The sequence below is a fragment of the Streptomyces sp. NPDC016459 genome, from assembly GCF_040632845.1.
Taxonomy (GTDB): Bacteria; Actinomycetota; Actinomycetes; order Streptomycetales; family Streptomycetaceae; genus Streptomyces.
In genome coordinates this window covers 1-55451 of record NZ_JBEYCR010000001.1, presented here as the reverse complement: position 1 = coordinate 55451, position 55451 = coordinate 1, and the positions used below count along the sequence as shown (strand labels likewise).

The following is a 55451-nucleotide window of genomic DNA, read 5'->3' as shown; positions in this document are numbered from 1 at the left end:
TCAGTGCGGTGACCCGGCGGGACAGCCGGACCGCCCGGTCGATGTCGGCGACCTCGACGGGCCGCCCCTCCCCGTTGAGCACCGGCCGGTGTTCGACCCGGCCGGCGTACGAGAGGGTCCCCCCGAGCCGTACGCCGAGCGCGCCCGCGAAGGACGCCTCCACGGGCCCGGCGTTGGGACTGGGGTGCTGCGGGGCGTCCGCCCGCCAGGCCCGGACGGCCCCGCGCGGGTTCCCGCCGGCGACGGTGGTGAGCGCGGCCGTCAGCCGCGCCCCGGGCCAGCCGGCGAGGTCGTCGAGCCGGGCCGAGGCCCAGCCGAAGCGGCGGTGGCGGGGGGACTTGTGGCCGACCATCGCGTCCAGGGTGTTGACGGCCCGGAAGCCGAGCAGACCGGGCACGCCCGCGACCGCGCCCCAGAAGAGGGCGCCGACCACGGCGTCGGAGGTGTTCTCGGCGACCGATTCGACGACCGCGCGTGCCATCGCCGGTCCGTCGAGGGACTGCGGGTCGCGTCCGCACAGGTGCGGCAGCCGTTCCCGGGCCACCTCCAGGTCCCCCGCGGCGAGCGCCCCGCCGATCGCGCGGGCCTCCCGGCCCAGGGTCGTACCGCCGACGACGGCCCAGACGGAGGCGGCGGTCAGGGCCACGGCGGCGGTCGGCCGGTTGCGTACGGCCCGTGCGGCGAGCGCGCCCAGGGCGGCGGTGGAGCCGACGCAGACGGCGGTGTGCAGGGCGCCCCAGCCTCGGTGGTCGTGGTGGAGGCGCTGTTCGACCGCGGCGGCCGCCCGGCCGAACGCGGCGACGGGGTGTCCACGGCGGGGGTCTCCGACGAGCAGGTCGACGGCGAGACCGGCGGCCGCTCCGTACGCGAATCGGTCCGGGGAGAGGCGGCTGGTTCTTCTGCGGCCGGGCATGGCGCATGTCCTCACTCAGGGTCCGCGCCCTGGATCGACGTGACCGGCGGCGAGAGTTCCTGACTCCCGGACCCCTTGGATCCGGTCACAGTGGCGGGACCGCGCCGGATTCGCACCGGACTTCCTCTGCTGCCGCCGTAATGGCCTCGGCAGTCCACCACGCCCCGAGAACAGCCGTCAACTCACCTTGACCTGCACCGCGTCACTGTGCGAAGCGCCACAGACACGACGGCCGGGCGGCCCGTACCCGAAGGTACGGACCGCCCGGCCGGTGTCCTGCGGGACCGTCAGACGACGATCAGGTAGATGCCGTACGCGACGGCCGTGAGGCACAGGGCGAAGCACGCGTAGGCGCCGGTGCGGGCCAGGGCGGCGGAGCCTCCCTGCGCGGCGGCCTGCTCCTGCTTGGAGAGGCCGATGATGCCGAGGGTGAAGAGGCCCACGAGGGCGACGGTCGCCACGAGGCTGACTCCGAAGACGGAGCCGAGGGCTGCCCAGTCGATCTTCATGTCGTTCGTTCCTTAGACCGTTGCGGCGGGGGCCGGGGGAGCGGCCGGGTCGGTGGGAGCCGGCGCGGGGATGGTGGTCTTGAGGTCCTCGTCCGTGACGGCGGCGACGGAACCGGCCGGCGGCGGCGGGGTGACGGCCGCCATGGCGGTGGTCACCACACCCGCGGGCTCGGCGTCGAGGTCGTCGGCGGTGACGTTGTGGTGGTCGACCGGCTTGCGGCGGGAGAGCGACCAGATGACGGCCGATCCGCCGACCAGCAGGACCGCGACGGCGGCGATGCCCCAGGGTCCCTGCTTGGTGAGGAACTCGGCACCGGCGCCGACCAGGCCCGCGGCGGGCAGGGTCAGACCCCAGGCGACGAACATCCGGGTCGCGGTCGACCAGCGGACGACCCCGCCCTTGCGGCCGAGACCGGCGCCCATCACGGCACCCGAGCAGGACTGGGTGGTGGAGAGGGAGAAGCCGAGGTGCGAGGAGGCCAGGATGACCGTCGCGGCGCTGGTCTGGGCGGCGAAGCCCTGCTGCGGCTGGAGGTCGGTGAGGCCCTTGCCCATGGTGCGGATGATGCGCCAGCCGCCGAGGTAGGTGCCAAGGGCGATCGCGACGCCGGCGGAGACGATGACCCAGAGGGGCGGGTTGGAGCCGGGGGCGACGACGCCCTGGGTGACCAGGGCCAGGGTGATGATGCCCATCGTCTTCTGGGCGTCGTTGGTGCCGTGGGCGAGGGAGACGAGACCCGCGGAGGCGATCTGGCCGACCCGGTAGCCCTTGGCGGTGTGCTTCTCGTCGGTCTTGGCACCGATCTTGTACGTCAGCCGGGTGGCCAGCATCGCGGCGAGACCGGCGACGAGCGGCGCGGCGATGGCCGGGATCAGGACCTTGGTGACGATGGTCGGACCGTTGACCGCGGACCAGCCCGCCGACATGACCGCGGCGCCGATGAGGCCGCCGAAGAGCGCGTGGGAGGAGCTGGACGGCAGGCCGAGGAGCCAGGTCAGCAGGTTCCACAGGATGGCGCCCACGAGCGCCGCGAAGATCACTTCTGTGCGAATGCCCTCTTCGTTGATGATCCCGCCGGAGATCGTCTTGGCGACCTCCACGGACAGGAACGCGCCGACGAGGTTCAGCACGGCGGACATGGCCACCGCCGTCTTCGGTTTGAGAGCGCCGGTCGAGATGGTCGTGGCCATCGCGTTCGCGGTGTCGTGGAAACCGTTCGTGAAATCGAACACGAGAGCTGTCACGACCACAATGGCGAGCAGCAGCGTGATGTGTTCCATTTACCCAGGCAATCGTTTGACGTCAGTGGCTAGCCGAACGTAGGCAACCTGAGTGAACGGAAGGTGAACTGGGTCGGGCGTTGTGGTGTCCCGATCCGGTGTCAAGGGATTCCGCTTACGGTCCGGGCGCGCGAGCCGTCCACGATGCGGGCACCCGCAACCCCGGGTAATCCCGGCTTTCACCAGGCATAGGCGACCTGCCCCGGTTCCTCCCCCGCCACCCGGTTCCGCTCCCTGGACCGCGCCACCCGACCGGGCGACCCCACGAAGGAGACCCATGTCACTCCCCGGAGTGGCCCGGAGGGGTCGCGTCACTCAACGCAGTGGCCGGAAATGATCCCTGCCTCCCCCCGCACGGGTCCGTCCGGTGGCAGCTCGGGCCCTCCCTGCCGAGACTGGGGAGCGTGCGCCCGGCTACAGCGACGGCAGCAGCCGTCACCACCCTGCTCGGTGTCGGCGCGGCCGCGGTCGCGGCCGGCCGGTACGCCAGCGACGTCGCCCTCAAGGCGCCGTCCGGACCTCCCCTGCCCGGGGACCCACGACTCACCGTGCACACCGTCGGCCCCGAGCGGATCACCCTCACCCGCAGCCTGGCCTCGCTGCGCCCCGGAACGTACGGCCTCGAAGGCCCCCGCCTCCACGCCGTCGTCGGCCCCGTCCTCGACCGGGTCCCGCACACCGCCGACACCGTCGTCCGGCGGCTGGAACGGGTCGAACTCGGGGCGCTCGGCCCCGGCGCCCGCGTCCGGTTCACCCCCCAGCTGCACCGCGGCACACCGCTCGGCGCCCTCGGGCTCGCCCACGAGGACGTCGAGATCCCCGGCGAGCTCGGCCCCCTCCCCGCCTGGCTGGTGCCCGGTCCCCGCCCGACCTGGGTGATCGCCCTGCACGGCCTCGGCACCACCCGCGAGCACCCGCTGAACGTCGTCCCCTTCTACACGCGCCGCAGGGTCCCCGTCCTCCTCCCCGCCTACCGCGGCGACGAAGGGGCGCCCGCCGTCCGGGACGGCCTGGCGCGGTTCGGCGACTCCGAGTGGCGCGACGTCGACGCGGCCATCCGCTACGCCGTCCGCCGGGGCGCGGACTCCGTCGTCCTGCACGGCTGGGGGACCGGCGCCTCCATGGCCCTGCGCGCCGCCGCCGAGTCGGGGGTGCGCGACCGGATCGCCGGCCTCGTCCTCGACTCCCCCGTCCTGGACTGGGAGGCCACCGTCCGCAACCTCGCCGCGGCCCGCCACGTCCCGGCGCCGCTGCTCCCGCTCGCCGTCCGCGCCGCCCAGGGCAGGACCGGCCCGCACGGCGATCTGCTCAGGGCCGCCTCGGCGCCCGACGCCCTGCGCGTCCCGGTCCTCCTCCTGCACGGCCCCGACGACACCATCGCCCCCTGGGAACCGTCCCTCGAACTCGCCGCCCGCCGCCCCGACCTGGTCTCGTCGCAGACCGTCCGGCACGCCCCGCACGCGGCCATGTGGAACGCGGACCCCGTCCGCTACGAGGAGTGCCTGCGCCGCTTCCTCACACCGCTCCTCTAGAACGGGCCCGGCACCGCGCCCGGAACCACCTGCGGAACCTTCCGCCGGAGCCTCCACCGGGCCCTGCACGAGGCTCCCTCCCCGCGCCCGTTCCGGCGGGCCGGTCCATTCCGATTGGGTTTTCGGGCCGTCAGCGGGAAGACTGCCCCCGTGACGTCTCGAAAGCCCGATGAACCATTGGCGCGCAACTCCAGACTCCGACTCGTCCGCCCACGGGCCCTCGCCACCGCCCGACGGGCCGTGACGACCCGGCGCACCCGCCCGGCGCCGCGGCCGCCCGAGGGCACTCCGCCCCGCGCGGAACTCGCCCGCCAGGCCCGGCAGGTCCTCGCCGACGCCGTACGGATCGCCCGCTGGGCCGCCGTCGAGCGCGGCGCCGACGCGACCCCCCGCACCGGCTCCGGGCCCGTCACCGCCCAGGAACGGGCCGCGGCCGCGCTGGACCTGACGCCCGGCCAGATCCGGGCCGGCTGGGACCGCGCCCGGCTCGCCGGGCTCGTCGAGCTCCACGGCGACACCGCCCGCCCCGGCTGGCGGCTGCACGCCTGGGATCGCGACGACTCCGCCGTACTGCGCGGCTGGGTCGCCCTCTTCGACGCCTGGTCCCTGGTCCACCCGGCTCCCGAGGGTGTCGAGCCCAGCGCCGTCGCCGAGGTCGTCGAGGCCGTCCCGCAGGTGCTCTCGCTGCTCCAGCTCTCCCAGGGCCCGGTCCTCGTCCCCGCCCTTCTCGACCTGCTCGGCCAGCGCGTGGAGGAGCTCCGCGAGGAGCGGTGCGAGGTCCCGGCCGCCGACCCGGCCCCCGAGGCCGCCGGCGCCCTCGCCGCCGACCCGGCCCCCGAGGCCGCCGGCGCCCTCGCCGCCGACCCGGCCCCCGAGGCCGCCGGCGCCCTCGCCGCCGACCACGGCACCGAGGGGCTTCCGGCCCTCCTCGACTGGGCGCTCGAAGGCCTGGCGGCCGTCGGCGCGCTCACCCTCGACGCCGGTGCGGAGGGGCGACACGCGACCCTCACCCCGCTCGGCAACTGGGCGGTCTGGGTCAAGCTGGAGCAGATCTGCGTCGCCGCGCAGAGCCCCGCCGGCAACATCGAGCAGTCCGCGGGGGACATGCTCCGCGGCTGCGCCCGGCTCACCCCCGGCCCGGCCCGCGCCGAGTACCGCGCCTGGCTTGCGGCCCGCACCCTCTCCAGCGCCGTGAGCGAACTCCTCACCGTCGCCCGGGGTGAGGACGCCCTGCTGCGCGGCCTCGCCTTCGAGGCGCTCCGGGTCGTCGGAGCCCCCGCGGAGGCCGAGGTGCGGGCCACCGTCGCCGAACCCTCGCTGCGGCCGTACGCGCTGCTCTGGCTCGCGGAGTACGAGGGCGCCGACCCCGACGACGCCCAGGAGGTCCTCACCCGCGAGGAGTCGACCTGGCTCTGGGTGGACACGGCGGCGGCCGTCGCCGACCACGGTGAGAGCGAACTCCTCGTCCGGCACCTCGACTCCGCCGTGCAGGGCACCGTCCCGGCACTGCTCGACGAGATCCGGGCGGTCGGCCACCCCCGTACCGTCCAGGTCCTGGTCGCCCTCGCCGCCGCCCACCCGGACCCGGCCCTGGCCAAGGCGGTCCGCCGGGCCGCCTTCCAGGTCCACACCGGGGGAGCGTGACCCCCGGCGCGCGCCCCCGCCCGGCGCCCGGCTACTCCGCGGCGCCGGGGGTGTACGTCCCGAAGCTCCAGATGTTGCCCTCGGCGTCCCGGGCCATGTAGTCCCGCGAGCCGTACTCCTGGTCCGTGGGCGGCATCACGATCTCGACGCCGTGGGCGACCGCCCGCGCGTGGTGCTCGTCCACGTCGTCGACGTGGACGAAGACGCCCACCGGGCCGGCGCCCGCCATCAGCTTGTCGAACTCGCTGCCGGTGCCCTTGCTGCCCAGCATCACCATGCCGTTCCCGTACGACAGCTCGGCGTGTGCGATCCGCCCGTCCTCGGCCTCGTACACGGCGGTCGCGGCGAAGCCGAAGCCCTCCGTGAGCAGGGCGATCGCCGCCTTCGCGTCCTCGTACGTCAGCGTCGGACAGATGTGGGGGGCGTCAGCCATCCCGATCACTTCCCTTCGATGCAGCCGTATGTGACCTGGGTCTCAGTCTGGCAGTCCCCGCCGACAAGTCAGCGGAAGGTGTCGCACCGGGCCATGTCACCGGTCCGGTAGCCCTCGTGGAACCACTGCTGCCGCTGGGCCGCCGAGCCGTGCGTCCAGTTCTCCGGCGTCACCCGGCCCTGGAACCGTTCCTGGATCCGGTCGTCGCCCACGGCGGCGGCCGCGTCCAGGCCGTCCCTGATGTCCGCGTCCGTCAGCGTGGTCAGCAGCGGCCGGCCCGTCCGGTCGTCGGGGGTGGTGGTGGCGTGCCGGGCCCACACGCCCGCGTAGCAGTCGGCCTGGAGCTCGACCCGCACGGCGTTGGAGTCCGCGCCGGTCCGCCCGTCCTGGGCGCGGCTCAGGGTCCCCATCAGGTTCTGCACGTGATGGCCGTACTCGTGCGCCACCACGTACGCCTGCGCGAAGGGCCCGCCGGTCGAGCCGAACGTCGTCCGCAGCTCGTCGAAGAAGCCCAGGTCCAGATAGACCTGCCGGTCCCCGGGGCAGTAGAAGGGCCCCACGGCCGAGGTCGCGGTGCCGCACGCGGTCCCGACCCGCCGGCTGAACATCACGGTGGCGGCGTTCCCGTAGGTGCCGCCACGGCGCGCGTACTCGGTCCGCCAGAAGTCCTGGAGGCTGTTGACGACGGCGACGATCCGGCAGTCGTCGCGGGTGTTGGCGTCTGAGCCCTTCCTGCAGCTCTGGTTCACCTGGGCCGCGGAGGACGAGGTCGCGACCGGCTCGTCGCCGCCGTCGGAGAGCCCGAGCTGATCGGGCCCCACCCCGAAGAGCACGCCGAGGACCAGCGCGATGAGCCCGATGACGCCGCCGCCGACGGTCGCCCTGCCGCCCGGGATGCGGCTGCTCCGGACGTCCCGTACCTCCGAGGGGTCCAGATCGGCGTCGTCGTCGAACTGCACGGTCCACCACCCTCCGCGTCACCGCCGCGGCAGAGACCGCCGCCCTGCGCCGAGTATGGAACCATCTCTCACCGATCGCCCGTTTTGTGAAGCATCGGCGGGAAGTGAGAAATCTCCGACAGCGGCCCCGTGCCCCGCGTGGCCGAAAAGCAGTTGCAGGGGCCCGTTAGACTGGCCGTATGGCCATTCTCCCCGTGCATTAGCGGCGTCGAAGCCTTCACCAGCCGTCCTTCCGCCGTTTCCCACCGCCCTGGAGTCTGTCCGTGATCACCGCTTCCGGCATCGAGCTGCGCGCCGGCGCCCGTGTCCTCATCGAGTCCGCTTCCTTCCGCGTCGCCAAGGGCGACCGCATCGGCCTCGTCGGTCGCAACGGAGCGGGCAAGACCACCCTGACCAAGTGCCTCGCGGGCGAGGGCGTCCCCGCCGGCGGCACCATCACGCGCTCCGGCGAGGTCGGCTACCTCCCGCAGGACCCGCGCACCGGCGACCTCGACGTCCTGGCCCGCGACCGGATCCTCTCCGCCCGTGGCCTCGACGTCCTCCTCAAGAAGATGCGCATGAACGAGGAGCGCATCGCCACCGGCTCCGGCGGCACCCGCGACAAGGCGATGAAGCAGTACGAGCGCCAGGAGACCGAGTTCCTGACCAAGGGCGGATACGCGGCCGAGGCCGAGGCCTCCACCATCGCCGCCGCCCTCGGCCTGCCCGACCGGGTCCTCGGCCAGCCGCTGCACACCCTCTCCGGCGGCCAGCGCCGCCGGGTCGAGCTCGCCCGGATCCTGTTCTCGGACGCCGACACGCTCCTCCTCGACGAGCCGACGAACCACCTCGACGCCGACTCCATCGTCTGGCTGCGCGACTACCTGAAGTCCTACCGCGGCGGCTTCATCGTCATCTCCCACGACGTCGACCTCGTCGAGACCGTGGTGAACAAGGTCTTCTACCTGGACGCCAACCGCTCCACGATCGACGTCTACAACATGGGCTGGAAGCTCTACCAGCAGCAGCGCGAGGCCGACGAGAAGCGCCGCAAGCGCGAGCGCCAGAACGCCGAGAAGAAGGCCGCCGCCCTCAACACGCAGGCCGACAAGATGCGCGCCAAGGCCACCAAGACCGTCGCCGCGCAGAACATGGCCAAGCGCGCCGAGCGGTTGCTCTCCGGTCTCGAGGCGGTACGCGCCTCCGACAAGGTCGCCAAGCTCCGCTTCCCCGACCCCGCGCCCTGCGGAAAGACCCCGCTGACCGCCGAGGGACTCTCCAAGTCCTACGGTTCGCTGGAGATCTTCACCGATGTGGACCTCGCCATCGACAAGGGCTCCCGCGTCGTCATCCTCGGCCTCAACGGCGCGGGCAAGACCACGCTGCTCCGGCTGCTCGCCGGGGCCGAGAAGCCCGACACCGGCGAGGTGACCCCGGGCCACGGCCTCAAGCTCGGCTACTACGCCCAGGAGCACGAGACGCTCGACCCCGAGCGCAGCGTCCTGGAGAACATGCGCTCGGCCGCGCCCGACCTGGACCTCGTCCAGGTCCGCAAGACGCTCGGCTCCTTCCTCTTCTCCGGCGACGACGTCGACAAGCCGGCCGGAGTCCTCTCCGGTGGCGAGAAGACCCGGCTCGCCCTGGCCACCCTGGTCGTCTCCTCGGCGAACGTGCTGCTCCTTGACGAGCCGACCAACAACCTGGACCCCGCGAGCCGCGAGGAGATCCTCGGGGCACTGCGCACCTACAAGGGCGCCGTCGTCCTCGTCACCCACGACGAGGGCGCGGTCGACGCGCTCGAACCGGAGCGGATCATCCTGCTCCCGGACGGCGTCGAGGACCTGTGGGGCCCGGACTACGCGGACCTGGTCGCGCTCGCCTGACCCGGACAACCCCTGGAGTGATCATGCCGGGCTGAATCATTCGGCTCATGCGTGATCCTTCATCTGAGTGAGGGCGTCTCGTACCCCCCGGCGCGGTGCTCTGCCGAATCCTTCCGGCAGACCCGCGCCGTACGTGTGCGCCGGCTGCGTCGCTGACCTGGCACTTCCCGCGCCGACGGACCCGGAGCCGCGCTTCGAGGCCACCGGAATGCGAGCTTCCGGTCGTGACGGTGCCGCACGCATCCGCAAACCCGGCGGCATGGACCTTGTCGAATGGGTGGCCAGGACGGACGGGAGGGGTGATCATGAGAAGTCCAGAGCGCACTTCCCATGAGGAGGCACGGGTGGCCGAGACTCTGAAGAAGGGCAGCCGGGTGACCGGCGCCGCGCGCGACAAGCTCGCGGCAGACCTGAAGAAGAAGTACGACTCCGGTGCGAGCATCCGGGCGCTGGCCGAGGAAACCGGCCGCTCCTACGGATTCGTCCACCGGATGCTCAGCGAGTCCGGAGTCACGCTGCGCGGACGCGGCGGAGCGACACGGGGCAAGAAGACAGCCTCGGCCTGACATCGGGGCGGCTCGACCGGCCACCGGGTCTCTCGGTGGCCACCCGGTCGGTCCCATGGCAGGCCAGGTGGTTACTGTGCAGTCACTTAGCATCGGATGCAGTGCTGCACCGGAACCGGAGGCGCCCCATGACTACGCTCGACGACTCTGAGCTCGTATTCGACAAGGACGGTGTACGGCTCACCGTCGAGGACGCCGTTGCCACGGTGACCCTGACCAATCCGGCGAGGCGCAACGCTCAGTCTCCCGCTCTGTGGCGGGCGTTGACAGAAGCCGGACGGTCGTTGCCCGGCAGCGTGCGGGTCGTCGTGCTGCGCGGCGAGGGCAAGTCCTTCTCCGCCGGACTCGACCGGCAGGCGTTCACGCCCGAGGGCTTCGACGGAGAGCCGTCCTTCCTCGATCTCGCGCGCGGCTCCGACGAGGACCTCGACGCGGTGATCGCCGAGTACCAGGAGGCCTTCACCTGGTGGCGCCGTGGCGACCTCGTGTCGATCGCGGCCGTCCAGGGCCATGCCATCGGCGCGGGCTTCCAGCTCGCCCTCGCCTGCGACCTGCGGGTCGTCGCCGAGGACGTGCAGTTCGCCATGCGCGAGACCAGCCTGGGTCTCGTCCCGGACCTGACCGGGACGCACCCGCTCGTCTCGCTCGTCGGCTACGCCCGCGCGCTCGAGATCTGCGCCACCGGTCGCTTCGTCCACGCGGAGGAGGCCGAGCGCATCGGTCTCGCCAATCTGTCCGTCCCCGCCGACGAACTCGACGCGGCGGTACGGGACCTCGGCGCCGCCCTGCTCGCGGCGCCGCGCGACGCGGTCATCGAGACCAAGGCGCTCCTCCAGGGTGCCGCCGGCCGCTCGTACGAGGAGCAGCGCATCGCCGAGCGCGCCGCCCAGGCCCGCCGCCTGCGCGACCTCGCGGGCCTCGGCGACTGACGCCCGCCCGCTCTAGCGCAGTTCCGACACCACGACCGTGACCGCGGCCTCCTGAGGGACGGCGGCGGTCACGGCCGTGCGTACGGCGCGGGCCACGTCCAGGGGACGGGCGCCGGCCGTCACGGCCAGTTCGACCCGTACCCCGTCGGGGCCCCGGCGCACCGGTGGCCCGATCGCGTCCGTCATCGCCGCGACGCCCGGCACCCCGAGCGCCGCGAGGGCCACCGGGTCGTCCGTCGCCGGAGAGGTCCGGCCAGGCGGCGGAGCGGCCGGTTCCGCCTCCGGGGGCGCCGCGTCGAGGAGCTCCGTCACCCGTAGGTCCACGGCCGCGGTCACGAGCCCCAGTTCGTCCTCGGCCGCCGCGAGCAGAGCCGCCCGGAGCGCCTCGGTGAGGCCCGGCAGCGGCTGCCCGGCCACCGCGCCGAACGAGGCGGAGACCCGCAGGCCCGCTTCCCCGGACCCGGACTCCGGTTCCGCCTCCCGGTCCGGGCCGATCCGCAGCTCGCCCGGCACCACCCCCCGTACGGCCGAGGCGGCGCGGCCCATGACCTCGCGCGCCGCCCGCTCGGTGATCCATGCCCCGTCCGCCGCCGTCCCGAGCGGCAACAGCCTGCCCGGGGCGAGGCGGTCACGTACCGCCGCGGCCCAACCGTCACTCGTCGTCATTACCCCAGCCTGCCGTATCCCTGGGGCGAGAGCGGGTAACCACCCTTAGTGTGGGCGAAGAACCCCGAAATAACCCAGAAGGGGCGAAACGCAATGACGGACACCAGTAACTTCGGCGCCACCTCCGGCGACGACTCGCGCCGTACCTCGGTCACCAAGCGCGGTGGCGGCGACCCGGCCTCCCGGGGCCGCACCACCATCGCCGACGGAGTCGTCGAGAAGATCGCCGGCCTCGCCGCCCGGGACGTCGACGGCGTCCACGCCATGGGCAGCGGCCTCTCCCGCACCTTCGGTGCCGTACGCGACCGGGTACCCGGCGGTGGCGGCGCCAAGTCGAACGCCACCCGAGGGGTGAAGGCCGAGGTCGGCGAGGTACAGACGGCGCTCGACCTGGAGATCGTGGTCGTCTACGGCGTCTCCATCGCGGACGTCGCCGGCGACGTCCGGGAGAACGTCATCAACGCCGTCGAACGCATGACGGGCCTCGAAGTCGTCGAGGTCAACATCGCGGTCAGCGACGTCAAACTGCCCGACGACGAGGAGGAGGAGCCGGAACAGCGGCTCCAGTAGCCGCTGACGGCTGGGCACAGGGGGCCGGAAGATCCTCAGGAAGGGGTCAGGAATGAGCATGGCTGTGGTTGGCCTGTTGGCCGGCATGGCGCTCGGCTTCGCCGGATACTTCGGCGGCTTCGGGGCGTTCGTGCTGGTCGCGGCATTGGGAGCCATCGGCTTCGTGGCAGGACGGTTCCTCGACGGCGACCTCGAACCGGGCGACCTGTTCCGGGGTCGCGAACGCGGCGACCGGCGGCGGTGACGGATGGCAGCGGAATCGGCCCCGGACCCCGTACGGGGCCGGGGAGCGACCACGATCGCCGACCGGGTCGTCGCGAAGATCGCCGCCCAGGCCGCCGGGGAAGCACTCGACGCCGTCCCCGAGGGCGGCTCGCGCCCCCACGCCTCGGTCGTCGTCCACCGGGACGTCGCCCGGGTCTCGGTGAGCCTCGAACTCGACTATCCCTCCGACGTCGGCCACCGGTGCGGCGCCGTCCGGGGCCGGGTACGCGCGCGCGTGGAGGAACTCGTTGGCATGGAGGTCCACGAGGTCACCGTCCACGTGGAGCGCCTCCACTCCCCGCTCACCCGGCAGGCCACGAGGAGGGAGCGCCTGTCATGACGACCACAACCGATCCGACCCCCGCCCCCGCCCCGGACCCCGGCCGCGACGACGTCCCCGTCCTGGAGGACGCCCCCGCCTCCCCCGTCCGGCGCTTCTGGTCCGTACGCCGTATCCCCGCCGCCCTGCTCGCGGCCCTGGTCCTCGCCGGGACGGGGCTGCTCCTCTACGACATCGCGGCCGTACGCGCCGACCGCACCGCCATGGCCTGGCGGCGCGAACTCGCCGACGCCCTCGCGACCCGGCCGCTCGACGACGCCCTGATCATCGGCGGAGCCGTCCTCGCGGTCCTCCTCGGCCTCTGGCTCCTGGTCCTGGCGGCGACCCCGGGCCTGCGCGCCGTCCTCCCGATGCGCCGCGCCCACGCCGACGTACGGGCCGGGCTCGACCGGGAGGCCGCCGCCCTCGCCCTGCGCGACCGCGCCATGGAGGTCTCCGGGGTGCAGTCCGTGAAGGTGCGCGTCGGCCGCTCCAAGGCGGCCGTCCGGGCGGTCTCGCACTTCCGGGCGCTCGACGAGGTCCGCGCCGACCTGGAGACGGCTCTCGCCGCGGGCGTCGACGAACTGGCCCTCGCCCACCCGCCGTCACTCAACGTTCGGGTGGCCCGGCCGCCCAGGAAGGGGTGAGCGCGGTGACGGTCGTCCTCCGGCGCGTCAACCGCGCCCTGCTCGGCCTCGCCGGGCTCCTTCTCCTCCTCGTCGGCGGGGGAGTCCTCGCCGCGGCCCTCGACCTGTCCGTGCCGTCCTGGTGGCCCTGGTCGGGTCCCTCGGACGTCCTGCTCTCCACCGCCGACCGGCAGCGCTGGCGGGACGAGGGCTGGTGGTGGCCGGTGGTCATCGCCGTCCTCGGGCTCGTCGTCCTGCTGGCCCTGTGGTGGCTGCTGGTCCAGTTCCGGCGGGCCCGGCTCGCCGAGGTCGCCGTCGACAGCGGCGACGGCGAGGAGGCCGTCCTGCGCGGCCGGGCCCTCGAAGGCGTGATCGAGGCGGACGCCGCCGCCCAGGAGGGCGTGGCCAGGGCCAGGGTCGCCCTCACCGGACGCCGGGACGCCCCCCGCACCCGGGTCGCGCTCCTCCTGGAGCCCCACGCCTCCCCGGGGGACGCCCTGACCACCCTGAGCACCCGGGCCCTCGCCCACGCCCGTACGTCCACGGGCCTGCCCGCCCTGCCCACCGAGGCGCGCCTGCGGGCGGTGAAGCACCGGGCCAGGCGGGTGACCTGACGACGGGCCGGGGCCACGGGCCCTCAGAAGCCGCTGCGGGCCCCGCCGTCGACCGGGAGCATCAGGCCGGTCAGGTACGAGGCCGCCGGGGACAGCACGAAGGCCGCCGTCCGCCCGAACTCCTCCGGGGTGCCGTAGCGGCGCAGCGGGATGGCGGCCTCGTTGGCCGCGCGGGCCGCGTCCGCGTCGCCGGAGAGCGCGTCGAGGGACCGCACCCGGTCCGTGTCGATCCGGCTCGGCAGCAGTCCGACGACCCGCACCCCGCGCGGGCCCAGGTCGTTGGCGAGGGACTTCGCGAAGCCGGCGAGACCGGGGCGGAGGCCGTTGGAGATGGTCAGACCTTCGATCGGCTCGTGGACCGACGCGGACAGGACGAAGCCGATGACCCCGCCGTCGGAGAGGGCTCCGGCGGCCGCGCGGGCCAGCCGTACCGCCCCGAGGAAGACGGTGTCGAAGGCGGCCGCCCACTGCTCGTCGGTGTTGTCCGCCGCGAAGCCGGGCGCCGGACCGCCCACGCTGATCAGGATGCCGTCGAAGCCGCCGAAACGGGCCCGCGCCTCGGCGATGAGCCGCGCCGGGGTCTCCGGGTCGCCGTTGTCGGCGGCGACGCCGGCGGCGCCGGGCCCCAGCTCGGCCGCTGCCTCGGCGACGGTCTTCTCCTCCCGCCCGGTGACCAGCACCTTCGCGCCCTCGGCGAGCAGCGCCTCGGCGGAGGCCCGCCCGAGGCCCCGCGTCGCCCCGGTCACCACGTACACACGGTCCTTCAGTCCAAGATCCATGGACCTATCCTGCCGGGTCGTGATCCTCCCCGGCCAGCGCGAGGGCGGTGCCCACGAGTCCGATGTGACTGAAGGCCTGCGGGAAGTTGCCCAGCTGGCGGCCCGTCACCGGGTCGTACTCCTCCGCGAGGAGACCGACGTCGTTGCAGAGGGTCAGGAGCCGTTCGAAGAGCTCGCGGGCCTCGTCCTTCCTGCCGGTCAGCAGGAGCGCGTCCGCCAGCCAGAACGAGCACACCAGGAAGGTGCCCTCCCCGCCCGGCAGGCCGTCGATCGCCCCCGAGTCGGTGCTGTACCGGCGCACGTAGCCCTCGTGCAGCAGCTCCGCCCGCACCGCCTCCACCGTGCCCACCACCCGGGGGTCGTCCGAGGGCAGGAAGCCGACCTGGGGGATGAGGAGGGTCGCCGCGTCCAGTTCGAGCGACCCGTACGACTGGGTGAAGGTGTTCCGGACGGGGTCGTAGGACCTGGCGCACACCTGCGCGTGGATGTCGTCCCGCATCGCCCGCCACCGGGCCGCGTCCCCCGGCAGCGACGGGTCCGCCTCCAGGGTGCGGACCGCCCGGTCGGCGGCCACCCAGGCCATCACCTTCGAGTGGGTGAAGTGGCGGCGCGGCCCGCGCACCTCCCACAGGCCCTCGTCGGGCTCGCGCCAGGTCGACTCCAGGAAGCCGAGCAGGCTCAGCTGGAGGTTCCAGGCGTGCCGCTGCGCCGGGATCCCGGCCTCACGCGCGCGGTAGAGCGAGTCCATGACCTCGCCGTACACATCGAGCTGGAACTGGTCCACCGCCGCGTTCCCGGTCCGGACCGGTGCCGAGTCGGCGTAGCCCCGCAGCCACGGCAGGGTCGTCTCGGGGAGCCGGCGCTCCCCCGCGGGCCCGTACATGATCTGCAGGTCGGCCGGGTCGCCCGCGACCGACCGGAGGAGCCAGTCCCGCCAGGCGGCCGCCTCCTCGACGTATCCGGCGGAGAGCAGCGCGCCGAGGGTGAGGGAGGAGTCGCGCAGCCAGCAGGCCCGGTAGTCCCAGTTCCGTACGCCGCCGAGCTCCTCCGGCAGGGAGGTGGTGGGGGCGGCCACGATCCCGCCGGTAGGGGCGTAGGTGAGCGCCTTCAGGGTGATCAGGGAGCGCAGCACCGCCTCCCGGTAGGGGCCCCGGTAGGTGCAGAGCGACGCCCACTCCCGCCAGTCCGCGAGGGAGTGCTCCAGTGCCTCGTAGGGGTCGATGAGTGCGGGGCGGGGCTCGTGCGAGGGGTGCCAGGTCATGACGAAGGCCACCTTCTCGCCGGCGGCGACGGTGAAGGAGGAGCAGGTGGAGAACTGCTGGCCCCAGGTCTTCACGGGCGGTTCGCTGCGCAGCCACACCGCGTCCGGGCCGGCGACCGCGACCCGGTGGCCGTCGGTGCGCCGCATCCAGGGGACCACCGAGCCGTAGTCGAAGCGGAGCCGCACGACGGAGCTCATCTCGACGCTGCCGCTGACGCCCTCCACGATCCGCATCAGATCCGGGGCCTTGTCCCGCTGCGGCATGAAGTCGACGACCTTGACGGTGCCGGTGCGGGTCTCCCAGTAGGTCTCCAGGACGAGGGAGTCCTCGGCGTACCGGCGCGTGGCGCAGGTCGTGGAACCTTTGGGGGCGATCCGCCAGTGGCCGTTGTTCTCGTCGCCGAGGATCGAGGCGAAGCAGGCGGCCGAGTCGAAGCGGGGCAGGCACAGCCAGTCGACCGATCCGTCACGGCCGACGAGCGCGGCGGTCTGCAGATCGCCGATGAGGGCGTAGTCGTCGATACTTTGCGTCACGCTCTGGGCTGTTCCCGCCCGCAGGGGTGGTCAATCAGCGGGACGGGGTGGCCTGAATCGCTTCCGCGTCCCGCTCGGGGGTTTCGGGGGTGCCGGAGGAGGCCGCCGCCATCTGGTCGCGCCTCTCCCGGCGGACCAGGATCACCCAGCCGACGGGGACCCCGGCGGCGAAGAGCCACCACTGCACCGCGTACGCCATGTGGGCGCCGATCGAGTCGTGGTCGGGCTCGGGGATGAGTTCGGGGATGTTCCCGGCCGGCTCGGGGGTGATCTGTTCGAGGTAGCCGCCGAGCACCTCGCGGCCGATGAGCTGGGCCTGCTGCGTGCTGTTGATCAGCATGACCTGGCGGTCCGGCAGACCCTTCAGGTCCTTGATGCCGCTGGCGCCGGTCGTCTCGTCGGCCTTGAGACGCCCGGTGATCGTGACCTCGCCCTTCGGGGCGGGCGGGACCGCGGGGAAGGAGTGCTGGTCGGCGGCGGCAGGCACCCAGCCGCGGTTGACCAGGACGGTCCGGCCGTCCCTCAGGAGCAGCGGGGTCAGGACGTGCACGCCGACCCGGTCGTCGGAGTTGGTGCGGCGGCGGACGACGACCTCGTGGGCGGTGTCGAAGGTGCCGGTCGCCGTGGCGGGCCGCCAGTAGTCGGAGCGCGGGACCGTGTGGCCGGGAGAGGTGAGCTCCTCGACCGGGACCGGCTTCGCCGCGACGCTGTCCGCGATCAGGGCGTTCTGGGCGACCCGGCGTTCGTGCCGGTGGAACTGCCAGAAGCCCAGCTCGATCATCGTCGGGACGAGGACGAGGGCGACGAGGGTGAGGATCACCCACTGCCGGGACAACAGGAAGCGGTACACCCCATGACCGTACAACTCGGTCGATGGGGTGCACGCGCCGGGGTTCGGCTTGCTCGGGGGCCGGGCCCAGGATCGTTTCCTCACACCCTGTCGACGATCCCCACCTTTCCCTCCGCACGGGCGCAGTGGCCGCCGCAGTACCAGCTGCCGTCGACCTCGACGCCCTGTCCGATGATCTGGACCCGGCAGTGCTCGCAGATGGGCGCCATGCGGTGGATGGCGCAGGCGAAGCAATCGAAGACGTGGACCGCGCCCTGCGCGTGGACTTCGAAGGACATGCCGTAATCGTTTCCGCAGACCTCACAACGTGCCATGCGCCACAGGGTGAGGGCTCCCGGCGGGAATGCGCAGCTCGGCACGCCCGCCGGGCCCGGGGTGTCACCCGTCTGCCGGGGCCACGTCCCGCAGCAGCTGGGTGTAGGCGGCCTCGTCGACGATCGGCGTGCCGAAGGACCTGGCCTTGAGCGTCTTGGAGGTTGCGGCGTCCGGGTCGTTGGTGACGAGGAGGCTGGTCAGCCGGGAGACGCTGCCGGCGACGTGGAGACCGGCGTCGACCGTGCGGTCCTCGAGGAGTTCGCGGTCGACGGAGGTGTCCCCGGAGAAGGCCACCCGCATGCCCTGTTTGAGAGGTCTGTCCGTCTCGTACCGGCCGGGGTTGGGATACGGGCACGGCGGACGCTTCCGCGAGGGACGCCAGCTGTTCGTCCGGTACGAGGACGGGCCGGCCTGATGGCCGATCCGGGGCCGCTCCGGGGACGAGGCCCACTCGGTCAACGGCCGGCACTCCAGGAGCGGCAGCCGTACGGCACGCTCGGCCGCCGCGTGCAGGCTCGGCCGGAACGCCTCGGCGAGCACCCGCGCGTCGTCCAGCGCGTTGTGCGCGCGCCGCTGCACGACGCCGAAGTGCGCTGCCAGGGACTCCAGCTTGTGGTTGGGCAGCGGCAGCGACAACTCCTTGGCGAGCGCGATCGTGCACAGCCGCTGCCGCACCGGCGCGGCCGATTCGGCGCGCGCGTACTCCCGGGCGATCATCTGCCAGTCGAACATCGCGTTGTGCGCGACGAGGACCCGTCCGTCGAGCCGGGCCGCGAACTCCGCCGCGATCTCGGGGAAGAGCGGCGCGCCCTCCAGGACGTCCGTGGTCAGTCCGTGGATCCAGACCGGGCCCGGATCGCGCTCGGGGTTGACGAGGGTGTACCAGTGGTCCTCGACGTTTCCCTGGGCGTCCAGCCGGTAGACGGCAGCCGACACTATCCGGTCGTCACGGGCGAGTCCGGTGGTCTCCACGTCGACGACCGCGTACCCCTGCGGGTAGGCGGCCGGCCATGTCGCTGCTGTCGTACGGTCGTCAAGCACGGTCACTGAGAATACGGCCCACGACCGACAACTCCGTCCCGGGTGTCCCCGGAGGCTTCTCGGTTTCCCCAACTCCCCAGCGTGCGGACCCCCTTGTCCTTCGCGGCTCGGCCGGAGGGCGCCTTGGCGGTGGGTGCCTTGTCGGAAGGTGCCAAAGCTTGCTGACAAGGCGTCTCGCATACTTGTTGGTAACAACGTCTAGCCCTGCCCCGCCTCCCGCCCCTACCGTCGACGGCATGCCGAACCTGCCCGATGTCGTGCTCTGGTCCATACCGGCGTTCGTCCTGCTCACCGTCCTGGAGATGGTCAGCCACCGGATCCACCCCGACGAGGACGCCGCCGGTTACGAGACCAAGGACGCCGCCACCAGCATCGGCATGGGTCTCGGGAGCCTGGCCTTCGACGCGCTGTGGAAGATCCCCGTGGTCGCGATCTACACCGCCGTCTACGAGCTGACCCCGCTCCGCGTCCCCGTCCTGTGGTGGACGATCCCGCTCATGCTGCTCGCGCAGGACTTCCTCTACTACTGGCAGCACCGCGGACACCATGTCGTCCGCGTCCTCTGGGCCTGCCACGTCGTCCACCACAGCAGCCGCAAATTCAACCTCACCACCGCCCTGCGCCAGCCGTGGACCAGCGTGACCTCCTGGCCGTTCTACCTGCCGATGATCGCCCTCGGCGTCCACCCGGCCGCCGTCGCCTTCTGTTACTCGGTCAATCTCGTCTACCAGTTCTGGATCCACACCGAGCGCGTCGGGAGGCTGCCCGGGCCCTTCGAGTACGTCCTCAACACGCCCTCGCACCACCGCGTCCACCACGCCTCCCAGGGCGGCTACCTGGACCGGAACTTCGGCGGCATCCTCATCGTCTGGGACCGGATGTTCGGCTCCTGGGTCGGTGAGACCGACCGGCCCGTCTACGGGCTCACCAAGAACATCGAGACGTACAACCCGCTCCGGGTCGCCACCCACGAGTACGCCGCCATCGCCCGCGACCTCCGGGCCGCGCGCGACTGGCGCGAGCGGGCCGGCCGGGTCTTCCGAGGCCCCGGCTGGCAACCCGGCCCGCCGACCGCCGACGTGCCGAAGAGCGCCGGAACCCTCCCGGAGCCCGCGCCGGAGCCCGCCGCGTGAGCGCCGGCCCCGCACCCGCCCGTGCCGTCCCGGCCGCCTCCCGTCCGCTCGCCCCCCGCGCGCTCCTCGCCGCCTTCGGGCTCGCGGCCGCCGTCGACCTGATCTCCCTGGTCGCCGGCGCCGAACTCGGTCACCAGCTCGCCAAGCCACTCCTGATGCCGCTGCTCGCCGCGTACGCGGTCACCAGGGGCGCCCCGAAGCCGCTGGTCGTCGCGCTCCTCTTCGGCTGGGGCGGCGACGTCTTCCTCCTCTCGGACGCCGACTGGGCCTTCCTCGTCGGCATGGGGTCCTTCGCCGCGGGACACGTCTGCTACCTCGTCCTCTTCGGGCGGCGCCGTACGTCCGTACCCCTGGCGGCCGCGTACACCGCCGTCCTCGTCGGCACCGTCGTGCTCCTGTGGCCCGACCTCCCCGCCGACCTGAGGGTCCCGGTCGCCGGCTACTCGCTGCTCCTGACCGCCATGGCCTACCGCGCCGGCTCCCTCGGGCTCCTGGCCGGGCTCGGCGGCGGCCTGTTCCTGCTGTCCGACACCCTCATCGCCACCGGAGTCGCCCACTGGCCCCAGCTGCCGGCGCCGGACTTCTGGGTCATGCTGACCTATATCGGGGCGCAGTGCCTCCTGACGGCGGGAGCGCTCCACGCGATGTACGGTGAATGTCGTACAACTGTCTGACAGCAAGGACCGTCCGCCATGCGCGCCACCACCATCCACGCTCCCTTCGACATGCGGGTGGAGGACGTGCCCGACCCGGTGGTGCGGGACCCCACCGACGTCGTCGTCCGCGTCCTGCGCGCCTGCGTCTGCGGCAGCGACCTGTGGGCCTACCGCGGCGAGTCCGCCCGGCAGCCGGGTCAGCGCATCGGCCACGAGTTCCTCGGTGTCGTGGAGGCGGCGGGCGCCGAGGTCACCGGCTTCACCACCGGAGACCTCGTCGTCGCCCCCTTCGTCTGGTCCGACGGCACCTGCGACCACTGCGCCGAGGGGCTCCAGACCTCCTGCCCGCGCGGCGGCTTCTGGGGCTCGGTCGGCTCGGACGGCGGCCAGGGCGAGGCCGTCCGGGTCCCCTTCGCCGACGGCACCCTCGTCAAGCTCCCCGCCGACGCCGCCTCCGACGACCGGCTCCTGACCGCGCTGCTCGCCCTCTCGGACGTCATGGGCACCGGCCACCACGCGGCCCTCGGCGCCGGCGTCAGGCCCGGCTCCACCGTCGCGGTCGTCGGCGACGGCGCCGTCGGCCTCTGCGGTGTCCTCGCGGCCAAGCGGCTCGGCGCCGAGCGGATCATCGCGCTCGGCCGGCACACCGCCCGCACCGACATCGCCCGCCTCTTCGGCGCCACCGACGTCGTCGCCGAGCGCGGCGAGGCCGCAGAGGCGGCGGTCCGCGAACTCACCGGCGGCCAGGGCGCCCACGGCGTCATCGAGGCCGTCGGCACCGAGCAGTCCATGCGGACCGCCGTCGCCATCGCCCGCGACGGCGGCTCCATCGGCTACGTCGGCGTCCCCCACGGCAGCGGCACCGGACTCGACCTCTCCGTCATGTTCGACCGGAACATCGCGCTGCGCGGCGGCGTCGCCCCCGTGCGCGCGTACATCCCGGAACTGCTCCAGGACGTCCTCGACGGCACCATCGACCCCTCGCCGGTCTTCGACCTGACCGTCGGCCTCGACGGCGTCCCCGGCGGCTACAAGGCGATGGACGAGCGCACGGCCCTGAAGGTCCTCGTCACGCCGTGACAGGGGCCGTGGTTCACCGGGTGAGCCACGCGGGCGCGTCCGCGCCCGCCACGCCCGGCGGCCGCGACCAGCCCGCCGGGCCGCCCTCGTACGCCACGGGCGACAGCGCGTGTCGCAGCCGCCCCAGCGGGCCGTCCGACTCGGTGAGGTACCGGTCGGGCTCGTACCGGGGCAGTGCGTGCGTCAGCCAGTGGCCCGTCTGCGCGAGCGCCAGCCGGACGAGCCGCGTGCCGCCATCCCGGTCCTGCTCGGTCAGCGACCGGAGCACGGCGGCCGCGAGGAGATAACCCGTGCCGTGGTCCAGGGCCTGCGCGGGCAGCGCGCCCGGCTCCTCCGCCGAGCCCTCGGTCACGCCGATCCCGGTCGCCACCTGGACCAGGGAGTCGAAGCCGCGCCGCCCGCCCCACGGCCCGTAGTCCCCCCAGGCGGAGAGCAGGGCGGTGACGAGCCCCGGCCGGTGCAGGTCGAAGCGGTCGAGGGCGCCCGGCCGGTAGCCGGTGACCAGGACGTCGGCGGAGTCCAGGAGCGCGTCGAAGGTACGCCGGTCGGACGGCCGGTCCAGATCGAGCGCGGCGGTCCGCTTCCCGACGTCCGTCTCCGCGTGCTGGTCGGGCAGTTCGGGGTTGCCGGGCGGATCGATCCGCAGCACGTCCGCGCCGAGCAGCGCGAGCGTCCGGGTCGCGACCGGCCCGGCGATCACCCGGGTCAGGTCCAGGACCCGCAGCCGGCCCGCACGGCGACGGGGCGGGGCCCCGTCGAGCCGCTCCCGGGTCAGCAGCGGCCGCGCCGCCACCGCCCGGCCCTGTTCGTGCGCCGCCCACTCCGCGGGGGTGCGCAGGGCGACGGCGAGGCCCCCGGCCGCGTACACCGCCGTCTCGACCTCGACGGCCCGCCGCTCGCCGATCGCCGCCGCGACGGCCTCCACCGACTCCTCCCGCACGTCGAGAGCGGCGAGCAGCGCGGTCCGGTGGTGCGGATAGTTGGCGTGGGTACGGACCCACCCGTCGGCCGCCCGCCAGTACCGGGAGAGCGGCGCGAAGTTCACCGGCGCCCGCCCGTCGACCCGCAGATGACGCTCGCTCACGAAGGCGGTGGCGACGGCCCCGTCGTCCACCCGCACCGGCCCCGGCAGCCCCGCCCGCTCGACGGCGGCGAGCGAACAGGCCGCCACCGTCGCCCGCGCCAGGTCCATCACCGGCAGCCGGGCCGGAAGCAGCCCGGAGGGCCCGGTGAACGCCACCCGGTCGACCAGGGCGGGATCGCCGCCGAGGGCCGACCACAGCAACTCCGTACCCGTACGCACCGTGTTGTCCATGACGGCAGTGTGGCACTCCGTGCCACGCGAAGGGTCCCCCTGCGGCGCACGCGAAAGGGTCCCCGTGCGGCACACGCACGGGGACCCTCCTCACCGGACCTCCGCGACTAGCGGCGGACGGCGTCCAGCGCGTCGATCAGACCGGCTCCGTAGAAGCCGTTCTTGTTCTTGCCGCCCTCACAGACGGCGTCGATCTTGCCGTCGCCCTCGATGTCGTACGGGTTGGTGCAGGCGCGGTCGTCGGCCTGCGCGTACAGCAGCGCCTTCAGGGCCGCCGGGCTCGCGTGGGGGTGCGTCGACTTGATGAGCGCGAGGACACCCGCCGCGTGCGGCGCCGCCATCGACGTGCCGGCCTTGTAGTTGTAGCCGCCGTTGACCGTGGTCGACAGGATGCGGCCGTTGACCGCCGGGGCGTCCGGGGTCTGGTACTCGGTGCGGTCACCGCCGGGGGCGGCGACGTCGATGACACCGAGACCGTAGTTGGAGTAGGACGCCTTCAGGTCCTTGGCCCCGGTCGCGGAGACGGTGACGATGCCCGGCAGCATGCCCGGGTAGTCGAGGCACTCCTTCGGGTCGATGACCCGGCCGCTCGGCGTGCTGTCGTTCGGGCTGCTGTTGTCGACGATCGTGTCGGCCGCCAGGTCGAACTTCGAGTTGCCGGCCGCCGCCACGTTGACCGTGCCCTTGCGCTCCGCGTAGCGGGTCGCGCGGGTGACCGCCTCGATGAGGGCCTTCTGGTCCTCGTCGTTCTTGCAGGCGAACATCCACGGGTCGGTGTAGTAGCTGTTGTTCGTGACCTCGACACCCTGCTCGGCCGCCCACATGAAGCCGCAGACCACGGCCTCGGTGTAGAAGAAGCCGTCCGGGGTCGACACCTTGATGCCGGAGACCTTCACGCCCGGGGCGACACCGGTGACGCCGATGCCGTTCTTGGCGGCGGCGATCGTGCCGGCGACGTGGGTGCCGTGGTCGCTCTCGCCCGGGTTGGGGCGCCACGAGCCGGGGGTGGTGTCCGGCTTGCCGGTCACGCAGTTCGCGGAGGCCTTGACGTCGAAGTTCGGCGCCAGGTCCGGGTGGGTGTCGTCGACACCCGTGTCGATGACGGCGACGGTGACGCGCTTGCTGCCGAGCGTCTTCTGGTGGGCCTTGTCCGCCTTGATGGCCGGCAGGTCCCACTGCAGGGGCTCCAGCGGATCCTGCTCGTCCGACGCCGTGGCCGCCGCGGCCTTGGCCTCGGCCGCGGACAGCGTCTGGGCGCCCTCGTCGACGGAGGTGTCCGTCTGCGCGGACAGCGGGGCGGTACGGGTCGCACCGGCCGACACCACACCACGCGCCGTGCGGATCGTCTTCGCGAACTCGGGGTTCTGCGAGTGGACGACTATCACGCCTATGCGGTCGTACGAGACGACCACCTCGCCACCCGCGGCGGCTATCGCCTTCTTCACCGAGGAGGCGGTCCAGCGACCTCCCGCGACGTTGACGACGTACGTCAGCTTCGGCCCGTTCGTCGCCACGGCGGACGTCGGTGCGTCACTCAGTTCCGCGGCGGAGGCGGCGCCGGAGGGAAGGAAGCCGAGCGAGGCCGTGAGCGCGAGACCAACCGGCAGAGCAAGAGCTCGGCCGCGCCTCGATCCCAGATGAGCCATGGGTTCTCCACATCATCCGTATGTACTGCCCGCACACGGGTTTGCGTGCGGACAGGTGCATGACGAGTGAAGCTATCGCTGATCTTCCCGGCGCTTCAATGAGTTGAGAAGACTTCATGAAGATCTGTACGAATAAATCCCCGGCGTGAACCGCTTCGCATCCCGCTCCGTGCCGTTGTGCAGGGGAGGGGCTCCGTTCGGAACCCCGGCTCCCGCACCCCTGGTGAGGCCCCCTTGACCATGCCGTCCGTCCCCGCGTCACGAGGAGATTCCGTGGCTACCGAAGCACCGCCGCCGCCCAGAGACGGGACGGAGGCCGCATCCGCCCCCGTCGCACCCACGACGGAACAGTTCGTCGAGGTGCAGCAGGGCGAGGAGTTCGGCGAACTGCGCCGTACGTACCGCTCCTTCGCCTTCCCCCTGACCCTCGCCTTCATCGCCTGGTACCTGCTGTACGTGCTGCTCTCGAACTACGCGGGTGGCTTCATGGGGACCAAGGTCTTCGGCAACATCAACATGGCGCTCGTCCTCGGCCTCGGCCAGTTCGCCACCACCTTCCTCATCGCCTGGCTCTACTCGCGGCACGCGGCGAACCGGCTCGACCCCAAGGCCGAGGCCATCAGGAACCGTATGGAGGGCGACGCATGAGCACCCCCGTCCTGCTCGCGGCGGACAGCGCCACCAGCGAGCACCGGCCGCTGATCATCGCCCTCTTCGGCGCCTTCGTCATCGGGACCCTGATCATCACCGTCTGGGCCGGCCGCCAGACCCGCAGCGCCGCCGACTTCTACGCGGGCGGAGGCCAGTTCACCGGCTTCCAGAACGGCCTCGCGATCTCCGGCGACTACATGTCCGCCGCGTCCTTCCTCGGCATCAGCGGCGCCATCGCCCTCTACGGCTACGACGGCTTCCTGTACTCGATCGGGTTCCTGGTCGCCTGGCTCGTCGCCCTGCTCCTGGTCGCCGAACCGCTGCGCAACTCCGGCCGCTTCACCATGGGCGACGTCCTCGCCTACCGGATGCGCCAGCGGCCCGTCCGCACCGCCGCCGGCACCTCCACCATCGTCGTCTCGATCTTCTACCTGCTCGCCCAGATGGCGGGCGCCGGCGTCCTCGTCTCGCTGCTCCTCGGCATCACCAGCGACGGCGGCAAGGTCGCGATCGTGGCCCTCGTCGGCGTCCTGATGATCGTCTACGTGACGATCGGCGGCATGAAGGGCACCACCTGGGTGCAGATGGTGAAGGCCGTCCTGCTCATCGCGGGCACGCTCCTCATCACCTTCCTCATCCTGCTGAAGTTCGACTTCAACCTCTCGCAGCTGCTCGGCGCCGCCGCCACCAACAGCGGCAAGGGCGACGCCTTCCTCGAGCCCGGCCTCAAGTACGGACTCAGCTCCGTCTCGAAGCTGGACTTCATCTCCCTCGGCATCGCCCTCGTCCTCGGCACCGCCGGACTGCCCCACATCCTGATCCGCTTCTACACGGTGCCGACCGCCAAGGCCGCCCGTAAGTCGGTCAACTGGGCCATCGGCATCATCGGCGCCTTCTACCTGATGACGATCGTCCTCGGCTTCGGCGCCGCCGCACTGCTCAGCGGCGACACCATCAAGGCGTCCAACAAGGCGGGCAACACCGCGGCCCCGCTGACCGCCCTCGAGGTCGGCGGCGGCGCCGACTCCACCGGCGGCGCGATCCTCCTCGCCGTCATCTCCGCCGTCGCCTTCGCCACCATCCTCGCCGTGGTCGCCGGTCTGACCCTGGCCTCCTCCTCGTCCTTCGCGCACGACATCTACGCGAACGTGATCAGGCGAGGAAAGGCCACCGAGAAGGAGGAGATGCGGGCCGCCCGCTGGTCCACGGTCCTCATCGGCATCGTGTCGATCGCGCTCGGCGCCCTCGCCCGCGACCTCAACGTCGCCGGTCTCGTCGCCCTCGCCTTCGCGGTCGCCGCCTCGGCCAACCTGCCGACGATCCTCTACTCGCTCTTCTGGAAGCGGTTCACCACCCAGGGCGCGCTCTGGTCGATCTACGGCGGCCTTGTCTCCTCCGTCGTCCTGGTCCTCTTCTCGCCCGTCGTCTCCGGCGGGCCGGCCTCGATGTTCAAGGGCGTGGACTTCCACTGGTTCCCGCTGGAGAACCCCGGCCTCGTCTCGATCCCGCTCGGCTTCCTCCTCGGCTGGCTCGGCTCGATCCTCTCCAAGGAGGAGCCGGACGCCGGCAAGTACGCGGAGCTGGAGGTCAAGTCCCTCACCGGGGTCGGGGTCGCCGCCGCGGTCAAGCACTGACCGGAGCGCACCGGACCGTATACGTTCCGCTATTCCCGGACGGCCGCGTCGTAGAGTTCTACGACGCGGCCTCGCCGGTCCCGTGACAATCTGCCCTGCTCGATGTCCGTGTCCTCGCGTAGGCTCGAACCACACGCAACCGCAAGACGGGGAGGGGGCCCAAGTGCTCATCGACACCTATGGCCGGGTGGCAACCGACCTGCGCGTCTCGCTCACGGACCGGTGCAACCTGCGCTGCACGTACTGCATGCCCGAAGAGGGACTGCAGTGGCTCGCGAAGCCGGACCTGCTCACCGACGACGAGATCGTCCGGCTGATCCGTATCGCGGTCACCGACCTCGGCGTCACCGAGGTCCGCTTCACCGGCGGCGAGCCGCTGCTCCGCCCCGGCCTCGTCGGCATCGTCGAGCGCTGCGCGGCCCTGGAGCCCCGCCCCCGGATGTCCCTCACCACCAACGGCATCGGACTGAAGCGCACGGCCGCCGCCCTCAAGGCCGCCGGCCTCGACCGGGTCAACGTCTCCCTCGACACCCTGCGCCCCGACGTCTTCAAGACCCTCACCCGGCGCGACCGCCACCAGGACGTCCTCGACGGCATGGCCGCCGCCCGGGACGCCGGCCTCACCCCGGTCAAGGTCAACGCCGTCCTGATGCCCGGGCTCAATGCCGACGAGGCACCCGACCTCCTCGCCTGGGCGGTGGAGCAGGAGTACGAGCTCCGCTTCATCGAGCAGATGCCCCTCGACGCCCAGCACGGCTGGAAGCGCGACGGCATGATCACCGCCGGGGACATCCTGGAGTCGCTGCGCACCCGCTTCACCCTGACGCCCGAGGGCGCCGACGAGCGCGGTTCGGCGCCCGCCGAGCGCTGGGTCGTCGACGGCGGACCGCACACGGTCGGCGTCATCGCCTCCGTCACCCGCCCGTTCTGCCGGGCCTGCGACCGCACCCGGCTCACCGCCGACGGTCAGGTGCGGACCTGTCTGTTCGCCACCGAGGAGACGGACCTGCGGGCCACGCTCCGCTCGGACGCGCCGGACGCCGAGGTCGCGGCGCTCTGGAAGCGGGCCATGTGGGGCAAGAAGGCCGGCTCCGGCCTCGACGACCCGGGCTTCCTCCAGCCCGACCGCCCGATGTCGGCGATCGGCGGCTGAGCGCGGGGCGAGAAGGGCCTCAGGTGTCGGCGGACACCCAGTCCGTCAGCGGCACGACGTCCTTGAGGAAACCCCGTACCCCCAGGAACTGGGAGAGGTGTTCGCGGTGCTCCTCGCACGCGAGCCAGGTCTTGCGACGCTCGGGCGTGTGCAGCGCGGGATTGTTCCACGCGAGCACCCAGACGGCGTCGGCGCGGCACCCCTTGGCGGAGCAGATCGGCTTCTCTTCGCTCACCGGATGGTTGATCACCTGATCATTGTCCAGCAACAGCGATGCCGAGCAGCCACGGGGGGAGCTGCCCGGCATCGGTCCGTCGCTCCGACGGGGGATGCGGAGCGCGTAGGAAGTATGTCACGGCACATGGGGTGCGGTGCACTGGAACTTCATGATTGATCTGAGCTGTTCCTGAGGTTTCCGGGGTCCAGCGCGGGCCGCGTCGGAGGGGGGACGAACGTGGAGGGAAGGGACGGAGTGGACTCCCGCCCCGCGTTCGCGATGACCACGGCGACATAGGGGAGCAGGATGCCCAGGGCGAGGGCCACGATCGCCACGTGCCGCTCGACATTCCACAGCACCGCGGCGGCGATCACGGACAGCGTCCGGACCGTCATCGAGATGACGTAGCGCCGCTGCCGCCCGCGCACATCGTCGGCGAGCCCCTGCCGGGCCCCCGTGATCCGGAAGACCTCGGTTCCGTCACGCTTCGCCATCGCCGTTCACCACCCACCGGTCGCGCCGGACGCACCCGGTCCGGACCTCTACTCCACGGTACGCCCGCCACCCGGCGCGGACGAGGCCGGGGGCACGGATGGCGCTGTCCGACATGCGGCGTATGGCCGGGAGGGCGAGACTGGGCCCACATGCGGACAAGGAGGCGACGATGGGTTGGTTGTGGGCGATCATCGTGGGACTGGTCCTCGGTCTGATCGCGAAGGCGATCCTGCCGGGTAAGCAGCAGATCCCGCTGTGGCTGACGGTGGTGTTCGGCATTCTCGGCAGCGTCCTCGGCAACGCCGTGGCGACGTGGATCGGGGTCAACGAAACCAAGGGCATCGACTGGACCCGCCACCTGCTCCAGCTGATCGGCGCGGTGGCCGTGGTCGGAGTGGGCGACATGCTGTGGGCTTCGATGAAGGGCAACCGCCGACGGGCGTGATCCGGCCCAGAGGGAGGCCCGGTACGGCACACGCCGTACCGGGCCTCCCTCTGTGCGTCCCGGGGGCGGAACTCAGCCCTCCGCGCCGGCGAACTCGATCGCCGCCAGGTTCTTCTTGCCGCGCCGCAGCACCAGCCAGCGGCCGTGCAGCAGCTCGTCCGCCGACACCTCGGCGTCCTCTGCGGTCACCTTCACGTTGTTCACGTAGGCCCCGCCCTCCTTCACCGTGCGGCGCGCGCCCGACTTGCTCGGCGCGAGACCGACCTCGGTGAACAGGTCCACGACCTGGCCGAGCGCGGTCACCCGGGCGTGCGGCAGCTCCGACAGGGCGGCGGCCAGCGTCGCCTCGTCCAGCTCGGCCAGGTCGCCCTGCCCGAACAGCGCCTTGGAGGCGTTGATGACGGCCGCGCACTGCTCGGCGCCGTGCACCAGGGTGGTGAGCTCCTCGGCGAGCGCCCGCTGCGCGGCACGCGCCTGCGGCCGCTCCGCGGTCTGCCGCTCCAGCTCCTCCAGTTCCTCGCGGGACTTGAAGGACAGGATCCGCATGTATGTCGAGATGTCCCGGTCGTCCACGTTCAGCCAGAACTGGTAGAACGCGTACGGCGTCGTCATCTCCGGGTCGAGCCAGACGGCCCCGCTCTCGGTCTTGCCGAACTTGGTGCCGTCCGCCTTGACCATCAGCGGGGTCGCGAGCGCGTGCACCTCAGCACCCGGCTCCAGCCGGTGGATCAGGTCGAGCCCGGCCACCAGGTTGCCCCACTGGTCCGAGCCGCCCTGCTGGAGCGTGCACCCGTAGCGGCGGTACAGCTCCCGGAAGTCCATGGCCTGGAGCAACTGGTAGCTGAACTCGGTGTAGCTGATGCCCTGCTCGGACTCCAGGCGCCGGGCGACGGAGTCCTTGGTCAGCATCTTGTTGACCCGGAAGTGCTTGCCGATGTCCCGCAGGAACTCGATCGCCGACATGCCGGCGGTCCAGTCCAGGTTGTTCACCATGATCGCCGCGTTCTCCCCCTCGAAGGAGAGGAACGGCTCGATCTGCGTCCGCAGCCGGTTCACCCAGTTCGCGACCGTCTCGGGGTCGTTCAGGGTGCGCTCGGCCGTCGGCCGCGGGTCACCGATCTGACCGGTGGCCCCGCCGACCAGCGCCAGCGGCCGGTGCCCGGCCCGCTGGAGCCGGCGCACGGTGAGGACCTGGACCAGGTGCCCGACGTGGAGACTGGCCGCGGTCGGGTCGAAACCGCAATAGAAGGTGACGGGACCGTCCGCGAGAGCCTTGCGCAGTGCGTCCTCATCGGTGGACTGGGCGAAGAGCCCGCGCCACTTCAGCTCGTCGACGATGTCCGTCACGGTCGTCCGTCTCCTTGATCGATTGCGGTGGTGCCGTCGCCCAGTCTAGGTGGGTCAGACCCCCTTGCTGACCGAGCTCATGTTGAAGTCGGGCACCCGCAGGGCGGGCATCGCGGCCCGGGTGAACCAGTCGCTCCACTCGCGCGGCAGCGTCTTCTCGGTCCGGCCCGCCTCCGAGGCCCGCGACAGCAGGTCCACCGGCGACTCGTTGAACCGGAAGTTGTTCACCTCGCCGACCACCTCGCCGTTCTCCACGAGGTAGACGCCGTCCCGGGTCAGCCCGGTGAGCAGCAGCGTCGCCGGGTCGACCTCGCGGATGTACCAGAGGCAGGTGAGGAGCAGACCACGCTCCGTCGAGGCGACCATCTCCTCGAGGGAACGCTCGCCGCCGCCGTCCAGGATCAGGTTCCCCGCTCCGGGCGCCACGGGCAACCGAGTAAGTTCCGCCGTGTGCCGGGTGGTGATGAGGCGCTCCAGCCTGCCGTCCCGCATCCAGTCCGTCGGCGCGATCGGCAGGCCGTTGTCGAAGACGGAGGAGTCGTCGCCCGAGGAGTGCGCGATCACGAACGGCGCGGACTCCAGACCCGGCTCGTTCGGGTCGCTGCGCAGGGTCAGCGGCAGCGGGGAGAGGGTCTCGCCGAGCCGGGTGCCGCCGCCGGGCTTGGAGAAGACCGTACGACCCTCCACCGCGTCCCGGGCAGTCGACGACCACAGCTGGTAGATCAGCAGGTCGGCCACGGCGGTCGGCGGCAGCAGCGTCTCGTACCGCCCGGCGGGCAGCTCGATCCGTCGCTCCGCCCAGCCGAGACGGGTCGCCAGCTCGGCGTCGAGCGCCGCCGGGTCGACGTCCTTGAAGTCCCGGGTCGAGCGTCCGGCCCAGGCGGAGCGCGAGCGGTCGGGGGACTTGGCGTTCAGCTCCAGGGTCCCGTTGGGCTGGTCGTGGCGCAGCCGCAGGCCCGTGGACGTACCCAGGTAGGTGGAGGTCAGCTCGTGGTTGGCGAAGCCGTACAGCTCACGGCCGCCGGACCGGGCACGGGCGAAGGCCTCGCCGAGCGCCGGGGCGAAGTCGGCGAAGACGGCGGACGAGGTCTCCGCCGGGGCGTCCGTGAAGTCGGGGGACGAGGGCACGTCCGCCACCAGCCGCTGGGCGTCCTCGGCGGGCCCCGCGGCACGCGCGGCGGCCTCGGCGGCCCGGACCAGGGGCTCCAGGTCGTCGACGGTCACGGCGGACCGGGAGACGACACCGGAGGCGGTGCCCTGCGCGCCGTCGACGGTCGCGATCACCGTGAGCGTACGGCCGCGGGTGACGCCGTTGGTGGTGAGCGCGTTGCCCGCCCAGCGCAGATTGGCCGAGGACTCCTCGTCCGCGATGACGACACACCCGTCGGCGCGGGACAGCTCGAGGGCCCGCTCGACGATCTCGTACGGCTTGCTGACGCGGCTCATCGACCGGCCTCCTGCGTGGTGTTCAGACGGTGCTTGCCCGGGGGACGCCCCCCGGACCCCCGGCAGATCTGGTCGCGGGCGCTCATCGACCGGCCTCCTGCGTGGTGTTCAGGATGTTGACGCCCCGGAAGAGGGCGGACGGGCAGCCGTGGGAGACCGCGGCGACCTGGCCCGGCTGGGCCTTCCCGCAGTTGAAGGCACCTCCGAGGACGTACGTCTGCGGTCCGCCGACCTGCTCCATCGAGCCCCAGAACTCGGTGGTCGTCGCCTGGTACGCCACGTCCCGCAGCTGCCCGGCGAGCCGCCCGTTCTCGATGCGGAAGAACCGCTGCCCGGTGAACTGGAAGTTGTAGCGCTGCATGTCGATCGACCACGACCGGTCACCGACCACGTAGATGCCCCGCTCCACACCCCCGATCAGATCCTCGGTCGACAGACCGCCCGGATCCGGCTGGAGCGAGACGTTCGCCATCCGCTGCACCGGCACGTGCGCGGGGGAGTCGGCGAAGGCGCAGCCGTTCGACCGGCCGAGACCCGTGAGCTTCGCGATCCGCCGGTCCAGCTGGTAGCCGACGAGGGTGCCGTCCTTCACCAGGTCCCAGCTCTGCGCCTCGACGCCCTCGTCGTCGAACCCGACCGTCGCGAGCCCGTGCTCGGCGGTCCTGTCACCCGTCACGTTCATGATCGAGGAGCCGTAGGCCAGCTTGCCCAGCTGGTCGAAGGTGGCGAAGGAGGTGCCCGCGTACGCCGCCTCGTAGCCCAGGGCCCGGTCCAGCTCGGTGGCGTGCCCGATGGACTCGTGGATCGTCAGCCAGAGGTTCGACGGGTCCACGACCAGGTCGTACCGCCCCGCCTCCACGCTCGGCGCCCGCATCTTCTCGGCGAGCAGCCCCGGGATCTCGTCCAACTCCTTGTCCCAGTCCCAGCCGGTGCCCGTCAGGTACTCCCAGCCCCGCCCGGCAGGTGGCGCGATCGTCCGCATCGAGTCGAACTCGCCGGTCGTCTCGTCGACGGCGACCGCCGTCAGCTGCGGGTGCAGCCGGACCCGCTGCTGCGTGGTGACCGTGCCCGCCGTGTCCGCGTAGAACTTGTTCTCGTGGACGGTGAGCAGCGAGGCGTCCACGTGCGCCACGCCGTCCGCCCGCAGCAGCCGCCTGCTCCAGTCGGCGAGCAGCGCGCTCTTCTCCTCGCCGGGGATGGAGAAGGGGTCGATCTCGTACGAGGAGACCCAGGTGCGCTCCTCGTGCACCGGCTCCTCCGCCAGCTCCACCCTCTCGTCCGAACCGGCCGCCGCGATCACCTTCGCCGACAGCTTGGCCATGGCCACGGCCTGCGAGGCGACCCGCGCGGCCCCGTCCATGGTCAGATCGACCCCGGACGCGAACCCCCAGGCCCCGCCGTGCACCACCCGCACCGCGTACCCGAGGTCGGTGGTGTCCGAGGATCCGGACGGTTTGGCGTCACGCAGCCGCCACGAGGCGCTGCGCACCCGCTCCAGACGGAAGTCCGCGTGCTCGGCACCGAGCGCGCGCGCTCGGGCGAGCGCCGCGTCGGCGAGCGCCCGTAGGGGCAGCGCGACGAACGAAGGGTCGATCTGATGGACCACGAGCGGCCTCGCTCTCGGCGATCGGAAGGCGGGGGTCGAACTGTCCCGGAAGTCAATCACGGGACGGGCCGCGGAGTCGGCGCATTGACGTGCGCCCCCGGCGTAACCCGCGCCAACCCGCCTTCGTCCACGGCGTCTTGAGGCAGCGGAATAGAGCACGGGCATAGCACCCGCGCCGATGGGATGAGATGATCGACGCCATGCACGGGTGGGTGAACGGAGTCAGGTCCTGGCTGTCGTCGCTGGACGAGGACGCACTCAGATCCCTGCTGACCCGGCACCACTGCTGACGGGGCGACAAGCACGCCCACACCTCGGACCGGCCGCCGTCCCCACCCTCGCGTCGGGAACTGCACGCGGCACGGGTCCGGCTGGCCAAGGCGCAGCAGGGCCAGCTGACGAGCATCGCCGCCTGCGGGCTCATCTGGGCGGTCGAGGCACTCCCCACGGAGTACGGGTTCTCGCAGCGCGCCCTGACGGACCCCACCCTCGACGAACTCCTCGCCATGCTCCGAGTACTCGACCCGCCGCTCGCCCGCTGCGCCCTCTACGGGATGCTCATGCCCAGCACGGGCCGGCTCCCGGGGGGACCGCTGGCGACGCGCCACGAGGCGGCGTTACAGACGGCCGCGGACAGCAGCCCGCCGCCGGACGCGCACGAGATAGGTCCTCGGTTCGAGGCGGCGTCAAAGGATCAGGATGAGGGCCCGCACGAGGCCGACTTGCTCGGTGCGGGTGCGGGTGCGGGTGCGGGTGCGGGTGCGGACGGGGATCCCGATGCCGGTGCGGTCGGGGATCCCGCGTTGAACGAGGTCATCGAGTGGTCCGGCAAGCACCCGGCGCAGTACGCCGGCCCGCCCGGCTTCCGCGCCCTGGGCGAGGAGCTGTGGCGGGCGGAGGACATCGACCGGCTCATCGAGGACACCGACGCCCTGTTCCGTACGTCGAAGCAGGCCAAGGAGCCGATCCTCGACCACGGGCCCGACACCTCCGGCCGTGACCGCGACCCGCTGAGGGAGCGGATCCGCCGCGCGGTCCGGACCGAGACCGTGGTCGAGATCTGCGGCCCCGACCTGGACCTCGCCCGGCTGCTCGCCCTGGAGTGGGACGGCTCGCAACACACGCCCGGCGCCGCACTCGGGAGCTGCCTCGCACGGACACCCGTCCCCGGCCCGGCCGGCTGCCCGCCGTTGCGGAGGATCGGAGCACTGCTGCGGCCGGGCGCGGAGCTCCGTCAGGCGTGGGCCTCGGGCGCCGTCGTCTCCTGGGAGGGCCGGCTCCGCGCGCACGTGGCCGTCTGGCACCCCGCGGCCCCGACGGCCGGGCCCGGCGCCGCCGACGTACGGGCCAGGCTCGACGCGCCGGTGTCGCAGGCGCAGCAGCGGGTCCTCTCGCCATGGATAGAGGAGGCCCGGCAGCGCCTCGCCGTACGGGCGCTCGGCCACCTCAACAGGCCGGTCGCCGCACTCGTCGCCGACTACGCCGACCGTCCGCCCGCCCACCTGGGCGCCGCCCCGGAGCGGGCCTTCGTGGAGCTGCAGGTGGGCGAGTTGCTCCGGGCGCACGTCAGCGGAGCGCTCGCCCTGCCCCGGGCGACGCGCGGCTCCTGCGGCTCCTCGTGACCGCGAGGAACGTGCTGGCGCACCGGTCCGTGCTGTACGACCGGACACTCGACGAGCTGGGCGCCGAACTCTCCCAGGCGGACCTCCGGGTGCCGTAGGACGACGGAGGGCCAGTTCAGGGGCGGGGTGGGGCTCTTCCGGGGGTGGAGGGCGGCCGCCCCGTACCGCCTCCGAGCTGTAGGGATCCGACAGTGACGCCCCTACGCCACTGTCGGAGGTCGATTCCTCATGTCGGGGGCGATACCGATAGGTTTTCGGCTACCAGACCGCTATCGAAAGGGTGATCCGTTGAGCCGCTCGGTTCTCGTCACCGGAGGAAACCGGGGCATCGGCCTCGCCATCGCCCGCGCGTTCGCCGAGGCCGGCGACAAGGTCGCGATCACGTACCGCTCCGGCGAGCCGCCCGAGGGCTTCCTGGCCGTCCGGTGCGACATCACCGACGGCGAGCAGGTGGAGCAGGCGTACAAGGAGATCGAGGAGAAGCACGGTCCGGTGGAGGTCCTCGTGGCCAACGCCGGCGTGACGAAGGACCAGCTCCTGCTGCGCATGTCCGAGGACGACTTCACGTCCGTCGTCGACACCAACCTCACCGGCACCTTCCGGGTCGTCAAGCGTGCCAACCGCGCGATGCTGCGTGCCAAGAAGGGCCGCGTCGTCCTGATCTCCTCGGTCGTCGGTCTGCTGGGCTCCGCGGGTCAGGCCAACTACGCCGCCTCCAAGGCCGGCCTCGTCGGCTTCGCCCGTTCTCTCGCGCGCGAGCTGGGCTCGCGCAACATCACCTTCAACGTCGTCGCCCCCGGTTTCGTCGACACCGACATGACCGCGGTGCTCACCGACGAGCAGCGCGCGGGCATCGTGTCCCAGGTGCCCCTGGGCCGCTACGCGCAGCCCGAGGAGATCGCCGCCACGGTGAGGTTCCTCGCCTCGGACGACGCCTCGTACATCACTGGAGCCGTCATCCCGGTTGACGGCGGATTGGGCATGGGTCACTGATCACATGAGCGGAATTCTCGAGGGCAAGCGCATCCTCATCACGGGTGTGCTGATGGAGTCCTCCATCGCCTTCCACGCCGCGAAGCTGGCCCAGGAGCAGGGTGCGGAGATCATTCTCACCGCCTGGCCCCGGCCGACGCTGACCGAGCGCATCGCCAGGAAGCTCCCCCGGCCCGAGAACGTGAAGGTCCTGGAGCTGGACGTCTCCAACGACGAGCACCTCGCGCGTCTGGAGGGACAGGTCCGCGAGCACCTCGGTGACCGTCTCGACGGCATCGTGCACTCGATCGGCTTCGCCCCGCAGGACGCGCTCGGCGGCAACTTCCTGAACACGCCGTTCGAGTCCGTGGCCACCGCCATGCACGTCTCCGCCTTCTCCCTGAAGTCGCTGACCATGGCGCTGCTGCCGCTGATGAACCAGGGCGGCTCCGTCGTCGGCCTCACCTTCGACGCGCAGTACGCCTGGCCGCAGTACGACTGGATGGGCCCGACCAAGGCCGCCCTGGAGGCCACCAGCCGCTACATGGCGCGTGACCTGGGCAAGCAGAACATCCGCTGCAACCTGATCTCGGCGGGGCCGCTCGGCTCCATGGCCGCCAAGTCCATCCCGGGCTTCGGCGAGCTTGCCTCCGTCTGGGACAGCCGCTCCCCGCTGGAGTGGACCCTCTCCGACCCCGAGCCGGCCGGCCGCGGCATCGTCGCGCTGCTCTCCGACTGGTTCCCGAAGACCACGGGCGAGATCATCCACGTCGACGGCGGTCTGCACGCGATCGGCGCGTAGCGACTCCCGTAGCCGTAGAGGGCCGTGGCCCGCCCCTGGGGGGTGGACCACGGCCCTCGCCGTTCCGCAACCCCTGCCCGAGTCGAAAAGTCGCGCGAATCACCCCAGACTGGGGCAGAGCGTGAAGTTCCTGCGACTGCGGTTCCTTCGACGGACGGGGAGGAGGTACGGATATGCACGCGATACGCGACGCGTTCGGCGCCTTCGCCTCGGTCGCCGTCCTGCTGACCGGGATAGCCGTGGCCGCCGAGGTACGGGCAGCCCCCGCCCCGGCCGAGGAGCTCCCCGTCACCGCCTCCGCGACCGAGGAGCCGGAGAACTTCGGCGCCTCCTGCCGCACCGTCGTCCAGGGCTCCCACGTCACGGCCCACTGCCGCAACCCGTACCCGCGCACCGACCGGGTCCGCCTCCACGTCGAGTGCGAGCGCTGGTGGGACGTCGACAGCGACAGCACCCCCGTGGACGTCGAGCCCGCCGCCCACGCCCAGGTCACCGGACGATGCTGGAAGGAGGTCCGGTCCGCCTGGGTCACGCACCAGCCGGCGGACCGGACTCCGTGACCGGCTCAGCGGCCGGGCTCCGCAGGCACATGAAGGGATAGCCGGCCGCCTCGGTCCCGGCCCGCTCCGCGTCGCCGTCCCGGATCGCCGCCACCAGGCGCGCGTGGTCCATGTGGTTCTCGGGCCGCAGCTCCTGCCCCACGTCGTCGCGCAGCCACTCCCGCAGGACGTCGCCCAGGTCCGCGTAGAGCTCGGTGAGCACCTCGTTCCCCGAGGCGGCGACGACGGCGTGGTGGAAGGCCGCGTCGACGGTCACGAACCGCTCCGCGTCGCCGGACTCCCACGCCTCCTCGCGCCGGAGGAGCAGGGCGTCGAGCTGCTTGAGGTCCCGCTCGGTGCGCCGCTGCGCCGCGAGCCGCGCCGCCGACGACTCCAGGGTCGAGCGCAGTTCGGCGACGTGCCGCGGGTCGGAGCCGGCGAAGCGCCGGTGCATGACCCCGGCGAGTTCGCTGGTGGCGATGACGTACGTACCGGAGCCCTGGCGGATGTCGAGCAGTCCGTTGTGGGCGAGCGCCCGTACCGCCTCACGCACGGTGTTACGGGCCACTCCCAGCTGCTCGACCAGCTCGGGTTCCGTCGGGATGCGTGAACCGACCGGCCACTCGCCCGAGGTGATCTGGTTCCGCAGCTCGGCGATCACCTGATCGGAGAGACCTGCGCGCCGCGGGTGACCGAGGGCCATGGAACACCTTCCCATTCGTTCGAGATTGGACAATCAATCATCCCATGATTCTATGATGGTCCCATGCGTGACGAGCCGACCCCCGACCCCACCGCACGACCGTCCGGAACCACCACCGCCCCGGCGGCCACCGCGACCTCCGCGCCGCGGGCCGGGGCGACCGCCACCGCCGGCGATTCTCCCGTCCCCGTACCCGTACCCGGCCCCGCGCCGTCGTCGGATACGACCAGGCACGGTCCCGGCCCGGGCACCCCGTCCGGCCCGGCGGGCCCCGCCGCCCCCGCACACCGCTGGACCCTCGGCCTCGTCACCGTCGGACTCGTCCTGGCCGCGCTGAACCTGCGCCCCGCCATCACCAGCCTCGGTGCCCTCCTCGACGAGGTCAGCGAGGGCCTCCACATGAGCGGCAGCGTCGCCGGCGTCCTCACCTCCGTACCCCCGCTCTGCTTCGCGGTCTTCGGCATCACGGCCCCGCGCCTCGCCCGCCGCTTCGGCCCCGTCGCCGTCGTCTGCGCGGGCATGGCCGCGATCTTCACCGGCCTGGTCCTGCGCCCCTTCGCGGGCGGTACGGCGGGATTCCTCGCCGCCAGCGCCCTCGCCCTGATGGGCATAGCCGTCAGCAACGTCCTGATGCCCGTCATCGTCAAGCGGTACTTCCCCGACCGCGTCGGCAGCATGACCGGCCTCTACTCCATGGCGCTCGCGCTCGGCACCTCCGTCGCGGCGGCCGCGACCGTGCCGATGACGGAGGCCCTCGGCGGCGACTGGCGCATCGGACTCGGCGTCTGGGCGGCCGTCGCCGCGCTCGCCGTCCTGCCCTGGATCCCCCTCCTGCGCGACCGCGCCGAGACGGCCCGTACGGGGGAAGGCCCGACCACGACGTCGAGCACCGCCCCGAGCGCGCCCGCAAGGACGGCCGCGACAGCGGGCGCTGGCACGAGCGCGTCCCAGACGACAGCGGCGCCTGCGGCCGCGCCCCCGGGCGCCGCCACGAGCGCGCCCGCAAAGACGGTCGCGACCCCAGGCACCGTCCCGAGCGCGTCCCCGGCCGCAGCGACACCTACGGACCCGGCCGCCGGCGCCGTCCCGAGCGCGACGCCGGCGACAGCGACACCTACGACCACGACCGACGCCGCCGCCCCGCCGCGCGTCACCCGTAGCCGCACCGCCTGGGCCCTCGGCTGTTTCTTCGGCCTCCAGGCCACCGGCGCCTACATCACCATGGGCTGGATGCCGCAGATCTTCCGCGACGCCGGCGTCCCCGCCACCACCGCGGGCGTGCTCCTCGCCGTCACCATGGTCATGGGCGTCCCGCTCGCCTTCGTCATCCCCCGGCTCGCCACCCGGATGAAGACCCAGGGCCCGATCGTGGTCGCCCTCGGCCTCTGCGGCCTCGCCGGGTACACCGGCCTCTTCTTCGCCCCGGCCGCCGGAGCCTGGGCCTGGGCGCTGCTGCTCGGCGTCTCCAACTGTGCCTTCCCGCTCGCCCTCACCATGATCGGCATGCGCTCGCGCAGCGGCGCCGGAGTCGTCCGGCTCTCCGCCTTCGCGCAGAGCGTCGGGTACCTCATCTCCATCCCCGGACCCCTCCTCGTCGGCGTGCTCTACCAGCACAGCGGCGGCTGGGGACTGCCGATCGCGCTCATGGGCGGCCTCATGGTGCCCCAGATGATCGTCGGAACCCTGGCAGGCCGGGACCGGACGGTCGAGGACGAGTGCTGAGATGCGAGACTGTCGTCATGCCAGTCCTCGAACCCCATCCCCCCAACGGCCAGAAGAAGCTGCTCCTCGTGCTCGGCGCGATGCTCGGCATCTCGTTGGTCATCGCCGTCATCGCCACCCTCGCCTCCCCGTGAACCCGGGGGGTGGGGACAACCCCCGCATCCCCTAGGGGGTGAGTGTCAGGGTGAACTGGGTGGATCACCTGATGGGCCGGAGGGAGCCCGCTCCATAGGTTGGAGACCAAGCGGAAAACGGTTCCCCATCCCCCCGGAGGCGGCCATGTCGGCCCGATCGCACACCAGCACCCGGCCCCTGCCGACCGGCGTCGACACCCGGCTGCCCTGGTGGGCACTCGTCCTGCCCGTGGCCGCGTTCACCGCTCTGCTGCTGCTGATGGCCGGCCCCGGCGGCGCCCGCGCGACCGCGGGTGACCCGGCGGTCGGCGGGGTCCTGGAGCAGATCCAGCAAACGCTCTCTCTCTGAGTCGATGTGAGCCGTTTCATGCGAAGCTGAGAACCATGAGCGTCGATACATCCCGCAGGATCGTGCTGCTCCGACACGCGAAGGCGGACTGGAACCAGGAGTCCGACCATGAGCGCCCCCTCGCCGAGCGAGGCCGCGCGGACGCCCCCCTGGCGGGCCGAAAGCTCGCCGAGACCGGCATCGGCTTCGACCTGGCCCTCTGCTCGACCGCGGTCAGAACGCGCGAGACCTGGAAGCTGGCCGTGCACGCACTGCCGCAGCGCCCCAGGACCGTGTACGAGGACCGGCTGTACGAGGCCTCGCTCGGCGAGCTCATCGCCCTGCTCAGCGAGACCTCGGACGATGTCTCCGACCTCCTGGTCATCGGCCACAACCCGGGCATGCACGCGCTCGCCGACGCCCTGGCCGGCGAGTCCGAGGGCGACGTCCTCCCCCGGATGAACCGCAGCGGTTTCCCGACCTCCGCCTTCGCCGTCCTCACCTTCAGCGGCGACTGGAAGTCCCTGGAACACGGCGCCGCCCGGCTCGTCGACTTCTGGACCCCGCATGCCTGACCCGTACGCCTGACCCGTGTGCCCGACCGGCACGCCTGACCCACACGCCTTCCGCGCCCGCCTGATCCGCGGCCGTACGTCCGATCCGTACCCGAAGGGGCCCGGCCGTCATCCGACGACCGGGCCCCTTCGGCGTACACGGGTCCGCCGCACCCACGCCGCCACCGCTCAGTGCAGCTGCTCCTCGGGGCCGTCCGCCGCTTCGACCTCTTCGCGGGTGATGCCCAGCAGATACAGCACGGTGTCCAGGAAGGGCACGTTCACCGCCGCGTCCGCCGCCCGGCGCACCACCGGCTTCGCGTTGAACGCCACACCGAGCCCGGCCGCGTTCAGCATGTCCAGGTCGTTCGCCCCGTCGCCGATCGCCACGGTCTGCGCCAGCGGCACCCCCGCCTCCGTGGCGAACCGGCGCAGCAGCCGCGCCTTGCCCGCCCGGTCCACGATCTCGCCGGTCACCCGCCCGGTGAGCTTGCCGTCGACGATCTCCAGCGTGTTGGCGGAGGCGAAGTCAAGACCCAGCCGCTCCTTCAGGTCGTCGGTGACCTGCGTGAATCCGCCGGAGACGACGCCGACCTGGTAGCCGAGCCGCTTGAGCGTACGGATCAGGGTCCGGGCCCCCGGCGTCAACCGCACCTCGGCGCGGACCTTGTCGACCACCGAGGCGTCGAGCCCGGCGAGCAGCTCCACCCGCGCGTGCAGCGACTGCTCGAAGTCCAGCTCGCCGCGCATCGCGGCCTCCGTGACCTCGGCGACCTTGTCCTCGCAGCCCGCGTGCGCCGCGAAGAGCTCGATCACCTCGTCCTGGATCAGCGTCGAGTCGACGTCCATGACGACGAGCCGCTGCGCGCGCCGGTGCAGCCCGGCCGAGACCACGGCGACATCGACGCCGATCGTGTGCGCCTCGGGGGCCAGGGCGGTCCGCAGCGGCTCGGTCTCGCAGCCGGAGACGGCGAACTCGACGGCCGTCACCGGATACTTCGCCAGCCGGAAGACACGGTCGATGTTGCCGCCGGTCTCCGCGATCCTGGCCGCTATGGCCGCCGTCTGCTCCGCGGTCAGCGGATTCCCGAGCACGGTGACGTGGGAGCGCCCACTGCCGCGCGGCCGGTTGTCACCCGTACCGGAGATGATCTCGGCCTGGAGCTTCTGGGACTCGGCCCAGCTGTGCACGGTGGCCCGGAGTTCGCCCTGCGACGCGACGGTCGGCTCGGTGACGAGCGCGCACAGGACGAGGCGGCCGCGGGAGACGACCTGCTCGATGTCCACGACGTCGACGGAGTAGGCGGCGAGGGTGTCGAAGAGTCCCGCGGTGATCCCGGGACGGTCCTTCCCGAAGATCTTGACGAGAAGGGTGGGAACGTCTGAGGTGTGCGATGCGCTCATGGTGCTTCCACCGTATCGGGCACCGCCCGCCGCCCGACCCCCCGTCCCGCGTAGCGGACACCCGAGCGGCCGTCGGCCCGCCCCGGCGGGACCCTCTCCCGGGTCTTCACGCTGCCCGACTTTCGGAGAGGGGACCGGGCCTGAAATAGTTCCCCACGATGTTCGCCATCCCTAGACTCCCAGCGACGGGGGTACATCGGGGGACAAGTAGTGGGGCATGGAGTGCCAGAACTCGTACTGGAATTGAATGGAAGGACCTGGACGCTCGATTCGTCCAGGTCGTACACCCTTGGCCGCGATCCGCAGGGTGACCTGGTGATCGACGACGCCAGGGTCTCGTGGCGCCACGCCACCATCAGCTGGGGCGGCCGGAGTTGGGTCATCGAGGACCACGGCTCCACCAACGGGACGTTCCTGCGGGGGCAGCGGGTCCACCAGGTGGAGATCGGCCCCGGCTCGGCCGTCCACCTCGGCAACGCGACCGACGGCCCGCGGCTGAATCTCGCCGCCGGAGCCCAGGGCGCACCGCAGGTCGGGCAGCAGCAGGCCGGGCAGCAGCAGGCCGGGCACCAGCACGCCCCGGTGGCCCAGCCGGTCCCCGCGCACCAGGCCGCGGAGCAGGCCGAATGGCTCACCCACCAGGCCCCGCCGCCGCAGCAGAGTCCGCAGCAGCAGGCTCCCCAGCAGCCGGGCTGGCAGCAGGGCCCGCCGCCCGCGCAGCCGCACGTACCGCAGCAGCAGGTCCCGCACCAGCAGGGTCACGGTCAGCACGGCGCCGCCGCGGGGGCGTCGTCGGCCTACGCCGACCGTAGCCCCACCACGTTCCACCAGCTGTCCCTCGGCCACGTCATGCGCATCGGCCGTGCCCTCGAGAACGAGCTGGTCGTCTCCGACCTCCAGGTCTCGCGGAACCACGCCGAGTTCCACGCGACGCCCGACGGCCGCTTCGAGATCCGCGACCTCGGCTCGCACAACGGCACGTACGTCAACGGTCAGCCGATCGCCAAGGGCGGCACGGCCCTCCTCGGCCCGCAGGACATCGTCGGCGTCGGCCACTCGACGTTCCGGCTCGTCGGCGGCCAGCTCGAGGAGTTCGTCGACACCGGCTCGATCTCCTTCTCGGCCCGCCACCTCACGGTCACCGTGGACGGCGGCAAGCAGATCCTCAAGGACGTCTCCTTCGGCGTCCCGGAGAAGTCGCTGATCGGTGTCATCGGCCCGTCGGGCTCCGGAAAGTCCACCCTGCTCAAGGCGCTGACCGGCTACCGCCCGGCCAACGAGGGCGATGTCCTCTACGACAACCGGAGCCTCTACAAGCAGTTCGCCGAGCTGCGCCAGCGCATCGGTCTGGTCCCGCAGGACGACATCCTGCACAAGGAGCTGACCGTCCAGAAGGCGCTGCGCTACGCGGCCAAGCTCCGCTTCCCCGGTGACACCGCGCCCGCCGAGCGCGAGGCCCGGATCGACGAGGTGCTGCGCGAGCTCAAGCTCGACATCCACAAGGAGAAGAAGGTCACCTCCCTCTCCGGTGGTCAGCGCAAGCGCGTCTCGGTCGCCCTTGAGCTCCTCACCAAGCCTTCGCTGATCTTCCTGGACGAGCCGACCTCCGGCCTCGACCCGGGCATGGACCGCGATGTGATGCAGCTGCTCCGCGGCCTCGCCGACGACGGCCGCACGGTCCTCGTCGTCACCCACTCGGTGGCCGAGCTGGGCCTGTGCGACAAGCTCCTCGTCATGGCACCGGGCGGTTCGGTGGCGTACTTCGGCCCGCCGGAGGAAGCGCTGAACTTCTTCGGCTACTCCACCTGGGCCGATGTCTTCTCCGCCTTCGAGAACTACCGCGACTACGACTGGGCGGGCCGCTGGAAGGGCTCGCAGCACTACCAGATGTACGCCGCGGACATCGACTCCGTCGCCGCCCAGCCCGTCCAGATGCCGCAGCAGGCGATGGCCCGGTCGCCCAAGCCGCAGGGCTGGGGCTCCCAGCTGCTGACCCTGATCCGGCGCTACGTCTCCGTGATCGCCTCCGACAAGGGCTTCATGGGTCTGATGGTCATCCTGCCGGCCGTCCTCGGCGCGGTCTCGGTGGTCATCCCCGCCGACTTCGGCCTGGGCTCGCCGACACCGCCGTCCCGCTTCAACGGCGACGCCGGCACGATCATGCTGATCCTCGCGGTCGGCATGTGCTTCAGCGGCGCGGCCAACTCCGTACGAGAACTGATCAAGGAACGGGTCATCTACGAGCGGGAGCGCGCCACCGGCCTCTCCCGCTCCGCGTACCTCATGTCCAAGGTCATCGTCCTCGGCCTGATCACGGCCTTCCAGGGCGTCATCATCTGCGGCATCGGCTTCTCCACCCGGGCGCTGCCCGAGGAGGGCCTCTTCATGCCCCCGGCCGTCGAGCTGTGCGTCCAGGTCATCGCCCTGGGTCTCACCTCGATGATGTTCGGCCTGGTCATCTCCGCGCTGGTGAAGACCGCCGAGAAGACCATGCCGCTCCTGGTGATGTTCGCGATCATCCAGGTCGTGTTCACCGGCATCCTCTTCCAGGTGTACGGCTCGCCGGGCCTGGAGCAGTTCGCCTGGCTGATGCCCTCCCGCTGGGGCATCGCGGGCGCCGGCACCACCCTCGACCTGGCCCGCCTCATGCCGCCGTGGGATCCGAAGAACCCCACGAACACCGACCCGCTGTGGGAGCACACGGTCGCCCAGTGGAGCCTGGACCTCGGCGTCCAACTGCTCATGGCCGTCGTCTGCTGCGTCGTCGTGGCGCGGCTGCTGCGCCGCCACGAGCCCGAGGTCATGCGCAAGTAGTCGCCGGGCACGCCGGTACGCCGAAGGGCGGCACCCCCGCACAGGGGGTGCCGCCCTTCGGCGTACGACAGCGGTCCGAAAGGATCAGTACGCGCTGTTGACGTTGTCGATGGAGCCGTAGCGGTCGGCCGCGTAGTTGGCGGCGGCGACGAGGTTGGCGACCGGGTCGTACTGGTCGAACGCGGTGCCCTTGACGTGGTAGGCCTTGAAGGTCGGGTAGATGACCTGGAGCAGGCCCTTGGACGGGACGCCGTTGATGGCGTTGATGTCCCAGTTGTTGATGGCCCGCGGGTTGCCGCTGGACTCGCGCATGATGTTCTTGTGCAGGCCGTTGTAGCTGCCCGGGATGTTGTGCTTGTCCATGATGAACAGCGCCTCGCGGATCCAGCCGTCGAGGTTGTTCGCGAAGACCGGCGTACGGGCCACGGAACGGCTCGCGGCCGCCTTCTCCGCGGCACGCTTCTTCGCCGCGGCCTTCGCCTGCGCCTGGGCCTTGGCCTTGGCGTCCGCCTTGGCCTTCGCCTCGGCCTTGGCCTTGGCGTCCGCCTTCGCCTTGGCGGCGGCCGCGGCCTTCGCCTTGGCCTGCGCGTCGGCCTTGGCCTTCGCCTCCGCCTCCAGCTTGGCCTTCAGACCGATGGTGGTCTGCTGCTCGGTGACGCTGGCGGCCAGCGCCTTCGCCTGGGGGCTGTTCGCGTTGTACGACCAGGCCACCTGCTGGGTACCGGACAGAGCCACCGGCTCCGTTTCGGTGGCGCCGTTGCCGGGCACGAGGGAGAGAGTGAGCGCGGCGGCGCCCAGAGCGGCGACGCCGGCGATCGTGGCCTTGTGGGTCTTCTTCAGACCACGACTGTGGCCAGGGGTGTTCGCAGACATTCCGGACTACCTCTTCGAATCGCTGGGAGTCGCTCCGCCAGGAGTGGCGCTACGCCTGCTCGGCGGCGACGTTGGCAATTCTTAGCGGCAGCAAAATCCTGTGGCAAAGGTGTGACGTACGATCCGGGGTAGTGGATCAGGGGCCCGTGCACGAGCCACCGAAGCACCCTTATGTCGGGCTCACCCCACCCTGACCGGCTCCCTGAGCTCCACTAGGAACGTTCGTAAGTGACCTGGGTCCTATGCGCGGGCTCACATCGGGCGGGTAACAACCTCACCGGGCGTTGCGTGAGCAATGCGCACAGTCAGGCCCCTTATCCCCGAGGACGAGGAAGGGTCCTCGCCGCGCTGGGTGCGGACCCCGCCGCCCTCCCCGGGCCCTACGACCTAGGTCCCCGGTCCCCCTCCACCGCCGCCCCCGGGCCGATACGCACGGTCACGACCCGCCGGTACGGTGACCGCATGAGCCATCGACCGAGCTCCGGCCTGGCCGCTGTGAGCACCGCCCTGCTGGCGATGAGCCGCCACCTGGAGGTCCGTGACGTCCTCAAGACGATCGTCGCCTCCGCCCGGGAGCTGCTCGACGCCGAGTACGCGGCCCTGGGCGTCCCCGACGACCACGGCGGCTTCGCCCAGTTCGTCGTCGACGGCGTCAGCGACGAGCAGTGGAGGGCGATCGGCCCGCTGCCCCGGCAGCACGGCATCCTCGCGTCGATGCTCCACAAGGCCGAGCCCGAGCGGCTCGCCGATGTCCGCGACGACCCCCGCTTCGAGGGCTGGCCCGATGCCCACCCCGAGCTGTCCGACTTCCTCGGCCTGCCCGTCAGGGACGGCGACGAGATCCTCGCCGCCCTCTTCCTCGCCAACAAGCGCTGTCCGAGGGAGACCGGCGGCTGCGGCTTCACCGCCGAGGACGAGGAACTGCTCGCGATCCTCGCCCAGCACGCGGCCATCGCCCTCACCAACGCCCGCCTGTACGAGCGCAGCCGCGAGTTCACCATCGCCGAGGAGCGCTCCCGCCTCGCCCACGAGCTGCACGACGCCGTCAGCCAGAAGCTCTTCTCCCTCCGGCTGACCGCCCAGGCCGCCGCCGCGCTCGTCGACCGTGACCCCGCCCGTGCCAAGGGCGAGCTCCAGCAGGTCGCCTCCCTCGCCGCCGAGGCCGCCGACGAACTGCGAGCCGCCGTCGTCGAGCTCCGCCCCGCCGCCCTCGACGAGGACGGCCTCGTCCACACCCTCCGCACCCACATCCAGGTCCTGGACCGCGCCCACACCGCCCGGGTCACCTTCGAGAGCCCTGGCACCCGCGCGCTGCCCGCCGCGCAGGAGGAGGCCGTGCTCCGCGTCGCCCAGGAGGCCCTGCACAACGCCCTGCGGCACGCGGACGCGGAACTCGTCACCGTCTCCCTGACCCGCAGCGGCCAGGGTGCGCGGCTCACGATCACCGACGACGGCAAGGGCTTCGACCCGCGTACGGTCCGCAGCGCCGGACGCCACCTCGGCCTGGTCTCCATGCGGGACCGGGCGAGCGGCGTCGGGGGATCGCTCACCGTGACCTCGGCCCGGGGCGAGGGCACCACGATCGAGATGGAGGTTCCCGGTGGCTGACAAGCGGATCCGTGTGCTCCTCGTCGACGACCACCAGGTCGTCCGACGGGGCCTGCGCACCTTCCTGGAGGTACAGGACGACATAGAGGTCGTGGGGGAGGCCTCCGACGGCGCGGAGGGCGTCGCCAGGGCCGAGGAGCTCCGCCCCGACGTCGTCCTCATGGACGTGAAGATGCCCGGTACGGACGGCATCGAGGCCCTGAAGCGGCTCCGCGCGCTCGACAACCCGGCCAGGGTCCTGATCGTCACCAGCTTCACCGAGCAGCGCACGGTGGTCCCCGCGCTCCGCGCAGGCGCCTCCGGGTACGTCTACAAGGACATCGACCCCGACGCGCTGGCCGGCGCGATCCGCTCCGTCCACGCGGGGCACGTCCTGCTCCAGCCGGAGGTCGCGGGCGCGCTCCTGACCCAGGACGACTCCCCGGCCGGCACGGGACGCGGCTCGACGCTCACGGAGCGGGAGCGCGAGGTCCTCGGCCTGATCGCGGACGGCCGCTCCAACCGCGAGATCGCCCGCGCGCTCGTCCTCTCCGAGAAGACGGTCAAGACGCACGTCTCGAACATCCTCATGAAACTCGACCTCGCGGACCGCACCCAGGCGGCACTCTGGGCGGTCCGACACGGTCTCACCGACTGACGCGCCCCCTGCGCGCCGGGGCGCACGACCGTTCAGTAATTCATACCGTCGTGTGTATGTCCCCCGTTCGGCGCAACCTTCCGGGGTGTGCGGCGTTCTCCATGGCGTGCTGCGGCGGACCTGCCGCAGCGATGACCAGGAGGATGTACCAAGTGAAGAACCTCAAGAAGGCCGCCGCCCTCACCATGGTCGCCGGGGGCATCGTCGCCGCCGGTGCGGGTGTCGCCTCCGCCCACGGCGCCGAGGCCATGGGCAAGGCCCTCAACTCGCCGGGCGTCGCCTCCGGCAACCTGGTGCAGGTCCCGGTCCACGTCCCCGTGAACGTCTCCGGCAACACGGTCAACGTGATCGGTCTGCTCAACCCGGCCTTCGGCAACCACGCCGTCAACCACTGAGCACCCCGAACCACCGGCCCCCGGGACACCCCCCGGGGGCCGGCCCGTGCCGCACCTGGGACGCGCCTCCCGCCCCCGACCCCCCAGCGGACCAGAGCTCAGACCCCCCGTTCCCGCTCCCTCTCCTCCACGTAAGCGTTGTACGCCGCAACCTGAGCCCGCCGTGCCACCCGCTCCACCGGCCGCAGCGCCTGCCCCCGCGCCGCCATCTCGGAGGCGCTCACCGCGCCCCCGTGGCCGTGGTCGTACGCCAGGTCCACGAGCAGCCCCACCCGCTGCGCCAGCTCCAGGACCCGGACCGCCCGCGGCGGATACCCGGGGGCCAGGACCTCCCGCCCCACCTCCGCCCGCGCCCGGTACGCCTCACGCGCCGCGTCCGCCACCGGGCCCGAGGCCGCGACGTCCAACCGGGTCAGTACGACCGTGGCGTCGCGCAGGGCCTCCGCCAGCTCCCGCTCGGCCTCGCCGAGCGACGGCACGTCCGCCGGCGGAGCCTCCCGCACCGGGAGACAGCGCCAGACCACCTCCACGTGCACGTCACCCGCGGGACCCGCCTCGGAGACCTCCGGCACGAGACCGTACGGGGCGCCGAAGCCCACCACCGCCTCCTCCGCCTCCAACGCGCGCGCGTTGAAGTCCGGCGGTCCGCTCAGCCCCAGCGGATGCCCCGGCGCGGGCAGCGCCACCCGCCACCCGGTCACCCCGAGCCGCCGCAGCCGGCCGAGGGCCAGTGTCAGTCCCACCGGCACCGCCTCACCCGGCAGCCCCTCCACGCGGTGCACCGCGTCCTCCCCGACAATGGCCATCGCCGCCTCGTCCGGCGACACCGCCCCGGCCAGCAGGGCGTTGCCCCATGCCGCCAGGCGTCCTGAGCGTGGTTCCGAAAGCATCCCCCAAGACTAAGGACTCGGAGGAAGCCCCAGACCCTGTCCGGAAAGTCCCACGGGCTCCCCCTCCGGACAGGCCCAGGGACCGCCCCGCTCCGTCGATAACGTAGGTTTTCCCTGGACGCCGCGCCCACCGGCGCAAGGCGACGACTCGACTCGACCGCAAGGGGAGACAACGCGCTCATGAGCGATGTACTGGAGCTGGTGGACGTATCCGTGGTCCGCGACGGACGGGCTCTGGTGGACGACGTCTCCTGGTCGGTCAAGGAGGGCGAGCGCTGGGTCATCCTCGGACCCAACGGCGCCGGCAAGACCACCCTTCTGAACATCGCCTCCAGCTACCTCTTCCCCACCAAGGGCACCGCCCACGTCCTGGGCGAGCAGCTCGGCGGCGTCGGCACCGACGTCTTCGAGCTCCGCCCCCGCATCGGCATGGCCGGCATCGCGATGGCGGAGAAGCTCCCCAAGGGACAGACCGTCCTGCAGACCGTCCTCACCGCCGCGTACGGCATGACCGCCACCTGGCACGAGGACTACGACCCGGTCGACGAGCAGCGCGCCAAGGCCTTCCTCGACCGCCTCGGGATGAACGACTACCTGGACCGGAAGTTCGGCACCCTCTCCGAGGGCGAGCGCAAGCGCACCCTGATCGCCCGCGCGATGATGACCGACCCCGAGCTCCTGCTCCTCGACGAGCCCGCCGCCGGCCTGGACCTCGGCGGCCGCGAGGACCTGGTCCGCCGCCTCGGCCGCCTCGCCCGCGACCCGTACGCCCCCTCCATGATCATGGTCACCCACCACGTCGAGGAGATCGCGCCCGGCTTCACCCACGTCCTGATGATCCGTCAGGGCAAGGTCCTCGCCGCGGGCCCCATCGAGATGGAACTGACCTCCCGCAACCTCTCGCTCTGCTTCGGCCTGCCGCTCGTCGTCGAGCGCGTCGCCGACCGCTGGACCGCCCACGGCCTGCCCCTGAAGTGACCGGCCGGAGCGCCGGCGTCCCGCACAGCCGCCCGCGCCCTGTCCCCGAGGGCCCCACCCGCCCTACCATGACCCCGTGGACATCGACGCGTGGGTCTGGTGGTTGATCGGCGCGGTGGGGCTCGGCATTCCGCTGGTCCTGACCGCGATGCCGGAGTTCGGCATGTTCTCCGTCGGAGCGGTCGCCGGGGCGGTGACCGCCGCCCTCGGCTTCGGCGTCGTCCCCCAGGTACTCGTCTTCGTCGTCGTCTCCGTGGCGCTCATCGCGGTGGTACGCCCGATCGCCGCCCGCCACCGCGCCGGCGGCCCCGGACTGGCCAGCGGTGTCGACGCCCTGAGGGGGCGTCAGGCCGTCGTCCTGGAGCGGGTCGACGCCTCCGGAGGCGGCAGGATCAAGCTCGCGGGCGAGATCTGGTCGGCCCGCGCGCTCGACTCCGGACAGACCTTCGAACCGGGCGACCAGGTCGACGTCGTCGAGATCGACGGAGCGACCGCCGTCGTCATGTGACCGAACCTCGCCCATGACGTTCCGTCGTCTGCGAAACTCGATCATGCAAGACCACCCGGCAGTCAACCGGCAGCGAAGGGCACGGGGAACTCGATGTCAGCAGTCATCATCGTCCTGATCATTCTGGTGGTGCTCGTCTTCATCGCCCTGATCAAGACGATCCAGGTCATCCCGCAGGCGAGCGCGGCGATCGTCGAGCGTTTCGGCCGCTACACCCGCACGCTCAACGCCGGACTGAACATCGTCGTCCCGTTCATCGACTCGATCCGCAACCGGATCGACCTCCGCGAGCAGGTCGTCCCGTTCCCGCCGCAGCCGGTGATCACCCAGGACAACCTCGTCGTCAACATCGACACCGTCATCTACTACCAGGTGACCGACGCCCGGGCCGCGACCTACGAAGTCGCCAGCTACATCCAGGCGATCGAGCAGCTCACCGTCACCACCCTGCGCAACATCATCGGCGGCATGGACCTGGAGCGGACCCTGACCTCCCGTGAGGAGATCAACGCGGCCCTGCGCGGCGTCCTCGACGAGGCCACCGGCAAGTGGGGCATCCGCGTCAACCGTGTCGAGCTCAAGGCGATCGAGCCGCCGACCTCCATCCAGGACTCGATGGAGAAGCAGATGCGCGCCGAGCGCGACAAGCGCGCCGCGATCCTCACCGCCGAGGGCACCCGTCAGTCCGCCATCCTCACCGCAGAGGGCGAGAAGCAGTCGGCGATCCTGCGCGCCGAGGGCGAGTCCAAGGCCGCCGCCCTGCGCGCCGAGGGCGAGGCCCAGGCCGTCCGCACGGTCTTCGAGGCCATCCACGCGGGCGACCCCGACCAGAAGCTCCTCTCGTACCAGTACCTCCAGATGCTCCCGAAGATCGCCGAGGGCGATGCCAACAAGCTCTGGATCGTGCCCAGCGAGATCGGCGACGCCCTCAAGGGCCTCTCCGGCGCCTTCGGCAACGTGGGCGGCGGTGCTCCCGGCTTCAACACCAAGGGCGGCGGGGCCGAAAGGCGAGACGAACCGCCGGTTGACTGACCCGTACACGTACCTCTCGTGCATGATCGGTGCGAGCCCCTCGACCCTGACGACGTCACGGCGGGGAGGCGACTCACTGACCATGTAAGGAGATGGCGTTGTCCATCTGGGAAGCACTGGCAGTCTTCGCCGCCGGCATCGGCGCCGGCACCATCAACACCATCGTCGGATCGGGAACGCTCATCACGTTCCCCGTCCTGCTCGCGACCGGACTCCCCCCGATCACGGCGAACGTCTCCAACGCCCTCGGACTCGTCCCCGGTTCGATCAGCGGAGCCATCGGCTACCGACGCGAACTCAAGGGCCAGAAGGCCCGCATCCTCCGCCTCGGCGGCGCCGCCCTCGTCGGCGGCCTCATCGGCGCGATCCTGCTCCTGGCCCTGCCCTCCCGGGCCTTCGACACGATCGTCCCCGTCCTCATCGGCCTCGCGCTGGTCCTGGTCCTCCTCCAGCCCCGCATCGCCGCCGCCGTCAAGCGCCGCCGCGAACAGACCGGCACCGAGGCCCACCCCGACGGCGGCCCCGCCCTCCTCGTCGGCCTGTGCCTCGCCAGCGTGTACGGGGGTTACTTCGGCGCCGCCCAAGGGGTGCTCTACCTCTCCCTCATGGGCCTGCTGCTCCACGACACCCTGCAACGGATTAACGCCGTCAAGAACATCCTCGGCGCCCTCGTCAACGGCGTCGCCGCCGTCTTCTTCCTCTTCGTCGCCGACTTCGACTGGACGGCCGTCCTGCTCATCGCCGTCGGCTCCACCATCGGCGGCCAGATCGGCGCCAAGGTCGGCCGGAGACTGCCGCCCACGGTCCTGCGCGGAGTGATCATCGCGGTCGGCATCGCCGCGATCCTCCAGCTGACGCTCAATTAGCCGACCCGCAGGCACGACGCCAAGGGCCCGCCTCTCACCACCTGGAGAGACGGGCCCTTGCCGTACGGGACAGCGTTACGCGGCCGCCTTCGCCAGCCACTCGGGGAGCGCCGACCGCTCGCTCGCCCGCATCGAGAGCAGCATCGCGTCCGCCGGCGTCGGCTCGAACGGCTGGTGCAGCAGGGGCATCCCCGCCTGCTCCGGCGTCCGGTCGGCCTTGCGGTGGTTGTCCTCGGCGCACGAGGCCACCGTGTTCAGCCAGCTGTCCCCACCGCCCTGGGCACGCGGCACCACGTGGTCGACGGTCGTCGCCCGCCGCCCGCAGTACGCGCACCGGTGCTGGTCCCGGACCAGCACCCCCCGTCTCGACCACGGCGCCTGTCTTCGGAACGGCACCCGTACGTAACGGCAGAGCCTGATCACCCGGGGCACCGGCAGGTCGACCGCGGCACCCCGCACCCGCAGTTCCGGATGCGCGTGCTCGACGACGGCCTTGGCCTGCAGGACAAGCACCACCGCACGGTTCAGAGTGACCGTCGAAAGCGGCTCGAAGCTCGCGTTGAGTACCAGTGTGTCCCGCATTGTGCCCACCTCCCGTGTGCAGGCCCCGCCCCGGACGGGACCGTGGGGCCTGGATCAACGATGGCCGGGCCGGCCGGGGTCGGACAACGCAATTTTCCCGCGCAACAAAAGATGCCCGCTTCTGATCTCTCCAAGACCAGAAGCGGGCAAACAACAAACGAACGATCAGACGGCTGTCGGCGCCGCGTACTCACCGACCGGCCGGACACGCCCCAGCACGTGGAACCGCGGGCCGAGTCCGACGTGCCGCAGGCGAGGCGTCCCCGTCAGGGCCGGGCCTAGAGCCAGTTGCGACGGCCACCGACCTCGGCGAGCCACTGGTTCAGGTAAGCCGCCCAGTCGGTGGCGTGGAAGTCGTCGAGGCCCACCTTGAAGGCACGGAAGGAGTCGCTTCCCTCACCGAACAGACCCGGCTTCTTGTCCATCTCCAGAACGACGTCCATCTCGCGGTCGTCCGCGACGAAGCTGACCTCTACCTGGTTCAGCCCCCGGTACTGCTGCGGCGCGAAGAACTCGATCTCCTGGTAGAAGGGCAGCTTCTGCCGCGTCCCCCGGATGTGACCGCGCTCCATGTCCGCGCTCTTGAAACGGAAGCCCAGCTGGAGGAAGGCGTCCAGAATGGCCTGCTGCGCCGGCAGCGGGTGCACGTTGACCGGGTCCAGATCACCGGAGTCCACCGCGCGGGCGATCTCCAGCTCGGTCTTCACCCCGATGTTCATACCGCGCAGCTGCTGCCCGGCGACGGACGTCACCGGCGTCTCCCACGGGATGTCCAGACCGAACGGCACCACGTGCACCGCACCGGCCTTCACCTCGAAGGCACCACCCAGGCGCACCTTGGCGAACTCGATGTCCTGCTTCTGCTCCTGGTCGCCGCCCTCCACCTCGACCCGCGCCTGAAGCCCGACGGAGAGGCCCTCGATCCGCTGGTCGACACTGCCGCCCTGGATCCGCACCTCACCCTGGACGACACCGCCCGGAACCACGTTCGCCTCGGTGAGCACCGTCTCCACGCTGGCCCCACCGGCACCAAGGCTCGCGAGCAGCTTCTTGAATCCCATGAATGTCACTCCTTGTCGGTCCTGACCCCTACATACGCGCGACGACCGTAGCCGGTTCCCCGCGCGACCCCACTACGCTCGGACGCCATGAGTGAGAGCCCCGACCGTACGCCGCTCCCGCGGACGTTCTTCGACCGCCCGGTCCTCGAGGTCGCCCCCGACCTCCTCGGCCGCACCCTCGTCCGCAATTCAGACGAGGGCCGGATGGAACTGCGTCTCACGGAGGTGGAGGCGTACGCGGGCGCGATCGACCCCGGCTCGCACGCCTTCCGGGGCCGCACGGCACGCAACGCCGTCATGTTCGGCCCACCCGGACACGCGTACGTCTACTTCACGTACGGCATGTGGCACTGCCTCAACCTGGTGTGCGGCCCGGAGGGCGAGGCGAGCGGGGTCCTTCTGCGCGCGGGGGAGTTCCTCCTGGGCGCCGACCGGGCCCGCGCACGCCGGCGCTCGGCGCGATACGACCGCGAGCTGGCCAAGGGCCCGGCCCGCCTGGCCACGGCCCTCGACGTCGCCCTCTCCCTGAACGGCACGGACACCTGCGCCGCCCCGGACGCCCCGCTGACCCTGCTCACCGGCACCCCGCCCGACCCGGACCGCATCCGCACCGGCCCCCGCACCGGCGTGGGCGGCGACGGCGCCCCGCACCCCTGGCGCTTCTGGATCGACGAGGACCCGACGGTGAGTCCGTACCGCCCCCACAGCCCCCGGAAGCGGAGGCTTGACTCCGGCCGACCAAGCGCCTAACGTAGCCCGAGCAGCTGGTTACGGGCCTGCTTGTTCGAGCACCCCGCAGCGGCCATCCACTACTGAACATGACGCCCCTCGCAGGGGCCTTTTCCGGCATGCCGGAATTGGAATTCGATCGACTCAATTATGAGTCGCCGAATGGATCAGCTAAAGTAGTGAACACGCCGAGAGGCAAAAGGCAGCCAACAGGCCACCGGATACAGACCCCGAACCGGAAACGGTACGGAAAACGATCTGGTAAGGTTGGAAACACGAAATACCGAAGGGAAGCCCGGAGGAAAGCCCGAAAGGGTGAGTACAAAGGAAGCGTCCGTTCCTTGAGAACTCAACAGCGTGCCAAAAATCAACGCCAGATTAGTTGATACCCCGTCCATCTTCGGATG

Annotated in this window: 59 protein-coding genes and 1 riboswitch (1 of these 60 running past the window's edge); of the genes, 34 read left to right on the top strand and 25 right to left on the bottom strand. The window is 71.8% G+C overall.

Features of this window, described 5'->3' with window-relative positions:
• The 3 genes from ABZ567_RS00295 to ABZ567_RS00285 all read right to left on the bottom strand — a co-directional run.
• Positions 1-913: the 5' portion of a cobalamin biosynthesis protein gene (locus ABZ567_RS00295; protein WP_360782595.1), read on the bottom strand. The gene continues 62 nt to the left of window position 1, outside the view; 913 of the gene's 975 nt are visible here — the first part of the coding sequence; it begins with the start codon at positions 911-913; its stop codon lies off the left edge, out of view.
• A gap of 33 nt (positions 914-946) precedes the next feature.
• Positions 947-1079: riboswitch (cobalamin riboswitch) on the bottom strand.
• A gap of 121 nt (positions 1080-1200) precedes the next feature.
• Positions 1201-1422, bottom strand: a complete 222-nt coding sequence (locus tag ABZ567_RS00290; RefSeq protein ID WP_360782592.1) for a hypothetical protein — start codon at positions 1420-1422, stop codon at positions 1201-1203.
• Between the two features lie 12 nt (positions 1423-1434).
• Entirely contained in the window at positions 1435-2703 is a 1269-nt protein-coding gene (locus ABZ567_RS00285) for an inorganic phosphate transporter (RefSeq protein ID WP_360782589.1), read from the bottom strand.
• A 404-nt stretch (positions 2704-3107) separates the two neighbouring features.
• Between ABZ567_RS00285 and ABZ567_RS00280 the strand changes: the two genes are divergently transcribed.
• On the top strand, positions 3108-4235 hold the full coding sequence (locus ABZ567_RS00280; protein WP_360782586.1) for a hypothetical protein: 1128 nt from the start codon (positions 3108-3110) through the stop codon (positions 4233-4235).
• A 240-nt stretch (positions 4236-4475) separates the two neighbouring features.
• Complete coding sequence (locus ABZ567_RS00275) at positions 4476-5879, top strand: hypothetical protein (protein WP_360784958.1); 1404 nt, start codon at positions 4476-4478, stop codon at positions 5877-5879.
• Positions 5880-5910: 31 nt separating this feature from the next.
• Here the strand turns inward: ABZ567_RS00275 and ABZ567_RS00270 are convergent, their stop codons facing one another.
• Positions 5911-6312 carry a VOC family protein gene (locus tag ABZ567_RS00270; RefSeq protein WP_360782583.1) on the bottom strand — a complete coding sequence of 134 codons (402 nt, stop codon included), beginning with the start codon at positions 6310-6312 and terminating at the stop codon, positions 5911-5913.
• A 68-nt stretch (positions 6313-6380) separates the two neighbouring features.
• The gene (locus ABZ567_RS00265) at positions 6381-7271 is read right to left on the bottom strand and encodes a neutral zinc metallopeptidase (protein WP_360782581.1); all 891 of its coding nucleotides are present in this window, start codon (positions 7269-7271) and stop codon (positions 6381-6383) included.
• A gap of 263 nt (positions 7272-7534) precedes the next feature.
• Here ABZ567_RS00265 and ABZ567_RS00260 point away from each other — a divergent pair, with 263 nt between their 5' ends.
• From ABZ567_RS00260 to ABZ567_RS00250, 3 genes are all read left to right on the top strand, one after another.
• Complete coding sequence (locus ABZ567_RS00260; protein WP_360782578.1) at positions 7535-9133, top strand: ABC-F family ATP-binding cassette domain-containing protein; 1599 nt, start codon at positions 7535-7537, stop codon at positions 9131-9133.
• Between the two features lie 344 nt (positions 9134-9477).
• Entirely contained in the window at positions 9478-9699 is a 222-nt protein-coding gene (locus ABZ567_RS00255; RefSeq protein WP_005477683.1) for a helix-turn-helix domain-containing protein, read from the top strand.
• A 128-nt stretch (positions 9700-9827) separates the two neighbouring features.
• Positions 9828-10628, top strand: coding sequence for an enoyl-CoA hydratase/isomerase family protein (locus ABZ567_RS00250; RefSeq protein ID WP_360782574.1), 801 nt, complete (start codon positions 9828-9830; stop codon positions 10626-10628).
• 12 nt (positions 10629-10640) lie between these two features.
• Here ABZ567_RS00250 and ABZ567_RS00245 read toward each other — a convergent pair whose 3' ends face one another.
• The gene (locus tag ABZ567_RS00245) at positions 10641-11294 is read right to left on the bottom strand and encodes a hypothetical protein (protein ID WP_360782571.1); all 654 of its coding nucleotides are present in this window, start codon (positions 11292-11294) and stop codon (positions 10641-10643) included.
• Positions 11295-11387: 93 nt separating this feature from the next.
• On the opposite strand from ABZ567_RS00245, the gene ABZ567_RS00240 reads away from it, so the two are divergent.
• From ABZ567_RS00240 to amaP, 5 genes are read left to right on the top strand one after another with little or no spacing between them, the layout of a single operon-like run.
• Entirely contained in the window at positions 11388-11864 is a 477-nt protein-coding gene (locus tag ABZ567_RS00240) for an Asp23/Gls24 family envelope stress response protein (RefSeq protein WP_360782568.1), read from the top strand.
• A gap of 52 nt (positions 11865-11916) precedes the next feature.
• The gene (locus ABZ567_RS00235) at positions 11917-12108 is read left to right on the top strand and encodes a hypothetical protein (protein ID WP_360782565.1); all 192 of its coding nucleotides are present in this window, start codon (positions 11917-11919) and stop codon (positions 12106-12108) included.
• Between the two features lie 3 nt (positions 12109-12111).
• Positions 12112-12468, top strand: a complete 357-nt coding sequence (locus ABZ567_RS00230) for a hypothetical protein (protein ID WP_360782562.1) — start codon at positions 12112-12114, stop codon at positions 12466-12468.
• Entirely contained in the window at positions 12465-13094 is a 630-nt protein-coding gene (locus tag ABZ567_RS00225) for a DUF6286 domain-containing protein (RefSeq protein ID WP_360782559.1), read from the top strand. The genes ABZ567_RS00230 and ABZ567_RS00225 overlap by 4 nt, the downstream gene beginning before the upstream one ends.
• A 5-nt stretch (positions 13095-13099) precedes the next feature.
• Positions 13100-13687, top strand: a complete 588-nt coding sequence (gene amaP / locus ABZ567_RS00220; RefSeq protein ID WP_360782556.1) for an alkaline shock response membrane anchor protein AmaP — start codon at positions 13100-13102, stop codon at positions 13685-13687.
• A 23-nt stretch (positions 13688-13710) separates the two neighbouring features.
• On the opposite strand, the gene ABZ567_RS00215 is transcribed toward amaP, so the two are convergent.
• The 5 genes from ABZ567_RS00215 to ABZ567_RS00195 all read right to left on the bottom strand — a co-directional run bounded on the left by ABZ567_RS00215 (position 13711) and on the right by ABZ567_RS00195 (position 18473).
• Positions 13711-14466 carry an SDR family oxidoreductase gene (locus tag ABZ567_RS00215; RefSeq protein ID WP_360782553.1) on the bottom strand — a complete coding sequence of 252 codons (756 nt, stop codon included), beginning with the start codon at positions 14464-14466 and terminating at the stop codon, positions 13711-13713.
• Between the two features lie 4 nt (positions 14467-14470).
• Positions 14471-16261 carry a glycoside hydrolase family 15 protein gene (locus ABZ567_RS00210; RefSeq protein WP_360782550.1) on the bottom strand — a complete coding sequence of 597 codons (1791 nt, stop codon included), beginning with the start codon at positions 16259-16261 and terminating at the stop codon, positions 14471-14473.
• Between the two features lie 34 nt (positions 16262-16295).
• Positions 16296-17111 carry an SURF1 family protein gene (locus tag ABZ567_RS00205; RefSeq protein ID WP_360782548.1) on the bottom strand — a complete coding sequence of 272 codons (816 nt, stop codon included), beginning with the start codon at positions 17109-17111 and terminating at the stop codon, positions 16296-16298.
• Positions 17112-17191: 80 nt separating this feature from the next.
• Complete coding sequence (locus ABZ567_RS00200; protein WP_073806545.1) at positions 17192-17425, bottom strand: hypothetical protein; 234 nt, start codon at positions 17423-17425, stop codon at positions 17192-17194.
• Positions 17426-17489: 64 nt separating this feature from the next.
• Positions 17490-18473 (bottom strand): DEDDh family exonuclease, encoded by a 984-nt coding sequence (locus ABZ567_RS00195; RefSeq protein ID WP_360782544.1) that lies wholly within the window; start codon positions 18471-18473, stop codon positions 17490-17492.
• Positions 18474-18703: 230 nt separating this feature from the next.
• Here ABZ567_RS00195 and ABZ567_RS00190 point away from each other — a divergent pair, with 230 nt between their 5' ends.
• From ABZ567_RS00190 to ABZ567_RS00180, 3 genes are read left to right on the top strand one after another with little or no spacing between them, the layout of a single operon-like run.
• Positions 18704-19600 (top strand): sterol desaturase family protein, encoded by an 897-nt coding sequence (locus ABZ567_RS00190; RefSeq protein WP_360782542.1) that lies wholly within the window; start codon positions 18704-18706, stop codon positions 19598-19600.
• Positions 19597-20274, top strand: a complete 678-nt coding sequence (locus ABZ567_RS00185) for a lysoplasmalogenase (protein WP_360782539.1) — start codon at positions 19597-19599, stop codon at positions 20272-20274. Before ABZ567_RS00190 ends, ABZ567_RS00185 begins: the two co-directional genes overlap by 4 nt.
• 18 nt (positions 20275-20292) lie before the next feature.
• A complete protein-coding gene (locus ABZ567_RS00180) occupies positions 20293-21336 on the top strand; it encodes a zinc-dependent alcohol dehydrogenase family protein (protein ID WP_360782536.1) in 1044 nt (347 codons plus the stop codon).
• Between the two features lie 13 nt (positions 21337-21349).
• Here the strand turns inward: ABZ567_RS00180 and ABZ567_RS00175 are convergent, their stop codons facing one another.
• Both ABZ567_RS00175 and ABZ567_RS00170 read right to left on the bottom strand, forming a co-directional pair.
• Positions 21350-22651 (bottom strand): CoA transferase, encoded by a 1302-nt coding sequence (locus tag ABZ567_RS00175; protein WP_360782533.1) that lies wholly within the window; start codon positions 22649-22651, stop codon positions 21350-21352.
• Positions 22652-22758: 107 nt separating this feature from the next.
• A complete protein-coding gene (locus tag ABZ567_RS00170; protein ID WP_360782530.1) occupies positions 22759-24297 on the bottom strand; it encodes a S8 family serine peptidase in 1539 nt (512 codons plus the stop codon).
• Positions 24298-24570: 273 nt separating this feature from the next.
• Here ABZ567_RS00170 and ABZ567_RS00165 point away from each other — a divergent pair, with 273 nt between their 5' ends.
• The 3 genes from ABZ567_RS00165 to moaA all read left to right on the top strand — a co-directional run bounded on the left by ABZ567_RS00165 (position 24571) and on the right by moaA (position 27735).
• Positions 24571-24945 (top strand): DUF485 domain-containing protein, encoded by a 375-nt coding sequence (locus ABZ567_RS00165; RefSeq protein ID WP_360782527.1) that lies wholly within the window; start codon positions 24571-24573, stop codon positions 24943-24945.
• Positions 24942-26582, top strand: a complete 1641-nt coding sequence (locus tag ABZ567_RS00160) for a cation acetate symporter (protein WP_360782524.1) — start codon at positions 24942-24944, stop codon at positions 26580-26582. The genes ABZ567_RS00165 and ABZ567_RS00160 overlap by 4 nt, the downstream gene beginning before the upstream one ends.
• A 163-nt stretch (positions 26583-26745) precedes the next feature.
• The gene (gene moaA, locus ABZ567_RS00155) at positions 26746-27735 is read left to right on the top strand and encodes a GTP 3',8-cyclase MoaA (RefSeq protein ID WP_360782521.1); all 990 of its coding nucleotides are present in this window, start codon (positions 26746-26748) and stop codon (positions 27733-27735) included.
• A 19-nt stretch (positions 27736-27754) separates the two neighbouring features.
• Here moaA and ABZ567_RS00150 read toward each other — a convergent pair whose 3' ends face one another.
• On the bottom strand, positions 27755-27970 hold the full coding sequence (locus ABZ567_RS00150) for a hypothetical protein (protein WP_360784956.1): 216 nt from the start codon (positions 27968-27970) through the stop codon (positions 27755-27757).
• 149 nt (positions 27971-28119) lie between these two features.
• Positions 28120-28446: a DUF3099 domain-containing protein gene (locus ABZ567_RS00145; RefSeq protein ID WP_360782518.1), complete on the bottom strand. Its 327-nt coding sequence runs from the start codon at positions 28444-28446 to the stop codon at positions 28120-28122.
• A gap of 170 nt (positions 28447-28616) precedes the next feature.
• Here ABZ567_RS00145 and ABZ567_RS00140 point away from each other — a divergent pair, with 170 nt between their 5' ends.
• Entirely contained in the window at positions 28617-28892 is a 276-nt protein-coding gene (locus ABZ567_RS00140) for a GlsB/YeaQ/YmgE family stress response membrane protein (protein WP_360782515.1), read from the top strand.
• Positions 28893-28964: 72 nt separating this feature from the next.
• On the opposite strand, the gene tyrS is transcribed toward ABZ567_RS00140, so the two are convergent.
• The 3 genes from tyrS to ABZ567_RS00125 form a co-directional block, all read right to left on the bottom strand.
• On the bottom strand, positions 28965-30239 hold the full coding sequence (tyrS, locus tag ABZ567_RS00135) for a tyrosine--tRNA ligase (protein WP_360782512.1): 1275 nt from the start codon (positions 30237-30239) through the stop codon (positions 28965-28967).
• Between the two features lie 54 nt (positions 30240-30293).
• Positions 30294-31685 carry a metallopeptidase TldD-related protein gene (locus ABZ567_RS00130; protein ID WP_360782509.1) on the bottom strand — a complete coding sequence of 464 codons (1392 nt, stop codon included), beginning with the start codon at positions 31683-31685 and terminating at the stop codon, positions 30294-30296.
• Between the two features lie 82 nt (positions 31686-31767).
• Positions 31768-33291, bottom strand: coding sequence for a TldD/PmbA family protein (locus ABZ567_RS00125; protein WP_360782506.1), 1524 nt, complete (start codon positions 33289-33291; stop codon positions 31768-31770).
• Between the two features lie 803 nt (positions 33292-34094).
• On the opposite strand from ABZ567_RS00125, the gene ABZ567_RS00120 reads away from it, so the two are divergent.
• The 4 genes from ABZ567_RS00120 (at position 34095) to ABZ567_RS00105 (ending at position 37247) form a co-directional block, all read left to right on the top strand.
• Positions 34095-34913, top strand: coding sequence for a hypothetical protein (locus ABZ567_RS00120; RefSeq protein WP_360782504.1), 819 nt, complete (start codon positions 34095-34097; stop codon positions 34911-34913).
• Between the two features lie 288 nt (positions 34914-35201).
• The gene (fabG, locus tag ABZ567_RS00115; RefSeq protein WP_360782501.1) at positions 35202-35906 is read left to right on the top strand and encodes a 3-oxoacyl-[acyl-carrier-protein] reductase; all 705 of its coding nucleotides are present in this window, start codon (positions 35202-35204) and stop codon (positions 35904-35906) included.
• Between the two features lie 4 nt (positions 35907-35910).
• Positions 35911-36687: an enoyl-ACP reductase FabI gene (fabI, locus tag ABZ567_RS00110; RefSeq protein ID WP_360782498.1), complete on the top strand. Its 777-nt coding sequence runs from the start codon at positions 35911-35913 to the stop codon at positions 36685-36687.
• Between the two features lie 173 nt (positions 36688-36860).
• Positions 36861-37247 (top strand): hypothetical protein, encoded by a 387-nt coding sequence (locus ABZ567_RS00105; protein WP_360782495.1) that lies wholly within the window; start codon positions 36861-36863, stop codon positions 37245-37247.
• Here the strand turns inward: ABZ567_RS00105 and ABZ567_RS00100 are convergent.
• Entirely contained in the window at positions 37216-37929 is a 714-nt protein-coding gene (locus ABZ567_RS00100; RefSeq protein WP_360782494.1) for a FadR/GntR family transcriptional regulator, read from the bottom strand. The genes ABZ567_RS00105 and ABZ567_RS00100 overlap by 32 nt on opposite strands.
• A gap of 63 nt (positions 37930-37992) precedes the next feature.
• On the opposite strand from ABZ567_RS00100, the gene ABZ567_RS00095 reads away from it, so the two are divergent.
• The 4 genes from ABZ567_RS00095 to ABZ567_RS00080 all read left to right on the top strand — a co-directional run bounded on the left by ABZ567_RS00095 (position 37993) and on the right by ABZ567_RS00080 (position 40688).
• A complete protein-coding gene (locus ABZ567_RS00095) occupies positions 37993-39651 on the top strand; it encodes an MFS transporter (protein ID WP_360782491.1) in 1659 nt (552 codons plus the stop codon).
• A 17-nt stretch (positions 39652-39668) separates the two neighbouring features.
• A complete protein-coding gene (locus ABZ567_RS00090) occupies positions 39669-39785 on the top strand; it encodes an SGM_5486 family transporter-associated protein (protein WP_360782488.1) in 117 nt (38 codons plus the stop codon).
• Between the two features lie 145 nt (positions 39786-39930).
• On the top strand, positions 39931-40134 hold the full coding sequence (locus ABZ567_RS00085) for a hypothetical protein (protein WP_360782485.1): 204 nt from the start codon (positions 39931-39933) through the stop codon (positions 40132-40134).
• A 35-nt stretch (positions 40135-40169) separates the two neighbouring features.
• On the top strand, positions 40170-40688 hold the full coding sequence (locus ABZ567_RS00080; protein WP_360782483.1) for a histidine phosphatase family protein: 519 nt from the start codon (positions 40170-40172) through the stop codon (positions 40686-40688).
• 168 nt (positions 40689-40856) lie between these two features.
• Here ABZ567_RS00080 and serB read toward each other — a convergent pair whose 3' ends face one another.
• Positions 40857-42071: a phosphoserine phosphatase SerB gene (gene serB, locus ABZ567_RS00075; protein ID WP_360782481.1), complete on the bottom strand. Its 1215-nt coding sequence runs from the start codon at positions 42069-42071 to the stop codon at positions 40857-40859.
• 210 nt (positions 42072-42281) lie between these two features.
• Between serB and ABZ567_RS00070 the strand changes: the two genes are divergently transcribed.
• Positions 42282-44885 carry an FHA domain-containing protein gene (locus tag ABZ567_RS00070; RefSeq protein ID WP_360782478.1) on the top strand — a complete coding sequence of 868 codons (2604 nt, stop codon included), beginning with the start codon at positions 42282-42284 and terminating at the stop codon, positions 44883-44885.
• 84 nt (positions 44886-44969) lie between these two features.
• Here ABZ567_RS00070 and ABZ567_RS00065 read toward each other — a convergent pair whose 3' ends face one another.
• Entirely contained in the window at positions 44970-45758 is a 789-nt protein-coding gene (locus ABZ567_RS00065; RefSeq protein WP_360782476.1) for a transglycosylase SLT domain-containing protein, read from the bottom strand.
• 462 nt (positions 45759-46220) lie between these two features.
• Here ABZ567_RS00065 and ABZ567_RS00060 point away from each other — a divergent pair, with 462 nt between their 5' ends.
• From ABZ567_RS00060 to ABZ567_RS00050, 3 genes are all read left to right on the top strand, one after another.
• Positions 46221-47366, top strand: coding sequence for a GAF domain-containing sensor histidine kinase (locus ABZ567_RS00060; RefSeq protein ID WP_360782473.1), 1146 nt, complete (start codon positions 46221-46223; stop codon positions 47364-47366).
• Positions 47359-48003 (top strand): response regulator transcription factor, encoded by a 645-nt coding sequence (locus ABZ567_RS00055; RefSeq protein WP_360782471.1) that lies wholly within the window; start codon positions 47359-47361, stop codon positions 48001-48003. Before ABZ567_RS00060 ends, ABZ567_RS00055 begins: the two co-directional genes overlap by 8 nt.
• 152 nt (positions 48004-48155) lie before the next feature.
• The gene (locus ABZ567_RS00050; RefSeq protein ID WP_360782468.1) at positions 48156-48398 is read left to right on the top strand and encodes a chaplin; all 243 of its coding nucleotides are present in this window, start codon (positions 48156-48158) and stop codon (positions 48396-48398) included.
• A gap of 98 nt (positions 48399-48496) precedes the next feature.
• Here the strand turns inward: ABZ567_RS00050 and ABZ567_RS00045 are convergent, their stop codons facing one another.
• Positions 48497-49288 carry a hypothetical protein gene (locus ABZ567_RS00045; protein WP_360782465.1) on the bottom strand — a complete coding sequence of 264 codons (792 nt, stop codon included), beginning with the start codon at positions 49286-49288 and terminating at the stop codon, positions 48497-48499.
• Positions 49289-49468: 180 nt separating this feature from the next.
• Between ABZ567_RS00045 and ABZ567_RS00040 the strand changes: the two genes are divergently transcribed.
• From ABZ567_RS00040 to ABZ567_RS00025, 4 genes are all read left to right on the top strand, one after another.
• On the top strand, positions 49469-50266 hold the full coding sequence (locus ABZ567_RS00040) for an ABC transporter ATP-binding protein (protein ID WP_360782463.1): 798 nt from the start codon (positions 49469-49471) through the stop codon (positions 50264-50266).
• A 76-nt stretch (positions 50267-50342) separates the two neighbouring features.
• Positions 50343-50774, top strand: a complete 432-nt coding sequence (locus ABZ567_RS00035; RefSeq protein ID WP_360782460.1) for an NfeD family protein — start codon at positions 50343-50345, stop codon at positions 50772-50774.
• 93 nt (positions 50775-50867) lie between these two features.
• A complete protein-coding gene (locus ABZ567_RS00030; RefSeq protein ID WP_360782458.1) occupies positions 50868-51806 on the top strand; it encodes an SPFH domain-containing protein in 939 nt (312 codons plus the stop codon).
• Positions 51807-51898: 92 nt separating this feature from the next.
• Entirely contained in the window at positions 51899-52672 is a 774-nt protein-coding gene (locus ABZ567_RS00025) for a sulfite exporter TauE/SafE family protein (protein ID WP_360782455.1), read from the top strand.
• A 75-nt stretch (positions 52673-52747) separates the two neighbouring features.
• Here the strand turns inward: ABZ567_RS00025 and ABZ567_RS00020 are convergent, their stop codons facing one another.
• Positions 52748-53254 carry an HNH endonuclease gene (locus tag ABZ567_RS00020; protein WP_360782452.1) on the bottom strand — a complete coding sequence of 169 codons (507 nt, stop codon included), beginning with the start codon at positions 53252-53254 and terminating at the stop codon, positions 52748-52750.
• 278 nt (positions 53255-53532) lie between these two features.
• The gene (locus ABZ567_RS00015; RefSeq protein ID WP_360782450.1) at positions 53533-54315 is read right to left on the bottom strand and encodes a sporulation protein; all 783 of its coding nucleotides are present in this window, start codon (positions 54313-54315) and stop codon (positions 53533-53535) included.
• Between the two features lie 87 nt (positions 54316-54402).
• Between ABZ567_RS00015 and ABZ567_RS00010 the strand changes: the two genes are divergently transcribed.
• A complete protein-coding gene (locus ABZ567_RS00010) occupies positions 54403-55065 on the top strand; it encodes a DNA-3-methyladenine glycosylase (protein WP_360782447.1) in 663 nt (220 codons plus the stop codon).
• 146 nt (positions 55066-55211) lie between these two features.
• Here ABZ567_RS00010 and ABZ567_RS00005 read toward each other — a convergent pair.
• Positions 55212-55451 (bottom strand): hypothetical protein (locus tag ABZ567_RS00005; RefSeq protein WP_360782444.1); only part of this gene is annotated, 240 nt, incomplete at its 5' end.

Coding starts and splice junctions, on each gene's coding strand:
- ABZ567_RS00290 (WP_360782592.1), bottom strand. CDS start 1,422: ATGAAGATCGACTGGGCAGCCCTCGGCTCCGTCTTCGGAGTCAGCCTC.
- ABZ567_RS00230 (WP_360782562.1), top strand. CDS start 12,112: ATGGCAGCGGAATCGGCCCCGGACCCCGTACGGGGCCGGGGAGCGACC.
- ABZ567_RS00225 (WP_360782559.1), top strand. CDS start 12,465: ATGACGACCACAACCGATCCGACCCCCGCCCCCGCCCCGGACCCCGGC.
- ABZ567_RS00170 (WP_360782530.1), bottom strand. CDS start 24,297: ATGGCTCATCTGGGATCGAGGCGCGGCCGAGCTCTTGCTCTGCCGGTT.
- ABZ567_RS00090 (WP_360782488.1), top strand. CDS start 39,669: ATGCCAGTCCTCGAACCCCATCCCCCCAACGGCCAGAAGAAGCTGCTC.
- ABZ567_RS00060 (WP_360782473.1), top strand. CDS start 46,221: ATGAGCCATCGACCGAGCTCCGGCCTGGCCGCTGTGAGCACCGCCCTG.
- fabI (WP_360782498.1), top strand. CDS start 35,911: ATGAGCGGAATTCTCGAGGGCAAGCGCATCCTCATCACGGGTGTGCTG.
- ABZ567_RS00285 (WP_360782589.1), bottom strand. CDS start 2,703: ATGGAACACATCACGCTGCTGCTCGCCATTGTGGTCGTGACAGCTCTC.
- ABZ567_RS00100 (WP_360782494.1), bottom strand. CDS start 37,929: ATGGCCCTCGGTCACCCGCGGCGCGCAGGTCTCTCCGATCAGGTGATC.
- ABZ567_RS00160 (WP_360782524.1), top strand. CDS start 24,942: ATGAGCACCCCCGTCCTGCTCGCGGCGGACAGCGCCACCAGCGAGCAC.
- ABZ567_RS00235 (WP_360782565.1), top strand. CDS start 11,917: ATGAGCATGGCTGTGGTTGGCCTGTTGGCCGGCATGGCGCTCGGCTTC.
- ABZ567_RS00180 (WP_360782536.1), top strand. CDS start 20,293: ATGCGCGCCACCACCATCCACGCTCCCTTCGACATGCGGGTGGAGGAC.
- ABZ567_RS00215 (WP_360782553.1), bottom strand. CDS start 14,466: ATGGATCTTGGACTGAAGGACCGTGTGTACGTGGTGACCGGGGCGACG.
- ABZ567_RS00240 (WP_360782568.1), top strand. CDS start 11,388: ATGACGGACACCAGTAACTTCGGCGCCACCTCCGGCGACGACTCGCGC.
- ABZ567_RS00140 (WP_360782515.1), top strand. CDS start 28,617: ATGGGTTGGTTGTGGGCGATCATCGTGGGACTGGTCCTCGGTCTGATC.
- ABZ567_RS00010 (WP_360782447.1), top strand. CDS start 54,403: ATGAGTGAGAGCCCCGACCGTACGCCGCTCCCGCGGACGTTCTTCGAC.
- serB (WP_360782481.1), bottom strand. CDS start 42,071: ATGAGCGCATCGCACACCTCAGACGTTCCCACCCTTCTCGTCAAGATC.
- ABZ567_RS00045 (WP_360782465.1), bottom strand. CDS start 49,288: ATGCTTTCGGAACCACGCTCAGGACGCCTGGCGGCATGGGGCAACGCC.
- ABZ567_RS00190 (WP_360782542.1), top strand. CDS start 18,704: ATGCCGAACCTGCCCGATGTCGTGCTCTGGTCCATACCGGCGTTCGTC.
- ABZ567_RS00130 (WP_360782509.1), bottom strand. CDS start 31,685: ATGAGCCGCGTCAGCAAGCCGTACGAGATCGTCGAGCGGGCCCTCGAG.
- ABZ567_RS00030 (WP_360782458.1), top strand. CDS start 50,868: ATGTCAGCAGTCATCATCGTCCTGATCATTCTGGTGGTGCTCGTCTTC.
- ABZ567_RS00105 (WP_360782495.1), top strand. CDS start 36,861: ATGCACGCGATACGCGACGCGTTCGGCGCCTTCGCCTCGGTCGCCGTC.
- ABZ567_RS00175 (WP_360782533.1), bottom strand. CDS start 22,651: ATGGACAACACGGTGCGTACGGGTACGGAGTTGCTGTGGTCGGCCCTC.
- ABZ567_RS00245 (WP_360782571.1), bottom strand. CDS start 11,294: ATGACGACGAGTGACGGTTGGGCCGCGGCGGTACGTGACCGCCTCGCC.
- ABZ567_RS00270 (WP_360782583.1), bottom strand. CDS start 6,312: ATGGCTGACGCCCCCCACATCTGTCCGACGCTGACGTACGAGGACGCG.
- ABZ567_RS00200 (WP_073806545.1), bottom strand. CDS start 17,425: ATGGCACGTTGTGAGGTCTGCGGAAACGATTACGGCATGTCCTTCGAA.
- ABZ567_RS00145 (WP_360782518.1), bottom strand. CDS start 28,446: ATGGCGAAGCGTGACGGAACCGAGGTCTTCCGGATCACGGGGGCCCGG.
- ABZ567_RS00085 (WP_360782485.1), top strand. CDS start 39,931: ATGTCGGCCCGATCGCACACCAGCACCCGGCCCCTGCCGACCGGCGTC.
- ABZ567_RS00040 (WP_360782463.1), top strand. CDS start 49,469: ATGAGCGATGTACTGGAGCTGGTGGACGTATCCGTGGTCCGCGACGGA.
- ABZ567_RS00015 (WP_360782450.1), bottom strand. CDS start 54,315: ATGGGATTCAAGAAGCTGCTCGCGAGCCTTGGTGCCGGTGGGGCCAGC.
- ABZ567_RS00080 (WP_360782483.1), top strand. CDS start 40,170: ATGAGCGTCGATACATCCCGCAGGATCGTGCTGCTCCGACACGCGAAG.
- ABZ567_RS00065 (WP_360782476.1), bottom strand. CDS start 45,758: ATGTCTGCGAACACCCCTGGCCACAGTCGTGGTCTGAAGAAGACCCAC.
- ABZ567_RS00250 (WP_360782574.1), top strand. CDS start 9,828: ATGACTACGCTCGACGACTCTGAGCTCGTATTCGACAAGGACGGTGTA.
- ABZ567_RS00095 (WP_360782491.1), top strand. CDS start 37,993: ATGCGTGACGAGCCGACCCCCGACCCCACCGCACGACCGTCCGGAACC.
- ABZ567_RS00025 (WP_360782455.1), top strand. CDS start 51,899: ATGGCGTTGTCCATCTGGGAAGCACTGGCAGTCTTCGCCGCCGGCATC.
- ABZ567_RS00020 (WP_360782452.1), bottom strand. CDS start 53,254: ATGCGGGACACACTGGTACTCAACGCGAGCTTCGAGCCGCTTTCGACG.